This window comes from Streptomyces sp. NPDC057010, from assembly GCF_042673805.1.
GTDB lineage: Bacteria > Actinomycetota > Actinomycetes > Streptomycetales > Streptomycetaceae > Streptomyces.
The window spans coordinates 1-56,342 of the sequence record NZ_JBHUSC010000004.1 but is presented as its reverse complement, the minus strand read 5'-3'; the positions used below and the strand labels follow the sequence as shown (position 1 = coordinate 56,342).

General features: G+C 72.4%; 50 protein-coding genes and 1 pseudogene (1 of these 51 running past the window's edge). 29 read left to right on the top strand and 22 right to left on the bottom strand.

The annotated features are described in order from the left end of the window. The 3 genes in view from ACFTXQ_RS06155 to ACFTXQ_RS06145 are tightly spaced (each overlapping or abutting the next) and all read right to left on the bottom strand, a layout consistent with a single transcriptional unit that may run on beyond the window. On the bottom strand, positions 1–410 hold the 5' portion of the coding sequence (locus tag ACFTXQ_RS06155) for an NUDIX domain-containing protein (protein WP_382636357.1). The gene continues 121 nt to the left of window position 1, outside the view; only the first 410 of its 531 coding nucleotides appear in the window; the start codon lies at positions 408–410; the stop codon falls past the left edge of the window. Then, complete coding sequence (locus ACFTXQ_RS06150) at positions 385–906, bottom strand: nuclear transport factor 2 family protein (protein ID WP_382636355.1); 522 nt, start codon at positions 904–906, stop codon at positions 385–387. The genes ACFTXQ_RS06155 and ACFTXQ_RS06150 overlap by 26 nt, the downstream gene beginning before the upstream one ends. Further along, positions 903–1,640, bottom strand: coding sequence for an SDR family oxidoreductase (locus ACFTXQ_RS06145; protein ID WP_382636354.1), 738 nt, complete (start codon positions 1,638–1,640; stop codon positions 903–905). The genes ACFTXQ_RS06150 and ACFTXQ_RS06145 overlap by 4 nt, the downstream gene beginning before the upstream one ends. A 145-nt stretch (positions 1,641–1,785) precedes the next feature. Here ACFTXQ_RS06145 and ACFTXQ_RS06140 point away from each other — a divergent pair, with 145 nt between their 5' ends. Continuing rightward, a complete protein-coding gene (locus ACFTXQ_RS06140) occupies positions 1,786–2,616 on the top strand; it encodes a helix-turn-helix transcriptional regulator (RefSeq protein WP_382636353.1) in 831 nt (276 codons plus the stop codon). 82 nt (positions 2,617–2,698) lie between these two features. Here the strand turns inward: ACFTXQ_RS06140 and fxsT are convergent, their stop codons facing one another. After that, positions 2,699–6,613, bottom strand: a complete 3,915-nt coding sequence (fxsT, locus tag ACFTXQ_RS06135) for an FxSxx-COOH system tetratricopeptide repeat protein (RefSeq protein WP_382636351.1) — start codon at positions 6,611–6,613, stop codon at positions 2,699–2,701. 288 nt (positions 6,614–6,901) lie between these two features. On the opposite strand from fxsT, the gene ACFTXQ_RS06130 reads away from it, so the two are divergent. Both ACFTXQ_RS06130 and ACFTXQ_RS06125 read left to right on the top strand, forming a co-directional pair. Then, positions 6,902–8,101 (top strand): serine hydrolase domain-containing protein, encoded by a 1,200-nt coding sequence (locus tag ACFTXQ_RS06130; protein ID WP_382636350.1) that lies wholly within the window; start codon positions 6,902–6,904, stop codon positions 8,099–8,101. Positions 8,102–8,526: 425 nt separating this feature from the next. After that, positions 8,527–9,066, top strand: coding sequence for a hypothetical protein (locus ACFTXQ_RS06125; protein WP_382636349.1), 540 nt, complete (start codon positions 8,527–8,529; stop codon positions 9,064–9,066). Between the two features lie 42 nt (positions 9,067–9,108). Here the strand turns inward: ACFTXQ_RS06125 and ACFTXQ_RS06120 are convergent, their stop codons facing one another. Beyond that, positions 9,109–9,798, bottom strand: a complete 690-nt coding sequence (locus tag ACFTXQ_RS06120) for a FadR/GntR family transcriptional regulator (RefSeq protein ID WP_382636347.1) — start codon at positions 9,796–9,798, stop codon at positions 9,109–9,111. Positions 9,799–9,972: 174 nt separating this feature from the next. Here ACFTXQ_RS06120 and leuA point away from each other — a divergent pair, with 174 nt between their 5' ends. After that, positions 9,973–11,778, top strand: a complete 1,806-nt coding sequence (leuA, locus tag ACFTXQ_RS06115) for a 2-isopropylmalate synthase (protein WP_382636345.1) — start codon at positions 9,973–9,975, stop codon at positions 11,776–11,778. Here the strand turns inward: leuA and ACFTXQ_RS06110 are convergent. Together ACFTXQ_RS06110 and ACFTXQ_RS06105 are read right to left on the bottom strand one after the other, a co-directional pair. After that, positions 11,775–12,395, bottom strand: a complete 621-nt coding sequence (locus ACFTXQ_RS06110) for a hypothetical protein (protein ID WP_382636344.1) — start codon at positions 12,393–12,395, stop codon at positions 11,775–11,777. The genes leuA and ACFTXQ_RS06110 overlap by 4 nt on opposite strands. 44 nt (positions 12,396–12,439) lie before the next feature. Beyond that, positions 12,440–12,775, bottom strand: coding sequence for a hypothetical protein (locus ACFTXQ_RS06105; RefSeq protein WP_382636342.1), 336 nt, complete (start codon positions 12,773–12,775; stop codon positions 12,440–12,442). 225 nt (positions 12,776–13,000) lie between these two features. Between ACFTXQ_RS06105 and ACFTXQ_RS06100 the strand changes: the two genes are divergently transcribed. After that, the gene (locus ACFTXQ_RS06100; RefSeq protein ID WP_382636341.1) at positions 13,001–13,549 is read left to right on the top strand and encodes a YcxB family protein; all 549 of its coding nucleotides are present in this window, start codon (positions 13,001–13,003) and stop codon (positions 13,547–13,549) included. A 72-nt stretch (positions 13,550–13,621) separates the two neighbouring features. Here the strand turns inward: ACFTXQ_RS06100 and ACFTXQ_RS06095 are convergent, their stop codons facing one another. Further along, complete coding sequence (locus tag ACFTXQ_RS06095) at positions 13,622–13,987, bottom strand: hypothetical protein (protein WP_382636340.1); 366 nt, start codon at positions 13,985–13,987, stop codon at positions 13,622–13,624. A gap of 233 nt (positions 13,988–14,220) precedes the next feature. On the opposite strand from ACFTXQ_RS06095, the gene ACFTXQ_RS06090 reads away from it, so the two are divergent. Then, a complete protein-coding gene (locus ACFTXQ_RS06090; protein ID WP_382636338.1) occupies positions 14,221–14,658 on the top strand; it encodes a hypothetical protein in 438 nt (145 codons plus the stop codon). 5 nt (positions 14,659–14,663) lie between these two features. Here ACFTXQ_RS06090 and ACFTXQ_RS06085 read toward each other — a convergent pair whose 3' ends face one another. Further along, complete coding sequence (locus tag ACFTXQ_RS06085) at positions 14,664–15,797, bottom strand: alkene reductase (protein ID WP_382636336.1); 1,134 nt, start codon at positions 15,795–15,797, stop codon at positions 14,664–14,666. Positions 15,798–15,916: 119 nt separating this feature from the next. On the opposite strand from ACFTXQ_RS06085, the gene ACFTXQ_RS06080 reads away from it, so the two are divergent. From ACFTXQ_RS06080 to ACFTXQ_RS06040, 9 genes and pseudogenes are all read left to right on the top strand, one after another. Further along, entirely contained in the window at positions 15,917–16,831 is a 915-nt protein-coding gene (locus ACFTXQ_RS06080) for a LysR family transcriptional regulator (protein ID WP_382636335.1), read from the top strand. A gap of 114 nt (positions 16,832–16,945) precedes the next feature. Continuing rightward, positions 16,946–17,018 (top strand): annotated as a pseudogene (locus tag ACFTXQ_RS06075). A 73-nt stretch (positions 17,019–17,091) separates the two neighbouring features. Further along, positions 17,092–18,228, top strand: coding sequence for a gala protein (locus ACFTXQ_RS06070; protein ID WP_382636333.1), 1,137 nt, complete (start codon positions 17,092–17,094; stop codon positions 18,226–18,228). After that, positions 18,225–19,898 carry an ankyrin repeat domain-containing protein gene (locus ACFTXQ_RS06065; RefSeq protein ID WP_382636332.1) on the top strand — a complete coding sequence of 558 codons (1,674 nt, stop codon included), beginning with the start codon at positions 18,225–18,227 and terminating at the stop codon, positions 19,896–19,898. The genes ACFTXQ_RS06070 and ACFTXQ_RS06065 overlap by 4 nt, the downstream gene beginning before the upstream one ends. After that, positions 19,895–21,094: an AAA family ATPase gene (locus ACFTXQ_RS06060; RefSeq protein WP_382636331.1), complete on the top strand. Its 1,200-nt coding sequence runs from the start codon at positions 19,895–19,897 to the stop codon at positions 21,092–21,094. Before ACFTXQ_RS06065 ends, ACFTXQ_RS06060 begins: the two co-directional genes overlap by 4 nt. Before the next feature lie 13 nt (positions 21,095–21,107). Continuing rightward, positions 21,108–22,292 carry a VWA-like domain-containing protein gene (locus ACFTXQ_RS06055; protein ID WP_382636330.1) on the top strand — a complete coding sequence of 395 codons (1,185 nt, stop codon included), beginning with the start codon at positions 21,108–21,110 and terminating at the stop codon, positions 22,290–22,292. A 92-nt stretch (positions 22,293–22,384) separates the two neighbouring features. Then, positions 22,385–23,569, top strand: a complete 1,185-nt coding sequence (locus ACFTXQ_RS06050) for a zinc-dependent alcohol dehydrogenase (RefSeq protein WP_382636328.1) — start codon at positions 22,385–22,387, stop codon at positions 23,567–23,569. Positions 23,570–23,690: 121 nt separating this feature from the next. Beyond that, the gene (locus tag ACFTXQ_RS06045; protein ID WP_382636327.1) at positions 23,691–25,523 is read left to right on the top strand and encodes a hypothetical protein; all 1,833 of its coding nucleotides are present in this window, start codon (positions 23,691–23,693) and stop codon (positions 25,521–25,523) included. A 91-nt stretch (positions 25,524–25,614) separates the two neighbouring features. After that, positions 25,615–26,388, top strand: coding sequence for a maleylpyruvate isomerase N-terminal domain-containing protein (locus ACFTXQ_RS06040; RefSeq protein WP_382636326.1), 774 nt, complete (start codon positions 25,615–25,617; stop codon positions 26,386–26,388). Between the two features lie 18 nt (positions 26,389–26,406). Here the strand turns inward: ACFTXQ_RS06040 and ACFTXQ_RS06035 are convergent, their stop codons facing one another. Further along, on the bottom strand, positions 26,407–27,207 hold the full coding sequence (locus tag ACFTXQ_RS06035) for a class I SAM-dependent methyltransferase (RefSeq protein ID WP_382636325.1): 801 nt from the start codon (positions 27,205–27,207) through the stop codon (positions 26,407–26,409). Positions 27,208–27,442: 235 nt separating this feature from the next. Here ACFTXQ_RS06035 and ACFTXQ_RS06030 point away from each other — a divergent pair, with 235 nt between their 5' ends. Next, a complete protein-coding gene (locus ACFTXQ_RS06030) occupies positions 27,443–28,264 on the top strand; it encodes a dienelactone hydrolase family protein (RefSeq protein ID WP_382636323.1) in 822 nt (273 codons plus the stop codon). Here ACFTXQ_RS06030 and ACFTXQ_RS06025 read toward each other — a convergent pair. The 4 genes from ACFTXQ_RS06025 to ACFTXQ_RS06010 all read right to left on the bottom strand — a co-directional run bounded on the left by ACFTXQ_RS06025 (position 28,254) and on the right by ACFTXQ_RS06010 (position 30,980). After that, a complete protein-coding gene (locus ACFTXQ_RS06025) occupies positions 28,254–28,616 on the bottom strand; it encodes a hypothetical protein (RefSeq protein ID WP_382636322.1) in 363 nt (120 codons plus the stop codon). The two genes, ACFTXQ_RS06030 and ACFTXQ_RS06025, sit on opposite strands and share 11 nt — an antisense overlap. A 37-nt stretch (positions 28,617–28,653) precedes the next feature. Beyond that, positions 28,654–29,007: a hypothetical protein gene (locus ACFTXQ_RS06020; RefSeq protein WP_382636320.1), complete on the bottom strand. Its 354-nt coding sequence runs from the start codon at positions 29,005–29,007 to the stop codon at positions 28,654–28,656. Between the two features lie 129 nt (positions 29,008–29,136). Then, positions 29,137–29,784 (bottom strand): response regulator, encoded by a 648-nt coding sequence (locus ACFTXQ_RS06015; protein WP_382636319.1) that lies wholly within the window; start codon positions 29,782–29,784, stop codon positions 29,137–29,139. Next, complete coding sequence (locus ACFTXQ_RS06010; RefSeq protein ID WP_382636318.1) at positions 29,781–30,980, bottom strand: sensor histidine kinase; 1,200 nt, start codon at positions 30,978–30,980, stop codon at positions 29,781–29,783. Before ACFTXQ_RS06010 ends, ACFTXQ_RS06015 begins: the two co-directional genes overlap by 4 nt. A 263-nt stretch (positions 30,981–31,243) precedes the next feature. Between ACFTXQ_RS06010 and ACFTXQ_RS06005 the strand changes: the two genes are divergently transcribed. Then, positions 31,244–32,011, top strand: a complete 768-nt coding sequence (locus tag ACFTXQ_RS06005) for a response regulator transcription factor (RefSeq protein ID WP_382636316.1) — start codon at positions 31,244–31,246, stop codon at positions 32,009–32,011. Here ACFTXQ_RS06005 and ACFTXQ_RS06000 read toward each other — a convergent pair. Further along, positions 31,987–32,436: a GntR family transcriptional regulator gene (locus tag ACFTXQ_RS06000; protein WP_382636314.1), complete on the bottom strand. Its 450-nt coding sequence runs from the start codon at positions 32,434–32,436 to the stop codon at positions 31,987–31,989. The genes ACFTXQ_RS06005 and ACFTXQ_RS06000 overlap by 25 nt on opposite strands. A gap of 537 nt (positions 32,437–32,973) precedes the next feature. Between ACFTXQ_RS06000 and ACFTXQ_RS05995 the strand changes: the two genes are divergently transcribed. The 3 genes from ACFTXQ_RS05995 (at position 32,974) to ACFTXQ_RS05985 (ending at position 36,831) form a co-directional block, all read left to right on the top strand. Then, positions 32,974–33,666: a response regulator transcription factor gene (locus tag ACFTXQ_RS05995; RefSeq protein ID WP_382636312.1), complete on the top strand. Its 693-nt coding sequence runs from the start codon at positions 32,974–32,976 to the stop codon at positions 33,664–33,666. 70 nt (positions 33,667–33,736) lie between these two features. Beyond that, on the top strand, positions 33,737–34,090 hold the full coding sequence (locus ACFTXQ_RS05990; protein WP_382636310.1) for a VOC family protein: 354 nt from the start codon (positions 33,737–33,739) through the stop codon (positions 34,088–34,090). Between the two features lie 440 nt (positions 34,091–34,530). After that, positions 34,531–36,831 carry an immune inhibitor A domain-containing protein gene (locus ACFTXQ_RS05985; RefSeq protein ID WP_382636308.1) on the top strand — a complete coding sequence of 767 codons (2,301 nt, stop codon included), beginning with the start codon at positions 34,531–34,533 and terminating at the stop codon, positions 36,829–36,831. Positions 36,832–36,908: 77 nt separating this feature from the next. On the opposite strand, the gene ACFTXQ_RS05980 is transcribed toward ACFTXQ_RS05985, so the two are convergent. Next, complete coding sequence (locus tag ACFTXQ_RS05980; RefSeq protein WP_382636306.1) at positions 36,909–38,129, bottom strand: MFS transporter; 1,221 nt, start codon at positions 38,127–38,129, stop codon at positions 36,909–36,911. 100 nt (positions 38,130–38,229) lie between these two features. Between ACFTXQ_RS05980 and ACFTXQ_RS05975 the strand changes: the two genes are divergently transcribed. Together ACFTXQ_RS05975 and ACFTXQ_RS05970 are read left to right on the top strand one after the other, a co-directional pair. Then, a complete protein-coding gene (locus ACFTXQ_RS05975) occupies positions 38,230–39,315 on the top strand; it encodes a DUF5937 family protein (RefSeq protein WP_382636304.1) in 1,086 nt (361 codons plus the stop codon). A gap of 86 nt (positions 39,316–39,401) precedes the next feature. Then, a complete protein-coding gene (locus tag ACFTXQ_RS05970) occupies positions 39,402–39,890 on the top strand; it encodes a flavin reductase family protein (RefSeq protein ID WP_382636302.1) in 489 nt (162 codons plus the stop codon). Positions 39,891–39,898: 8 nt separating this feature from the next. Here the strand turns inward: ACFTXQ_RS05970 and ACFTXQ_RS05965 are convergent, their stop codons facing one another. The 3 genes from ACFTXQ_RS05965 to ACFTXQ_RS05955 form a co-directional block, all read right to left on the bottom strand. Beyond that, complete coding sequence (locus ACFTXQ_RS05965) at positions 39,899–41,626, bottom strand: thiamine pyrophosphate-dependent enzyme (RefSeq protein ID WP_382636300.1); 1,728 nt, start codon at positions 41,624–41,626, stop codon at positions 39,899–39,901. A 48-nt stretch (positions 41,627–41,674) separates the two neighbouring features. Continuing rightward, positions 41,675–43,255, bottom strand: coding sequence for an FMN-binding glutamate synthase family protein (locus ACFTXQ_RS05960; RefSeq protein ID WP_382636742.1), 1,581 nt, complete (start codon positions 43,253–43,255; stop codon positions 41,675–41,677). A 67-nt stretch (positions 43,256–43,322) separates the two neighbouring features. Next, the gene (locus tag ACFTXQ_RS05955) at positions 43,323–44,399 is read right to left on the bottom strand and encodes an NAD-dependent epimerase/dehydratase family protein (protein WP_382636298.1); all 1,077 of its coding nucleotides are present in this window, start codon (positions 44,397–44,399) and stop codon (positions 43,323–43,325) included. Positions 44,400–44,560: 161 nt separating this feature from the next. On the opposite strand from ACFTXQ_RS05955, the gene ACFTXQ_RS05950 reads away from it, so the two are divergent. Genes ACFTXQ_RS05950 through ACFTXQ_RS05940 form a run of 3 tightly spaced genes read left to right on the top strand, consistent with a single transcriptional unit; the run spans position 44,561 to position 48,249 of the window. Then, positions 44,561–47,017, top strand: a complete 2,457-nt coding sequence (locus tag ACFTXQ_RS05950; RefSeq protein WP_382636296.1) for a molybdopterin oxidoreductase family protein — start codon at positions 44,561–44,563, stop codon at positions 47,015–47,017. A 9-nt stretch (positions 47,018–47,026) separates the two neighbouring features. Next, on the top strand, positions 47,027–47,218 hold the full coding sequence (locus ACFTXQ_RS05945) for a hypothetical protein (RefSeq protein ID WP_382636294.1): 192 nt from the start codon (positions 47,027–47,029) through the stop codon (positions 47,216–47,218). 8 nt (positions 47,219–47,226) lie between these two features. Then, a complete protein-coding gene (locus ACFTXQ_RS05940; RefSeq protein WP_382636292.1) occupies positions 47,227–48,249 on the top strand; it encodes a DNA topoisomerase IB in 1,023 nt (340 codons plus the stop codon). Positions 48,250–48,283: 34 nt separating this feature from the next. On the opposite strand, the gene ACFTXQ_RS05935 is transcribed toward ACFTXQ_RS05940, so the two are convergent. Beyond that, a complete protein-coding gene (locus ACFTXQ_RS05935; protein WP_382636290.1) occupies positions 48,284–49,588 on the bottom strand; it encodes an NAD(P)/FAD-dependent oxidoreductase in 1,305 nt (434 codons plus the stop codon). Positions 49,589–49,891: 303 nt separating this feature from the next. On the opposite strand from ACFTXQ_RS05935, the gene ACFTXQ_RS05930 reads away from it, so the two are divergent. From ACFTXQ_RS05930 to ACFTXQ_RS05915, 4 genes are all read left to right on the top strand, one after another. Further along, a complete protein-coding gene (locus tag ACFTXQ_RS05930; protein ID WP_382636288.1) occupies positions 49,892–50,584 on the top strand; it encodes a hypothetical protein in 693 nt (230 codons plus the stop codon). 138 nt (positions 50,585–50,722) lie between these two features. Further along, positions 50,723–52,006 carry a hypothetical protein gene (locus tag ACFTXQ_RS05925; protein WP_382636286.1) on the top strand — a complete coding sequence of 428 codons (1,284 nt, stop codon included), beginning with the start codon at positions 50,723–50,725 and terminating at the stop codon, positions 52,004–52,006. Between the two features lie 77 nt (positions 52,007–52,083). Then, entirely contained in the window at positions 52,084–52,533 is a 450-nt protein-coding gene (locus ACFTXQ_RS05920) for a hypothetical protein (RefSeq protein WP_382636284.1), read from the top strand. A gap of 164 nt (positions 52,534–52,697) precedes the next feature. Continuing rightward, on the top strand, positions 52,698–53,636 hold the full coding sequence (locus tag ACFTXQ_RS05915; RefSeq protein ID WP_382636283.1) for an amidohydrolase family protein: 939 nt from the start codon (positions 52,698–52,700) through the stop codon (positions 53,634–53,636). 44 nt (positions 53,637–53,680) lie between these two features. Here ACFTXQ_RS05915 and ACFTXQ_RS05910 read toward each other — a convergent pair whose 3' ends face one another. Next, on the bottom strand, positions 53,681–54,583 hold the full coding sequence (locus ACFTXQ_RS05910; protein ID WP_382636281.1) for an RNA polymerase sigma-70 factor: 903 nt from the start codon (positions 54,581–54,583) through the stop codon (positions 53,681–53,683). A gap of 542 nt (positions 54,584–55,125) precedes the next feature. Continuing rightward, positions 55,126–56,022 carry an RNA polymerase sigma-70 factor gene (locus tag ACFTXQ_RS05905; RefSeq protein WP_382636279.1) on the bottom strand — a complete coding sequence of 299 codons (897 nt, stop codon included), beginning with the start codon at positions 56,020–56,022 and terminating at the stop codon, positions 55,126–55,128. Positions 56,023–56,342 lie beyond the last annotated feature (320 nt).

Sequence of the window (56,342 nt, the reverse complement as noted above, 5' to 3'; positions counted from 1 at the left end):
AGCCAGCCGGACCAGGCCACCTCCCCGGGGTCCAGGCGCATGCCCTGTAGCTGCTCGTGGTCGATGACGGCCTCGTGCACACCCATCCAGTGCGGGCTGAGACCGCTCCGGTTGAGGAAGGCGCCGACGAAACGGACCGGCACCTCCATGCCCGTCTCCTCGGCCAGTTCGCGCGACGCAGCGGTCCGACAGGACTCGCCCACGGCTACGGCGCCGCCGAACAGCAGCTCGTACTGATCCGGGAAGCGCGTCAGGTGCCCGGCACGACGATGGACCAGGAACCGCCCCCGCCGGTCGCGGCACACGGTCGCGGCGATCCGGTGCAGCCACCCGTTTCGGATCGCGTCACGACGCTCCACGACCCCGACGTGTCGGCCGTACTCGTCAACTCGTTCCACCAGTTCGCCCATGAACCGCATGATGGCGGACGGCACTGACAGCCGGGTTCTCGCCCTCGGTCCACCAGACGCCCACGCTCTGGCGGACCAGGAGCCAGCCCCTGTCCTCGCGGCGGAACTCCCAGTCGTACGGCCCGCCCATGGCGTACGGGGAGGCAGCAGTCCCGGGCGCGGAATCCGTCACGAACCACATGTAGCCGATGCCGGTGGCCCGGTCCCCCGCCACCTCGAAGTGCGTGTTGAGGATGTGGTGCTGCATGGTCGGGTAGGGGGCCTCCGCCTCTTCCACCTTTGCCCTGATCGCCTGCCTCCCGCGGATCGTTCCCCAGGGCTCGAACTCCAGCACCCCGTCCTCGGCCCAGCAGGCCGACCAGGCGCGCCAGTCCTTGCGGTCCAGCGCCCGCCACCCGCGGATCATGAGTGCGCGCAACGCTTCCTTGTCCTCCAGGGCCCGCAGTCTGCGGGACAGGTCGCCGTCGGCGCCTTTCGCGGAGAGGGGGTGGTTCACTGGGCGCTCGCAGCGGGCCTGACCACGATCTCGTTGACGTCGACCCCGGCCGGCTGGGAAACGGCGTACGCGATGGCGTCGGCGACGGCGGAGGCGGGCAGCGCCACGGCACGGTAGGTCTTCATCGCCTCCCTGGCAGCGGGGTCCGCGATGCCGTCGGCGAGTTCGGACTCGGTCACACCCGGGGAGACGAGCGTGACGCGGATGCTGCCGTCCGGGGACTCCTGGCGCAGTCCCTCGGAGATCGCACGGACGGCGAACTTGCCGGCGCAGTAGACGGCGGCCGTCGGAGAGACCTCGTACGCGCCGACGGATCCGATGTTCACGAAGTGCCCGCCGCCCTGGGCGCGCATCGTCGGCAGGGCGGCGGCGATCCCGTGCAGGACACCCCGTACGTTCACGTCGATCGTCCGGTCCCACTCCTCGACCCTCAGCGCGTCCAGCGGCGAGAGCGGCATGACGCCCGCGTTGTTGACCATCACGTCCACGCGGCCGTAGTGCTCGCGGGCGGCGGAAACGAAGGCGTTCACGTCGGCGGCGTCCGTGACGTCCACACGACGGAACGCGGCCGCGCCGCCGGCTGCGGTGATCTCACGGGTCAGCGCGTCGAGTCGGTCGGTGCGGCGCGCACCGAGGAACACGTGGTGCCCGTCGGCGGCGAGCCGGCGGGCGGTCGCCTCCCCGATGCCGCTGCTCGCTCCGGTGATCGCCACGACCTTGGCTGTGCCTGTCATTCCTGTCATTCCTGTGATTCCTCTCAGTGGGTACGGGGCTCGCACCACCGAGTCTGGGCAGGCCGTGGCGCATGGGCCAGGACGTGTGCTGCCTGGGTGCACCGCACCCAGGCAGCACCACGTCGCCATCGCCTAGCCTGACGGCATGCCCGACAACCAGCTGGGAGAGTTCCTCCGCGCCCGCCGAGCGGGCCTGCGTCCCCACGACGTCGGCATGCCCGGCCACGGCGTGCGCAGGGTCACCGGACTGCGCCGCGAAGAGGTCGCGGTCCTGGCCGGGGTGAACGCGGACTACTACACGCGCCTGGAACAGGGACGCGAACGCCACCCCTCGGCCCAGGTGCTCGACGCCCTCGCCGGCGCCCTGCGCCTGGACCCCGACGCCCACGCGCACCTGAACCAACTGGCCGGGACCGCACCGGCCGTTCAGCTCACCGCCACCGTCCCGGACCACGTCGGCCCCGCCCTGCGGCAGCTGCTCGACGGCTACCCCGGTGCCCCGGCGTTCGTCATCAACCGGGCCCTGGACGTGCTCGCGGCAAACGCCCTCGCCGAAGCCCTGTACTCGCCCTTCGAGCCGGCGGACAACCTCGCCCGCATGGTCTTCCTCGACCCGGCGGGACGGCGGTTCCACACCCGGTGGGACGACACGGCGCGAGCCGTCGTGGGCCACCTGCGCCAGGCCGCCGGCCTCGAGCCCGGCAATCCGCGCCTGCGGAGCCTCGTCCGCGACCTCACCGGGCACAGCGAGGACTTCACCCGCCTGTGGAACACCCACGCCGTGCTGGGCAAGACCTCGGACGTCAAACACTGCCTTCACCCGGACGTCGGTCCCCTGACCCTCACCTACCAGGCCTTCGACGTGTGCGCAGAGCCCGGCCGGCAACTCATCGTCTACCAGGCCGAACCCGCCACCCCCAGCGCCCGGGCCCTCGCCCTCCTCGGTACCCTCCACGCCACCGCGCAACTCGCGTAGCCGAGGAACGCCAGCGCGATGGTGACGACGACTGTGATCACGAGCGGCGATACCAGTCAGCGCCTCGCAAGCCGCCGGCCGATCACACGCCGAGGGGCTCCAGGTCGCGGTGGAAGCGCCGCTCGTCGCGGGCGTGGCGGGTCAGGGCGTGGCCCTCTCCGAGTAGCCGCGTCAGCTCGGACACCGCCTCCGCCCGCAGTCGGGCCGCCTCCTCGCTGCGGCCCAGCATGTCCAGGCTGATCGCCATGTTGGCGGAGCCGGCCAGGGTTTCGGGGTGGTGCGCCCCGAGCGTCTCGTGCAGGCGTCGCACGGCCGGCCGCTCCAGCTCGATCGCGCCCTCCGGATCGCCCAGGTCGGCCCGGGCGTTGGCCAGGTTGAGGTGGGCGAAGACGGTGTGCGGATGGTCGTCGCCCAGCACGTCCCGCATCAGCCGGATCACCTGGCGGAGCATCGAATCCGCCGTGTCGGCCGCGCCCGTGCCCCAGTGGAAGACCGCCAGGTTGTTCAGCGCCGCCAGAGTGTAGGGGTGCCGCTCCCCCGGCACCTTCACGTACTCGCCCACCACCTCCTGCGCCAGGTCGCGCGCCGCGCCCGGGTCCCCCGTCGCGAACAGGTCGGCGGCCAGGTTCAGTTCGCAGGCCAGCAGGTCCGGGGTGACCGATGTGTACTCGGCCCGATAGAGGTTGCGGGTCACCGTCGTCAACCGCAGCGCGTCCTCCGGCTCACCGGCCCGCCGCAGGGACACCGCCAGGTTCTTCGCCGCCGAAAGCGTCCCGGGGAAGGTCCTGGACAGGTGCCGCTTGTAGGTCTCGTACGTCCGGCTCAGCAGCTCCACCGAGTCGCCGTACCGGCCCATCTCGCGCAGGTCCCGGGCCAGGTTCTGCGCGGAGGACAGGGTGTGCGGGTGGTCCGGGCCCAGCACCTCCGTGCGCCGGTCGAAGACCTCCTGGTCGATCTCCAGGGCCCGCGCGTGGCTCCCGATCAGCCGCAGGTTCAACGCCAGGTTGTTAGCGGCCGCCAGTGTGCGCGGGTGCGACTCGTGGAGGATCTGCCCGAAGCCCTCGTGCGCGGCCGCGGCCAGCTCCATCGCCTCGCCGTACCGGCCCAGTGCGCCCAGGTCCATCGCCAGGCCGCTGGTGGTCATGTACGTGTGCGGGTGCGAGGGGCCGAGCACCCTGCGCTGCCGCTCCAGCGTCCCCTCGTCCAGTTCCATCGCCTCCACGAACCGGCCCTGCGAACGCAGGATGTTGGAGAGGTGGAAACTCACGTACAGGTACTGCGGATCGTGCTCGCCCAGGGTCTCCCGCCAGACCTCGCGCAGCTCCGCGCCGAGCGCGTGGGCGGCCTCGAACTCACCGCGCTTCCACAGGTAGCGGACGCGGTCGATCAGCAGCCGGCGCGTCTCCGGCTCCTTGCAGGACCGGGCCCCGGACGGGCCCAGGTGCGGCCAGATCGTGTGGAACCGCGGCCAGTTCTGCGGGTCGTCCACCGGCTCGTCGTCGTCCGGCCGGGCACCCGCCAGGATCCGGTGCACCTCGTGCCGGGCCCGGCTCTGCTCCTCCTCGGACAGCTGCCCCCGGATCACCGCCTGGACCAGCCGGTGGACCTGGATGCTGTTGCCGACCTGGTCGACCTTGGCCAGCGCGAAACGGCCGATCTCCCAGATCACCCGGCCGAGCACCACCTTTTCCCGCAAGGAGGAGTCGTACGGCTTCAGCGCCTCGATCATCTCCCGGCTGTAGAGCAGGTCCGCCGAGATCGGCTCGGGCCCGAGGAACGCGCACAGCTGCAACAGCCGTACGGCGGCCGGGGAACGGGTCTGGAGGCGCTCCATGGACACGTTCCAGGTGGTGGCCACCGGCTCGGGGTAGCCGGCCGGCCGGTTCAGTGCCAGCACGCGCGCGGCCTGTCGGGCCAGCTCCTCGAGGTACGCGGACACGGGTGTCGCGGTCTCCGCGATCCAGGCGCCCGCCTGCTCGACCGCGAGCGGCAGGTCGCCCACCGCCACGGCCACCTGCTCGGCCTCCTCCTGGCCGAGTCCGGAGACCCGGCGCCGGAGGTGCTCGGTGGACTCCTCCCGCAGGAACACGTCCACCGGCAGCGTGTCACCGTACTGCGACCAGGACTGGTTGCGCGAGGTCACCAGCACGTGGCCCGCGCCGCCCGGTGGGAAGAAGCGCCACAGGGCGTCCGGGTCGTCGGCGTTGTCGAAGACCAACAGCCACCGTGAGGAGGGAACGCCCCGCCGCAGCAGGTCGATCGCCTTCTGCGAGGCGGCCGGCATGTCCTCGCCGGTCTGCGTGCCGAGGCGTACGGCCAGCTCTGCGAGGGCCGCGACCACGTCGTCGGTCTGCTCTGCGGAAATCCACCACACCAGGTCGTAGTCGGCCCTGAACCGGTGCACGTACTCCAGCGCCACCTGGGTCTTGCCGACGCCGCCGAGCCCGTACAGCGCCTGAGGCTGCGGCAGCACCACGGCCATGCCGCCGCCGAGTTGGTCGCGCAGGCGCTCCAGCAGGAGGCCGCGCCCGGTGAAAGCGGGGTTTCGGGACGGCGCGTTCCAGATCTTCGGGACGGTCCCGGGGAACCGGGGACCGCTGGTGCCCGTGTCGGGCAGGGCCGGCGGCCGCTCCAGCGCGCGGAGCAGGGCCGCGGTGGCGTGCGCCTCGTCGAGGCGGAAGAGGTCCACCGGGTACCGGTCGCCGTAGGGCGGCGTCGGCCGTAGGTCCTCCAGCCTCAGCAGCACCACCTCGGCGGCGGCCCGGTTCCACACGTCCACGGCGCGGGGCGACTTCAGGTAGGCCCTGGAGAGCATGACCACGGTCCGGGCTGCGGTGTCGACACGTGTGCCTGGGGGCTGCTCCGCGGAAACGTCCTCGGAGGTGAACCGGCAGCCGGCCCGGGTGAGCACCGACCCGATCCAGTCGGCCCACATCCGGTCCTCGGCGGCGTAGGAGAGGAACAGGTCGGCGGGCAGGGCCGGGCGGCGGGTGAAGGCGTCGCGGATGCGCAGCCGCACGTCCTCGGCGATGACCGGCATGGTGGTGATCTCGCCCTCGGTGACCACTGCCGTCAGGCGCTCGTAGGCGGACAGCAGGGAGCGGGGGAGCCCGGCCGCGTCACCGAAGACGGCCAGGGTCTCCTCGTAGGCGTAGTAGGGGCGGTACGGGATCTCCACCGCGCTCCAGTAGGAGGCGAGCTCGTCCCCGCGCAGGCCGCGCGGGAACCGGTCGAACGTGGTGCGGGCCAGGGCCCGGCCCGCGTCCGCCTTCTCCTTCTCGCCCTCGTCGATGCGCATCGGGACCGGGTAGATCCGGATGCCGCGGTCGTTGAACCGCTCGTCGATCCGCCGGGCCAGGGAGGCCGCGCCGTCGATGGACTGTCCGGAGAGGGTGAAGCAGTCGACGAGCACGTCGGGGAGGTGGACGGTGCAGATGTCCGCGACGTCGGACAGACCGGTACGGCTGTCGATGAGGACGTAGTCGTAGTTCCGCTTCATGTCCGCGCGTAAGGCGTCGAGGAACCGGCCGCCGCCGAGCCGGTCGTAGAAGTTGTCCCAGTCGAAGGTGGAGACCGTCGCGGCGTACTCACGGTTCTGCCGGCCCGCCGAGACGAAGTCGAGGGTGCCGCCGTCCGGGAACTCCCAGCCGAGGGGCTCCGGGGAGAGGGGTACGGCGTGCGGCCGGATCCGCGCGTAGTCCTCGTGCCAGTCGTCGGGACGCTGCGCCGGGCTGATCACGGCCCAGGCGTACTCGCTGATCAGGTCGATGACCCCGGTGGTGGCGCCCGGGGTGGCGGGGTCCAGGAAGGGGTGGAAGAAGCGGTGCAGGCCCGGCGCCTCCAGGTCCCAGTCCACGGCGAGCACGCGCTTGCCGCTGGCGGCGAGGATCCAGGCGGTGTTGGCCAGGGCCATGGTGCGGCCGGTGCCGCCCTTGTACGAGTAGAAGGTGACGATGCGTCCGTCACGGCTGTCCCGGCTGTCCCGACTCACTGTCATCCGCTCCCCCGATCGGTGGCGTTGCCGAGGCTCCGCGCAGCGCGAGGACCTCACGGCCGGTCCCGGAGTGTACGACCATGCGTGCGGCCGTGGTGTGACAGATCGCGATATTCGGGTCTGTCAAGCCGTCACGGCGCCGGCGCGCGACACGCCCGGCGCGGGGGGTGTTCGTGTCCGCTGAGCGGCCCCGGGCGTGCGCGCCGGGGGGCCGGGGCGCTCGCCCTGCTGCTAGGCAGGCGGTACCGGCTGCCCTCACCGACAGCCCCGCCGCCCACCGGGAGAGACACCGTGCCCACCCGCACCTCCGTACACCGATTCCGCGCCGGACTGTCCGCCGCCGTACTCGCCGCCGCCGCGCTCGGGGCGCTCCTCCCGCCCGCGCAGGCGGCCGGTGCGGACCCCGGCCCCGGCGGCGGAGGCCCGTACCACGAGGAGCATCTCCAGCGGCAGCTCGAACGGCTCGTCGCCCGGGACGACGGGCCGCCCGGGGTGATCGCCGTGCTCACCCGGGACGACCGGACGCAGGTGTTCACCGCCGGTGTCGGGGACATCGCCACCGGCCGCCGCCCGGACCCCGATGACCACATGCGCATCGCCAGCATCGCGAAGGCGTTCAGCGGGGCCGTCGCCCTCCGACTCGTCGACCAGGGGCTCCTCTCCCTCGACGACACCATCGGCGACCGTCTCCCCGCCCAGCCCGCCGCCTGGCACGCGGTGACGCTGCGCCAGCTCCTCCAGCACACCAGCGGCCTGCCCGACTTCTCGGCCGACCCGGAGTTCCTGCGCATCCTCCAAGCCGACCCCCGCCACGTCTTCGACCCGCGCGCGCTCCTCGGCTTCGTCGCGGACGAGCCGCTGCTCTTCCGTCCGGGCGTCCTGTACGAGTACTCCAACTCCGACAACATCGCCGTCGCCCTCATGGCGGAGGCCGCCACCGGCCGCCGGTACGAAGACCTCCTCGAGGACCTCGTGTACCGCCCCCTCGGGCTGCGCCGCACCAGCCTGCCCCTGGGCTACCGCCTCCCGCACCCGTTCCTGCACGGCTACGACGTCGCCCCGCCCGCCGAACCCGAGGACATCAGCGAGGCCGTCGGCGCCTCAGGGGTCTGGGCCTCCGGAGGCATCGTCTCCACCCCGAGGGAACTGGGTGCGTTCATCCGCGCGTACGGTGGCCCCGCCCTGCTGTCGCAGAGCACCCGTAAGGAGCAGCTCGCCTTCCGTCCCGGCGACTCCTCCGAGCCGGCGGGCCCCGGCACCAACGCCGCCGGACTCGCGATCTTCCAGTACACCACCCGCTGCGGCGTGCTCCACGGCCACACCGGCAACTTCCCGGGCTACACCCAGCTCGCCGCCACCACCCCCGACGGCACCCGTTCGCTCACGTTCTCCATCAACACCCAGACCAGCAAGAGCAACAAACCCGGCCTGCTCGCCCTGCTCCGCACGGTCCAGGAAGACTTCGCCTGCGCCCTCCTCAACGACCACTGAGTTTGAGGTCTCACGCTCTGGCAGGATGGGGTGCTGCATTCCTTCGCCCGCGAGGTGGTCTTTTGAAGAAGGTGGCACTGCGTCCTTACGCACTGTTGCCTCGGCAGTACGACAGCAGGAAGGTCCTGGCTTCCACCGTGGATGCCTGGGGAAGAACCCTGTGGTTGCTCTGCCCGGATGCCGTCTTCCCTCCGAACCCGTACGGGAGGGCCCGGCCTCGGCCCACCAGGTTGCCCTTCGACGGTCTGGTCGTCATCAATGACGCAGCAAAGGTGGAGGAGCGGGTCCTGCACGGGGTGTCCTTCGTGCCGGTCCGACTTGACTCTCTGCCCAACGGCCGGCTCGTCCTGCAGGGCAGCGGTTCCGACGGCGACCGCAATGCTCTGATATTCGGTCGTGACGGCCGACCGCGGCAGCGTTTCGCCATGGGTACCGCGGTGGAGTTCATGATGGCGGACCGTCGGCACAACCTGTGGAGTGCCTACTACGACGAAGGGGTCTACGTCGACCCCATCAGCGCCGCCGGCCTGGCCCGATGGGACAGCGGGGGCAACCACCTGTGGGAGTACCGCCCGCCCCGGGGCGTTCCGCACATCGACACCGTCTACGCCCTCAACGTTGCCGAATCGGCGGCCTGGGCGGTCTACTGGCCCGATTTCCCGCTCCTCGAAACGCAGGCCGACGGGCGGAGCCGTGCGTGGAAGAACCCCGTGGGTTCGCCTCTCGGCCTGGCGGTCCAGGGGAACCGGATCCTCTTCCTCGGCGGCGGTCCGCGTGATTCCGGCCGACGGGACCGACTGCACTACTGCGGCCTGACCGATGGCGAAGCCGTCGTGGTCGAGGAGGCCGTTCTCACCATGCCCAACGGATCACCACTGACGGGATACGGGCGCCCGGTCGGCCGAGGGCCGAGGCTGTACCTGTACGGCCGGTTCGCGAAGCAGTGGTACGTGCTCAGCCTGTAGCCGGAGTGCCGGGAAGCGCGTCGGGTCGAGTGGCGCCCGGGGTCAGGTGGAGCGCAGGCGGGCGAGGGTTTGGTGGAGTTCGTCGCGCAGGACGTCGCCCGCCGCCTCGGCGTTCGACGCGGCGATGGCGTCCACGAGGGCGGTGTGGCCGGCGTCGCCGTGGTTCGGGTCCTCATCGCGCAGGCCCAGGAGGTCGACGAGGTCGATCAGCGCCTGCTGCAGTGCCGGAACGAACTCGCCGAACAAGCTCGTGAGGACGGGGTTGTGGGCCGCCGCCACGACGGCCGCGTGCAGCGCGATGTCCGCGTCGACGAAACCGGTCGTGCTCCCGGCCGCGGCCTCGCGGCGGCGGTCCAGGGCCGCGCCGATGAGGAGGAGGTCGTCGTCCGTGCGGCGCCGCGCGGCCAGCTGCGCCGCCTCCACCTCGATCAGCATCCGGACCTCGTAGATGTCGCTGATGGCCGCCCGCCGCATCCGTGTGGGCCAGTCCTCGGCCGGCTCGGTGGCGATCACGAACACGCCCGCCCCCTGCCGGGCCTGCACCAGGCCGGCCCCCGCCAGTGCACGCAGGGCCTCCCGCACCGTGGAGCGCCCGATGCCGAGCGCCTTCGCCAGCGCCGTCTCGGCGGGGAGTTTGGTGCCGACCGGCCAGTGGCCCCCGGTGATCTGGTCCCGCAGGTGCTCAGTGGCCTGTTCCACGAGCGGGCTGGGGCGAAGGGCACTGAGGGGCATGTTGTTCACCAATCAGGTTGTCTGAGGAGCTGAGTTGTTGTTAGTTTACCGCTCATGACGCTGCGTGGCCTCCTCCTCGGCTGCCGCTGCGGGGCCCGCATCTGACCGGCTCCCCGCAGCGGGGCTCGGCCGTGCCGGTCAACCGTAGGTCGACCGAAGGAAGTTCACCCCGCCATGCGATCCCCGCAGCCCACCCCGTACCCCACCCTGCGCACGCCGTCCGGCGCCGTGCCCGACGGCGCACCGGCCTGGAACCCCCAGCGGCCGAGCCGGATGCCGCACGACCGCTACCGGTCCGCCCACGAGCGAGTGCCGCTGCCCCTGCAGGACCGAACCTGGCCGTCCCGGCAGTTGACCCGGGCCCCACTGTGGGTGCCCGTCGACCTGCGGGACGGCAACCAGGCCCTGGCCGAGCCCATGGACATCGCCCGCAAGCTCCGGATGTTCGAGCTGCTGTGCACCATGGGGTTCAAGGAGATCGAGGTCGGCTACCCGTCGGCCAGCCAGACCGACTTCGACTTCGTACGTCACCTCGCGCAGAGCGACGCGGTCCCGGACGACGTGACGGTCTCGGTCTTCACCGCGGCCCGGCACGACCTCATCGACCGGACCCTCGCCTCCATCGAGGGCCTGCCCCGTACGCTCGTCCACCTGTACACGGCCACCGCGCCCACCTGGCGCGACGTCGTCCTGGGCCGCACCCGGGAGGAGGTGCACGCGCTCATCCGCGAGGCCGCGACGTACCTGATGCGGCGCGCCGAGGAGCGGCCCGGCGCCGGCATCCGGTTCGAGTTCTCCCCCGAGGTCTTCAACCTCACCGAGCCGGACTTCGTCCTGGAGGTCTGCAACGGCCTGACGGACCTGTGGGAGGCGAGCCCCGACCGTCCGGTCGTGCACAACCTGCCCGCGACGGTGGAGATCGCGACCCCGAACGTGTACGCCGACCAGATCGAGTACATGGACCGCCACCTGGCCCGCCGCGACGCCGTCATCCTCTCCGTGCACCCGCACAACGACCGCGGTACCGGCGTCGCCTGCGCCGAACTGGCCGTCCTGGCCGGCGCCCAGCGGGTGGAGGGCTGCCTGTTCGGCAACGGCGAGCGGACCGGCAACGTCGACCTGGTCACCCTGGCCCTCAACCTCTACGCCCAGGGCGTGAACCCGATGGTCGACTTCTCCGACATCGACGCCGTACGCGACGTGGTGGAGGAATGCACCAGGCTGCCCGTGCATCCCCGCCATCCCTACGGCGGCGAACTCGCCCACACGGCCTTCTCCGGTACGCACCAGGACGCCATCTCCAAGGGCATGGCCCACCACGCCGAGCGCGCCCGCCATTTGGGCGTACCGGTGGGGCGTGCGCCGTGGGAGGTGCCGTACCTGCCCGTCGACCCGGGCGACCTCGGCCGGACCTACGAGGCGGTCATCCGCATCAACTCGCAGTCCGGAAAGGGCGGCATCGCGCACCTGATGCAGGTGCACCACGGCCTGGACCTCCCCAAGCCGATGCGCCCGGACTTCTCAGGCACGGTGCAGCGGATCACGGATGCCGACGGGCGGGAGCTCTCGCACAAGGATCTGTGGGAGCTCTTCCACCGTACGTACATCGCGCCCGCCCAGGACGGACCGCACGCCCTGACCGCCTGGCGGACCGGCCAAACGGCTCCGGGAGTCCACGAGTTCGTCTGCACCCTGGACTCCCGGGCCGGCGCGGGCGGCGAGCGCGAGCTGGTGGGTACCGGTAACGGGCCGCTGTCGGCCTTCGCGGACGCCCTGGGCAGCGGGGGGATCGCCGTCGACATCCTCAACTACGCCGAGCACTCCACGGCCGCCGGCCCCGGCAGCCCCGCCGTCGCCTATGCCCGGTGCCGGGTGGACGGCGTCACCTGCTGGGGCGCCGGATGGGACACCTCGATCCTCTCCGCGTCGGTGCAGGCCGTCCTCGCCGCCGTCAACCGCGTGACCCGTCCGACGGGTTAGAAGCGCTGGACGATCTCGCAGGTGTTGGGCGTGACGAGGAAGTCACGGGAGGCCCGGTCGGCAGCCAGAACGTCGAAGCCGGAGCCGCAGTCGATCCGGTCGAAGCCGCCGTTACGGCTCACGATGACGTCGTTGCCGCCCCGGCCGATCATGGTCACCGTGATCAGGGTCGGGCCGTTCCAGCCGTCGAGGTCGATGAGCCGGTCGGGGCCGCCGCCGCCGACGAGGATGTCGTTGCCCAGCCCGCCGTTGAGTTCGCTCGGGAGGTCGGTGTCGTTTTGCGCCGTGTCGTTCCGGTCGCCGAGGTTGGCGACGATCCGGGTCACGCCCTCGCCATCGCAGAGCACCGTATGGCCGCTCCCCGAGCAGCCCTGGCCCGCGGTGAGGTTGCTCGTCGTGTCGGTGACCAGCAGGGTTCCCGCGCTGAAGGTGTCGAAGGTGACGGTGTTGGTTTCGCCGGGCAGGGCGGTGAAAGTGAGCCGGCCGTTGACGATCGACACCAGGGCGGGGCTCGCGGAAGCGGGGCTCGCGAAGGCCATCGTCAGGGTGAGTGCGGCCACGGCGGGGGCTGCCGTGCGGACAGCGGTACGGAGACGGGAAGCGGTCGTCGAGCTCATCGGTGCTGCTCCTTGCGGTCGGCGCGTACGGATCGCCACACTGGCTACCCGGAGTGACCGCTCCGCTCACCGATGCGCCAAACAGCTACCTCGTGTGCCGCACCGGGCACCCCCGACCGGCCCACGCGAGGGGGGCAGGACAACGCGCGCAAACGGCGGCGCAGCACGACGAGACCGAGACCGGCGGCGCCGGCGAAGGCCACGCCGACCCCTCCCACCATCACGGCGACGTCCTGGTGCGGCTCCGCACCCCCTTCGAAGCCGGCCTTGATCGCGGACACCTCGCCGCCATCGGGAGTAGCGAGGGCGCTCGCCGCCGGGAAGGAGACCGCCATCGCGGCGCCCACGGCGATGACGGCGGCACGCACGTTTGCACGCATCAGTTTCTGGAACCCTTTACGCACCCGCCCGCTGCGAGCGGCGGAAGTTTCGGTAGACCGCGCCTCGACGCCGGCAGCGGCCGGTGACGTGAATGCACCGGCACCAAACCTATATCGGTATGTCAGGACATGGGGAGATTCCTGAGATTCCTTTCAGGGTGGCGCCCCGGGCCCCCGCGGAGGTGGTTGCCGGCCGGTGGAGAGGGTGTCGTACTCTCCGCTGTCATGAGCATGGATCAAGCCAGACCGGCCGAAAACCCGGCCCCGGTCCGCACTGCGCGGTTCGAGTACACCCCCACCGCCGCGGACTACGACAAGGCCCTGTGGCGCTACACCCTCCACTCCTGGCCCGGGCGCACCCGCCACCTGCCGCTCCTCTACGCGGCCGCGGCCGCCGCGTTCGCCGTCAGGGCGTGGAAGTTCCACTTCGACCAGACGGACGTCATCGTCATGGGCACGATCTGCGCCGTCGTGGTGCCCGTCGTGCGCCAGTGGCTCCGCAGGCGCCGGGCGCGGGGTCAGTACGCCACCCACGCGGAGCACGGCGCCTGTCTCACCACGGTCGGCGAGGACGGACTGACCACCACCGGCACATCCGGACAGACGGACACCGCTGAGTGGAGCTCCTACCCCTGGTGGTTCGAGACACCCGAGCTGTTCGTCCTCACCGGCAGCATGGAGTACATGTTCGTACTGCCCAAGCGCGGTGCGGCCGGCCCCGAGGACCTCGACCGGACCCGCGCCCTGTTCACCCGGCACCTGCGGCGCATCTGAGCGGACCGGCCGCGGGCCCGCCGACCGCGCCGCAGTCGGTGGTCCAGGTCGACTACGGCGCCCGAGCCGAGGTTAGGAGGTGCGCTTCAGCGTCCAGGTGTTGGGGTTGAAGCTGGGGACGGCGGAGTAGCGACAGCCGCTCGAGTAGTACGTGCTGGTGATGGTCCAGCCGGCGGGCGGCCAGGTGGAGGCGCAGGCGTTGACCTGGGTGCCGACCGGGTAGCCCCTGAGGTCCTTGATCTGCTTGGTGTTGGGCGTGAAGCCGGAGCCGCACCCGCCGCTGTTCCACCACTGCACGTCCACCCAGCCGTCGGGGGTGAGCGTGCTGGAGCACATGGTGAGCGTGTCGCCGGGTGCCGCCGAGGCGGGGCTCGCGGTGACCGCGAGGGCGGTGACGGCCATGGTGGCCAGAGCGGCGGCGTAACGGGTGCGGATCACGGATCATTCCTCTCGGCACGCTGGGATCGCCGCCGACCGTCGGCAGGCCGTGCCAGGCGCCGCGTCATTGCTATCCGACCGCATCAGGCTGCAGAAAGTCACCTTTTGGGCATATCCCTGCGACAGTTGGCTGGCACATGACACCTGTCATACGGCACACGTGATCCGCGGCTCTGCCCCCCGCGCGTCTCCGCCGAGCAGACTGTGATCACCACACCGACCACGGGGGCAGCATGAACATCCTGAGCAGGAAAACGGCGCAGGCCGAAGCGATCGACACCAGGGTCCTGGCACCCGCGGACTATCGGCTTCCGGTCTGGTTCTTCGCCTTCGAAGGCGTCCTCGCAGCCGCCTTCGACATCCTCAACGCCTTCCCCACGGCGTGGCCCGTACTGCTGGTCCTGCTGGCCGTGAACATCACCGTCTCGCTGACCATGATGCGCAAGCGCCTCAAGCTGGCCAAGGCACTGTGGCGCGGCAAGGAAACCCGCAGGATCGCCTTCGCGCTCATCGCCCTGCGCGTCGGCAGCCACTTCGCCATGAACGCCCTGGGCCTGGCCGTCACCTCCACCCTCGGCCACGCCCTGTTCGCCCTCGCCATGGGTGCGACCACGATCGGCCTGCTCGCGTACTCCCAGAACACCGCCATCCGCGCCCTCACCACCAGCTGATACGGCTACTGCCCCGCGCCCTCGGCACCCTCGGCACCGAGGTACGGATAGTCGGTGTATCCGGTCTCACCGCCCACGTACATCAGGTACCGGTCGCGGATGGGGTTGAGCGGGGCGCCGGTGCGCAGCCGCTCGACGAGGTCGGGGTTGGCCAGGAAGGCGCGGCCCAGGGAGACGAGGTCCGCTCCCGCGGCCAGGAGCCGCTCGGCCTCGCGCCTGCCGCCGTCCGCGGGCAGCGGGCCCGGCCACGGCAGCGACGGGTTCGCGATCAGCGGGGCCGGCCAGTGCTTGCGGATGTGCTGGAACAGGGGCTGGTCCGGATCGGCGAACACCACGTGCAGGTAGGCGAGACCGGCCTCGGAGAGCGAGTCGACCAGCGCCTGGTAGACGGCCTCGGTGTCGTCCTCCAGCATGGAGTTGGCCGTGACGCCGGGGGCGATGCGCAGCCCCACCCGTCCGGGCCCGACGGCGTCGCAGACGGCCTCCACGACCTCCCGCACGAACTGGATGCGCCCGGCCACCGTGCCGCCGTAGCCGTCGGTGCGACGGTTGGTGCCCGATGCCAGGAACTGGTGCAGGAGGTAGCCGTTGCCGCCGTGCACCTCCACTCCGGCGAAACCGGCGTCGACGGCCCTGCGGGCCGCGGCGGCGAAGTCGGACACGGTGGTGCGGATGTCGTCGGAGGTCATCTCCCGTGGAACGACAGCGGGTTGGTGCCCGGTGGATGTGTAGATCGTCTCGGGCAGCGGGACCGGTGAGGGCGCGAGGGGCGTCATGCCGCTGTTGTCGGGGTGGCCGACGCGGCCCCCGTGCTGCAGCTGCAGGAACATGCGGCCACCCGCGGCGCCGACCGCCTCGGTCACGCGCCGCCACCCCGCGACGTGCGCGTCGTTGTGGATCGCGGTGATGTTCGGGTACGTCTGACCGACCGCGTTCGGCGTGGAGGCCTCGGCGATGATCAGTCCGGCGGAGGCGCGCTGGGCGTAGTACGTGGCCATGACGGGCGTCGGGACGCCGTCCGCGGTGGCACGGTTGCGGGTCATCGGGGCCATCACCAGCCGGTTGGGCAGGTGCAGGGCGCCGAGTCCGGCAGGGTCGAAAACGGTCGTCACAGTGGTGTTTGTCCTCGTGTAGGGCATGGAGGGCATGAGCCTCGGAAACGTCTGGGGGGCGGCTCCACTCTCGGATGCGTGGCCCGGCCGAACAAGAGCAAGATCTTCTACGATCGGTGACTCAGACTCACCGATGGGGGACGGCCGTGGAGCGCCACGAGATCGAAGCATTCCTGACGCTGGCCGAGGAGTTGCACTTCAGACGTACGGCCGAACGGCTCGGCCTGGCCCAGGGGCGGGTCAGCCAGACCATCAAGAAACTGGAGCGCCGCATCGGCGTACCGCTGTTCGAGCGGACCAGTCGGCGCGTCGCCCTGACGCCGACCGGGCGGCAGTTGCGGGAAGACCTGATCCCCGTACGGCGGCAGCTGCAGCGCGCCGTCGACCGCGCGGTCGCCATGGGGCGGGGCATCACCGGTACGTTGCACGTCGGTTACTCCAGCGCCATGGTCGCCGAGCTCCTCCTGAAGGCCACCGACACCTTCCGCTCGCGCTATCCGGACTGCGCCGTCGAGATCCAGGAGGTGCAGCTCTTCGACCCGTTCGGGCCGATCAGGAACGGTCAGGTCCAGGTACAGGTCAGCGAGCACCCGGTGCGGGAGCCCGATCTCACGGTCGGGCCCGTCGTACTCCGCGAGCCCCGGGCGCTCATGGTGCCCGTCGGGCATCCGTTCGCGGGGCGTGCCTGCGTGTCGCTGGAGGACCTCGCGGACACGACGCTGCTCGCCATGGCCGGGGCCGTCCCGCAGTACTGGCTGGACTACCACTACCCGCGTCGCACTCCATCGGGCAGACCGATCCCGCACGGCCAGCCCACGACGTACTGGACGGAGGTGGTGAACCTGGTCGGCCTGGGCAAGGGCGTCACCCCGGCGAGCCGGGCCGCGGAGCGCTTCCACAGCCGGCCCGACGTGGCGTGGGTGCCGTTCCGGGACGCCCCGCCCGTCGAGTACCGGTTCCTGTGGCCGACATCCGGTGGGAACGCACGCGTACGGGCCTTCGTCGAAACGGTCTGCGAGGTCGGCGGCATCGATGCGTCAAGCCACCCGGAAACACCCTGAGGACGGGCAAACCCGCACGGACGACAACTGGTCGACCGATCAGGACGGTTGGGAATCAGCACCCCAAACTGGTGATCGATTTTCGGCCGCCGGATAGGTATGATCCCCGGCAGCAAGGCCGTAGCGCAGAGGTCGTCGCGCCCACGCATCGAGCTGGAGGACGTCGGTTCGAATCCGACCGGTCTTGCGTCTACTTCCGCAGTTCTCGTCTCAAGTCGTGATGGACGCCGGGCACCGGCGAAGAAACCGGTGGAGTGGTGATGACACAGCCGACACCCGTACGGTGCCCCGCGATCGAGCACCCCGACATGCCGCCGGCCGATCCGGCCGGCCTCGACCCGCTGCTCGCCCGGCTCGCCGCGGACCGCCCCGTCGAGACCGACGAGGCCTTCCCGCTCGGCACCCTGCGCGCCGACGGCCGCGTCGACCTCTGCAAGCAGGGACTCGGCCCGGCCGGCGCGGCCCGGCTGCTGCCGGCCGCGGCCGCCTCCGCGCACGCCACCCACCTGCTCCTCGGCACCAACGCCATCGGCGACACCGGCGCCCACACCCTGGCCGGTGTCCTTGCCGGCGGTCACGGGCTGCACACCCTCTACCTCGGCTGCAACCGGATCGGCCCCGACGGGGTGAGCGCCCTCGCCGGCGCCCTCGCCGACGACACCACCGTCCGCGCCCTCTGGCTCAAGCGCAACCCGCTCTTCGGGGACGGCGCCCGCATCCTGGCGGCGCTGCTGCGCCGCAACACCACCCTGCGCACCCTCGACCTGGTCAACACCGGGATCGGCGCCGACGGCGTACGCCTCCTGCTCGACGCCCTGCGGGACCGCGCGCAGCCCCTCGAACGGCTCTTCCTCGGCGGCAACGGCCTCGGGCCCGACGCCGCCCCGCTGCTCGCCTCCCTGATCCGGGACGCCGGGGTCCGCGAGCTGTACGTCCCGGCCAACCACCTCGGCGACGAGGGCGCCACGACCCTCGCCGCCGCGGCGGCCGCCTCCGCGCACCCGGTACGCCTCGGGCTCGGCGGCAACGGCATCGGCGCCGCCGGAGCGCGCTCCCTGGCCGCGTCCCTCGGCGGCATCGAAGCCCTCGACCTCGGCCGGACCATGTCCGAGCGCAGCCTCGGAGCGCCCGGCAACCACCCCGGCGACGAGGGCGCGTACGCCCTGGCCGCCGCCCTCCCCGGCAGCCCCCTGCGCCGTCTGGAGCTGCGCCACACCGGCCTCACCGGACGCGGCGCGAAGAGCCTGCTCGCCGCGGTGCCCGCCGACAGCCCCCTGGAGTACGTCGGCCTGGGCCCCGGCCTGCCCCGCCGCGTGAAGCGCTCCTTCACCGAACGGCTCCGCCCCGCCCGGGCCGCCCACCCGGACGTCCGCGCCATCGGCAGCGTGTACCGGTGAGCCTGGAGAACGCCGAACTGCACGGCGGCTTCAGGCGGGAGGACGGCCCGGCATGGCAGCGCATCCGCCGCTACGCCGTGCCCGGCTGGATGATCGAGCAGGCCACCGCGCACCGGCTGGCCGGTGACTGGCGGGCGGCCTGCGCGACCGCCGCCGTGGACGTCGGCTTCGAGCTGCCCGAGCTCGAAGCCCGCTACGGCGCGGCCGTCGCCGAGGCCGTCGCCGAGGACCTGCGGCACCTCGCCCCGGAGCTGCTGCGCTGGCACCTGCCGCGGCTCCTGGGCGGGCGCACCACCATCGCCCCGGACCTGAGGATCCTGCTCGCCTCGTACGGCGGCCCCGGCGGGCCGACCCTGTCGGTCACCACGCCCCTCATGACGGAAGGCCCGCAGCGGCTGCGCCTGCACTGCGCGCCGGTCGTCGCCAAGAAGTGGAACGTGTACACGGGACACGGCTTCGTCTCGGAGGACTGGACCGCGGCCCGGCCGTTCTGGGACGCCCGGTGCGCGTCCGAGCTGGGCGCGCGCTTCGCCGACCCGGACGGCCTGGCCGAGCGGATCGCCGCCCTGCGGGCCGGCGGACACACGGTCGAGGCCTACGCGGCGGCGGGCATCGAGTGCGACCTGACGGTCCCCACACCGCAGCCGTACGAACGTCCGGCGGACCCGGAGGCCCTTCTCGGACGGATGCCGATCGACCTGAGCCGGCTCGTACCGGAGGTGGCCCGGCTCGTGGCGGCCGGCGCGGCGGACCGGTACCGGATCTCCGCCAGCTGGCGCTCCTACCTCCTGCTGGAACACGCCGGTCCCGGCGGGCTGCGGGCCCGCATCATCGAACAGGCCGAGGCGCTCGCCGTCCCGCCCCTGCCCCGGTACGCCTGGCAGCGGCTCCCCGACCTCGAACTCGTACGGTCCGGCCGGATCACCCCGCGCGAACTGCACCCGCTGGTGGCCGCCGCGCTGTTCCCCGACGCGGGCCCGGCCGTCGGCCCGCCCGGCCCCGACACGGGAGGGCCCGTACGGGTGCGCTGCCGCGGCGGCTGGCACGAGGTGCGCTCGCGAGGCGGCGTGCTCGACGTCCCGCACACCCCGGAGGAGCAGCAACGGGAGCGCGCCATGCGGGCCTTCGGCGGTGCGGTCTCGGGGTGCTTCGCCGTGCAGCAGACCTGGACCACGGGCGAGGGGCGGCTGCCCCGCGCCCTCAGGGCCCAGCGGCACGATCTCTTCCTGCGCGCCCAGCACGGCGACACCCCCGGTGTGACGGCGCTGCTGGACGCGGGCGTGGACCCCCGGGTCCGGGACGCCCGCGGCCGCGGGCTGCTGCACGCGCTCCACCTGCTCGACCACGAGGTACTGCTGCCGCGACTGCTGGCGGCCGGACTCGACCTGGAGGCGCGGGACAAGGCGGAGCGCACCCCGCTGCTCTCCGCGGTGCACTGGGGCGGTTCGGCGGACCTGGTCCGGGCCCTGCTGGCGGCCGGCGCCCGGATCGACGTCATCGACGAGATGGAACTGTCGCTGTCCCAGGAGATCCGCCGCTACAAGCGCACCGACCTCGCCTTCCTGCGGGAGCGCGTCGACGAGGAGTTCCCCGACATCGGCGCGGACTGGTTCGACGAGCACATGGAGTACCGCGAGGACGACGAGGACGACGAGGACGAGGACGCATGAGCGCAACCCGGCCGCAGCCCGCCCGCGCCCTGGCCGCCGCCGACGCCCTGGGTGCCCGGCTGAGTGCCACCCGCACCGAGCCCGCCACCAATCCCCAACTGGAGGCACTGGCCCTGGCGGTGACGGCCAATCAGCCCGTGCTGCTGTGGGGCGAGCCCGGCATCGGCAAGTCCGCCGGCATGGAGCAGCTCGCCGCCGCGCTCGGCGTCCGGCTGGAGACCGTCATCGCCAGCGTCCACGAGCCCTCCGACTTCGCGGGCCTGCCCATCGTCGGCGAGGACCCCGCGACCACCGGTGTCCCCATGGCCCCGCCGGACTGGGCGGTGCGCCTCGCCCGCACCGGCCACGGGCTGCTGTTCTTCGACGAGCTGTCGTCCGCCCCGCCGGCCGTGCAGGCGGCCCTGCTGCGCGTGGTCCTGGAACGCCGCGTCGGCAGCCTCGAACTCCCGGCGGCGGTACGGATCGTCGCCGCGGCCAATCCGCCCGCCAGCGCCGCGGACGGCTGGCACCTCAGCCCGCCGCTCGCCAACCGCTTCGTGCACCTCGACTGGACGCACAACCCGCGCACCGTGGCCCGCGGCATGGCCGGCACCTGGCCCGAGGTGGCGATCCCGGCCGTCGATCCCGCCAAGGCCTCCGGGGCGGTCGCCCGGGCCCGCGGCGCGGTCTCCGGCTTCCTCACCGCCCGGCCGGGCCTGGTCCACCACATGCCGGCCGAGGCGGCCGGGCGGGGCCGCGGCTGGCCCTCCCCGCGCACCTGGGAGATGGCCCTGCGGCTGCTGGCCACCGGGTACGCGGCCTCGACGGGCCGGGAGGCGCTGGCCGCCGCGCTCACCGGCGCCGTGGGCGAAGCCGCCGGCATCGAACTGCTCTCGTACCTGGAGCACCTCGACCTGCCCGACCCGGACCGGGTGCTGGCCGACCCGGACGCCTTCGCCCTGCCCGAGCGCGGCGACCGGCAACTGGCCTTCCTCATCGCCGTGGTCGCCGCCGTGCAGAGCGAACTCACCCGCCCCCGCTGGGAGGCGGGCTGGGCGGTCCTGGCCAAGGCCGTGGACGCGGGCGTGCCCGACGTCGCCGCCCGCGCCGCCGCCGACCTCGCCGCGATGCGCGACCTCGACTGGCCGGTGCCCGCGGGCATCGACGCCTTCGTGGAACTGCTCCAGCTGTCCGGCTCCCTGCCGGGCGGCGACTGAGCCCGGCCCCGCCGTGCGCCCGCAACTGGACCGCGCGAAGCTGCTGGCAGCCCGGTACAAGGCCGCGGAGGCCCGTCCGTACCTCGCCTCCGCGCTGTACGCCCTGACCGTGGTCCCCTCGGACGGGGTGCGCACCATGGGCGTCGACCGGCACTGGCGCTGCTACGTCTCGCCCGCCTTCGTCGAGGCGACCCCGGTCGCCGAGCTGGCCGGGGTGTGGATCCACGAGGTGGCGCACCTGCTGCGCGACCACCACGGCCGCGCCGAGCGCCTGCCCGCCGCCGACCAGCGCGATCCGGTCCGGGTCAACATCGCCCAGGACTGCGAGATCAACGACGACCTGCTCGCCGACGGGCTGGCGCTGCCCGAGGGGCGGATGGAGCCCAGGCTCTACGGGCTGCCCGCGGGAGGCCTGTTCGAGACGTACCTGGCGGCGATCCCCCCGACGCCCCACGGGCCGGACTGCGGCTCCGGCGCGCACGGCACCCCCGCGCCCTGGGAGCTGGGCGAGGAGGGTGGCCCCGCCCGGGTGGGCCCGGTGGAGGCGGAGGCGCTGCGCCGGCAGACCGCCCAGGCCGTACGGGCCCACCAGCGCACCCGGGGCCGGGTGCCGGAGGGCTGGGCGCGGTGGGCGCAGGAGCTGCTGGAGCCCTCCGTGGACTGGCGCCAAGCGCTGTCCGGAGCGGTCCGTGAAGCCGCCGCCTGGGGGGCGGGGGCGGTGGACTACACGTACCGCCGCCCCTCGCGCCGCACTCCCGCGCTCGGCGGCCGGGTGGTGCTGCCCAGCCTGCGCAGGCCGCTGCCGCGGGTGGCCGTCGTCATCGACACCTCGGGGTCGATGGGCCCGGACGACCTCGCGGCCGCGCTCGCCGAAGTCACCGGTGTCCTGCGGGAGGTGGGCATCGGCGGCAACCGGGTCGCCGTCCTCGCCTGCGACGCCGACGTGCACGCCGTGACGCGGGTGCGCAGCGCCGGCGAGGTGGCCCTGGCCGGCGGCGGGGGCACGGACATGCGCGTCGGCATCAGCGCGGCGCTGGCCCTGCCCGACCGGCCGAACGTCGTGGTGGTGCTGACCGACGGGTACACGCCGTGGCCGGACGAGACGCCGTCCTGCAGGCTGATCGCCGCCCTGGTCGGGGAGGACCCGCCGGCGCCCCCGGCCTGGGTGGAGACCGTACGCGTCGATCTCGGCCGGTAGGGACGATTGCCGGCTGCATACACCCGTACGTCGGGGGCAGGCGCCGGGCAACGCTTCCCGGATCCGAGTCCGGGCATGGAGGGAGCAGAGCCATGCGCGCACTGACCTGGCAGGGCACTCGGGACGTCCGCGTGGAGTCCGTCGCGGATCCGCGGTTGGAGGAGCCGACCGACGTCGTGGTCAAGGTGACATCGACCGGGATCTGCGGTTCGGACCTGCACCTCTACACGCTGATGGGGCCGTTCATCGATGCCGGGGACGTCCTCGGCCACGAGGCCATGGGGGTGGTGGAGGAGGTCGGGTCCGAGGTGTCCGCCCTGCGGCCCGGTGACCGGGTGGTGATCCCCTTCAACATCTCCTGCGGGCGGTGCTTCATGTGCGACCGGGGCCTGCAGTCCCAGTGCGAGACCACGCAGGTCCACGCGTACGGCAAGGGGGCGGCGCTCTTCGGCTACACCAAGCTCTACGGGCAGGTCCCCGGCGGGCAGGCCGAGTACCTGCGGGTTCCGTTCGGTGACACCCTGCCCGTCAAGGTCCCCGAGGGGCCTTCCGACGAGCGTTTCGTCTACCTGTCCGACGTGCTGCCCACCGCCTGGCAGGCCGTGGAGTACGCCGGGATACCGCCGCACGGCTCCGTCACCGTCCTCGGGCTCGGGCCGATCGGGCAGATGGCCGCGCGGATCGCCCTGCACCGGGGCGCGGGCCTGGTGGTGGGCGTCGACCTCGTGCCGGAGCGGCTGGACCGGGCGAGCGGCTGCGGCGTCCACACGCTCAACACGAAGGACCTCGGCGACGGGCTCGCCGACGCCGTCCGCTCGCTGACCGACGGCCGCGGCACGGACTGCGTCATCGACGCGGTCGGCATGGAGGCCCACGGGGCGTTGTTGGGGGCCGCCGCGCAACGCGTCACGGCGCTGCTGCCGGACAGGCTGGCCCGGCCGTTGATGGAGCGCGCCGGCATCGACCGGCTCGACGCGCTGTACACGGCGATCGAGGTGGTCCGCCGGGGCGGGACCATATCGGTGTCGGGGGTCTACGGCGGGGCGGCCGACCCGATGCCGATGCTGACGATGTTCGACAAGCAGATCCAGCTGCGGATGGGGCAGGCCAACGTGAGGGCCTGGGTGGACGACATCCTTCCGCTGCTGACCGACGACGACCCCCTCGGGGTGGAGGGCTTCGCCACCCACACCATGCCGCTGGAGGAGGCACCGCGGGCCTATGCGATGTTCCTCGCCAAGGAGGACGGGATGATCAAGACCTTGCTGCGGCCTTGATCCGCCCGGGAACCCGGGCCCGGACAGGTGGCTCCGTACCCCTGTGATGGGCGAGTTCCGGCCGCTACAGTGCCCACGGCCCCGCGTGTGCGCAGGCGGGCGGAGCGGTAGGGGGCGGGAAATGAGCGCTGGGCTCTTCGCGAAGGCGGGCGCGGCGATCAGCGGGAAAACGGCGGCCGTTGTGGCTGCCGGGGCCCTGGTGGTCAGTGGCGCGGCGGGTGCCGGCGTGTGGTGGGCCGCGCGGGGGCCGCACCTCGCGGTCGTGCAGCGCAGCGCCTCGGTACAGGTGCCGGCGGGTGGCGAACAGGCCATCGTGGCGGGGTGCGCGAAGCACGAGACCGCGCTCGGCGGCGGGTACGCGATCGACGGCAACGGCTTCGCGACGACCAGCGAGTTCATCGGCGCGGCGTGGCTCGCGGCGGCCTACAACCCGGGGGACGCGCCCGTCACCCTCACCTCGTACGCGCTGTGCGTGAACGCCAAGCCCGAGTTCGAACCCCACCAGGACTTCACCCCGCGGGCGGCGCACGCCTTCAGGGACCGGGGGGCGAAGGCGACCTCAGGCGACGACGGTCCCATCCACGACCTGTCGACCGACGGCCCCTACGCGCAGGCCTTCCGCACGGCGGAGGCGCGGCCCGCCTGCTTCGGCGGCTACACGCTGGTCGGGGTCGAGTTCCGGGCGGCGCGCTCCGTCACCGGGCGGCCGGTGGCGCCCGTACCGCTGGACAAGCTGACCACGGACGAGGCGGCCGACGGGAAGCCCGCGCCCGGGCACTGGACGGTCTCGGTCAATCCGGGTACGCAACTGAGCACGGGCTCGTTCCCGATGCGGGACTCCGTGGCGGTGGAGCGCAAGACCCGCATCCTGGAGCCGCAGCCTCCGCAGGCGAACTTCGCCGTCGACCTGCGGCCCATATGCGTCAGGCTGAAGGACGTCTCGATCGCCACGGCCGCGGTCGCGGTCGGGGCGGGAGCCACCGCGGACGCCACCGTGAAGTGCCCCAAGGGGCGGCTGGTGCTGGGCGGCGGCTTCCTGTTCCCGGCAGACAACGAAGGGGGCGACGGCCCCCAGCGCTTCCTCGGCGACGGCTGGCTGTACGCGTCGGCCGACGGGCCCACGCCGGGGTCATCGGGACGGCCGGTGAAGGACTGGCACGTCACCGGACACAACCAGCAGCGGGCCGGCACCCCGTACCACAACTCGGTCTGGATCGAGCACTCCGACGCCGAGACGCTGACGGGCAACGGCTACTTCGACGACCACGGGCACAGCGCCGACGACCAGCTGCTGCGCGGCTCCGCCCTCCCGGACAGCCAGCGGATGGTCGCGAGCGCCGTATGCGGCACCATCGACGCCGAGCCCACCTCTCCGGACGAGGGCACCCCGCCGCCCGCCGTGACGCGGCCGGAGCTGCCGCCCTCCTTGGACCTGGCGCCGTCGAAGGCCGGCCCCACGCCCTCCTCCAGCCCGAGCCCCGGCGCCTCGCCGTCACCCTCTCCCTCGCCGTCGACCTCGCCGAACCCGAGCGGGTCTCCGGGCGTCTCCCCCACGCCGCGTACGCCGAGCACTCCGGGCCCGACGACCGGCGGCCCGAACCGCCCGCCCTCCACGCAGCCCGGACGCTCGCCGTCCGCGCAGCCGCAGGCTCCGGCGGTGTCCATCGAGCAGCCCGGCGGTGGCGGCAAGTTGCGCCGCGGCTGCGAGGAGGCGTTCGCCGGTACGGCGCGGACGCGGCCGGGCGACCGCGCCATCACCGACCCGCAGGCCACCACGTGGCAGATCATCGGCCCCAACGGGCCGGTCACGATCGGTGCAGGAGCATCGGGCCGGTTCCTGGTGCCGCTCCTGGCGGACGGGACCTACCCGCTCGTCTTCTCCGCCACCGACACGGCCGCCGGACTGACCGGGAGCGCGAGGATCTCGATCCAGATCGTGGGGTGCCTGCGCTGAGCCCACTTGCCTCCGCATGGATCGGCTGCGCGGCGTACGCTGCGTAAAAAATCATGTCCGGTTGTCGGACACGGAGTGATAGAAAGCCCGTATGACGACGCCACTTGAGTTCTCCGTCCTGCTGCGACTGATCGACGAGCGGTCGGTCGCGTTCCGGGCTGCGGTCGCCTCCGCGCCCGACCTCGACGCGCAGGTGCCCACCTGCCCCGAGTGGACGCTGCTCGATCTGGCGCAGCACATCGGCGAGGGGCGCCTCTCCTGGGCCGCCACCGTCGCCGCAGGCCCGGCCGCCACGGCCAAGTCCGCCCCGCAGGGCGACCCGACCGCGCCCCGGGAGCGCGAGGCCCTGTCGGCCTGGTTGGCCGCGTCGACGCAGGAGATGCTGGACGCACTGCGGGAGGCCGGCCCGGATCGCGGTTGCTGGACGTGGTGGGGTGCCTCGCAGTCGCCGCAGACCTGTGGAGCCGTCGCCCGGCACCAGCTCCAGCAGATGGCGGTGCACACGTACGACGCCCAGCTCACCGCGGGTGCCGCGCAGCCGCTGCCGGAGGAGGTCGCGCTCGACGGATTCGAGGACTTCCTGTCCACCTGCATCGCGACGACGGGCGCCTGGCCGCACAAGCCCACTGCCTTCGACTTCCACGCCACCGAGGGCCTCTCCTGGCGCCTCACCCTCGACGGCGCCGGCGCACGGTTCGCCCGCGCTGCCGGCGCGGGACCGGACGACGAGGCCGGCGTCTGCGTCCGTGGCACGGCCAGTGACCTGCTCCTCTTCGTGTACGACCGCATCCCGGCGGACTCCCTGCAGATGGACGGGGACGCGGGGCTCTTCGACCTGCTCCGCGACTGGGAGCCGGAGGAGTAGGCAGGATCGGTCGGCCGTTCAGCGGCGCCCCCGGACCGCGATCACGGCCAGGGGGAAGGAGACGCGGGCCGGGTCGAGCAACTCCGAGAGTCCGGCTTCGACTTCCTCCTCGCTGAGCAGGCCGCGTTCGACCAGGGCGGGGGTGAGGGCGATCAGCGACAGCCGCGAGACCTCCGCGACCGGCGCCCCCGGGTGGGAGGCGGGCAGGGAGGCCTCCGCCATCACCTCCCGGTAGCCGCAGCGGCTGAGGACGGACGCCGCACGCGTTCCCCAGTTGCGCTCCATTCCGTACGAATCGGCGAGCATCGACCAGGCCGTCTCGATGCCCCGGCGCAGCGGCGAGGTCTCGGGCATACCGGTGCACGGGAAGTTGACGAGTTCCTCGAGGTGGAGCGTGCCGCCGGGCACGAGCCAGCGGCGCATCCGCTCCACCACCTGTTCGCGCTGGGGGAGGTGCATGAGGACGAACCTGGCATGGATCAGGTCGAAGGAGTGCTCGGGAAACTCGTCGACGGTCACGTCGTGCCGCACCACGTCGAGGTTGTCCGGGCACTCGCGCGGCATCAGCCTGACATCGAGCTCGGTTGCGGTGACGTGGCCGCGCGGACACTGTGCGGCCAGCCACGCGGCCGTCGTACCGGTACCCGCGCCGACTTCGAGGCAGCGGCCGTCCTCGGGGAGTCCCAGTGCGGAGAGGCGTTGCTCGGTCTCGGGGTCGAACGCCTCCGTGATGGCCCGCAGCCGGGCCGCTTCCAGCGGGTTGGCGTGACCCAGTTCGTCTTCGTAGTGGCCCTTCGCAGGGGAGTCGGCCGTGGACATGCTGTCTCCTCGTGGCGTGTGCCGACGTCGGGCCACGGACGCTACGCGCGCCCGTCGCGCCACGCTCCCGCTCGCGCCGCCCACGGCGCCGGGTCCACTCGCCCGGCTCATCACCCGGCCTCCGGCGAAGGCGGGGCCTGCGGGCACTCGGCGATGCGCCGCGTGCCAGACTCCCCTCGGTCGGCGAGGTCCTCTCGGCGGCAGGATCCGCTGCGCGGAGGGGATGAGACGAGTCATGACGGACCACGACCTGACCGGCTACGAGCAGAGCGCGTTCACCCACGAGGGGGTCCAACGCCGGATCCTGCGGCGGGGCAACGGCCCCGCCGTGATCGTCATGGCCGAGATCCCCGGCATCACCCCGAAGGTGCTGGAGTTCGCCGACAGGGTCGCGGAGATCGGCTGTACCGTCGTGCTCCCGGTGCTGTTCGGCGAGCCCGGCCGCGACCCCCATCCCGATGCGCACGGCCTGCTGGGGGCGGCGCGGTACGCGGCTTCGTCGACCCTCAAGGTGTGCGTGAGCCGGGAGTTCACCCTGCTCGCCACGGGTCGCAGCTCACGGGTCGTTTCCTGGCTGCGCGCCCTGGCCGCCCACGAACACGAGCGGTGCGGCGGCCCTGGCGTCGGAGCCGTGGGCATGTGCGTGACCGGGGGCTTCGCCCTGGCCATGGCCACCGACCCCCGGCTGGTCGCCCCGGTGCTGTCCCAGCCGTCGCTGCCGGTGGCCGTCTCGGCGGGGCGGTCGCGGACCATCGACATCGCCCCCGAGGAACTCGCCGTCGTACGGGGGCGCTGCGAGCGGGAGGGACTGCAGGTCATGGGACTGCGGTTCAAGGGCGACCGGCTCGTACCCGGGGACCGGTTCGAGTTCCTGCGGCGCGAACTCGGCGACGCCTTCGTCGCCGTGGAGCTGGACGACGACGCGGCCAACCCCGCCGGCGCCCTTCCCCCGCACTCCGTGCTGACCGAGCACCTGATCGACGCCCCCGGAGAACCCACCCGGGCGGCGCTGGACCAGGTGCTCGACCTGTTCCGCACACGGCTGTTCAGCCGATGAGGCCTCCCGTCTTCACCTGCGACACGTCGTCGGTGTTGCAGGCCGCGTAGTTGTTGCCGATGGTGCCGTGGATGACGCCGCCCATCCACGGGGCCGGGCAGGACACGTCAAGGTTGACCAGCGGGGCGCCGCTCTGGTTGATCAGGCCGGTCTGCTTCTTGACGGCGACGTCGCCGAAGCCCTGGGTGGTCAGGCCTTCTCCGTGGAGCACCTTCGTCCCGTAGGACTGGGCGATGCTGCCGCTGTCGTCCAGCACCGGGCCTTCCGTCCCGTATGGGGCGGCATGGGCGGCAGCGGAGGAGGAGAGCAGTGCGACGCCGGCAACGACGCCGACGGTCAGGGACTTGCGCATCGGGATGCCTCTCTCTGTTCTCGGGGGTCGATCCGGGTCAGCCGATCAGGGAACCGGTCTTGACCTGGGAGATGTCATCGGTGTTGCAGGCCGCGTAGTTGTTGCCCAAGGTGCCGTGAATGACGCCGCCGACCCACGGGGCCGGGCAGGACAGGTCGACATTGACCAGCGGGGCGCCGTTCTGGTTGATCAGGCCGGTCTGTTCCTTCAGGGCCACCGATCCGAAGCCCTGGGTGGTCAGGCCCTCCCCCTCCAGGATCTGGGCACCGTACTGCTGGGCCACGTTGCCGCTGTTGTCCTCCAGCGGGTCGGCGTGTGCGGCGGAGACCGCGCCGATGGAGCAGAGCAGTGCAGCTCCGGCGGCCAATCCGGCGGTCAGGGGCGTACGCATGATCGATCCTCTCGTCTCCGAGGACGGGCTGCTTCCCGTGCCTCGCCCGGCCTCAACAGGGCCCGCTGACGGGGAGAAACGACACGCCACCCATTCAGACCGACAACCTGAAGAACGCCACAGGTTCGGTTACGCCCCGTCTCGGACCAGGCCCGCCTGGTAGGCGAGGATCGCGGCCCGGGTTCGGTTCTCGACGCCCAGTACGGACATCAGCCGGGACACGTACGCCTTGACCGTCCCCTCGGACAGGTGCATCGACCTGGCGATCTCGGCGTTGGACATACCGGTCCCCAGGTGGCTCAGCAGTTCCCGCTGCTGCCCGCTCAGGCCTTCCGGGAGTTGCCGCCGCTCCGGAGGTGCGGGCCTGTTCGTCGCGGCCAGTCGTGCTGCGGGGCCGGCGGCCAGTGCGGTGGCGCCGGACGCCACCAGGCGAACCGCGGCCACGACCTGTTCCGGTGGTGCGTCCTTGAGCAGGTAGCCCGTGGCTCCGGCCGCGAGTGCCCGGGTGATGCCGTCCTCCGTGTCGAAGGTGGTCAGCAGGAGGACCGCGGGCGCCTTGGGCAGCTCCATGAGCCGGCGGGTCGCCGTGATGCCGTCCGTGCCCGGCATCCGCAGGTCGGTCAGTACGACGTCGGGGTCCAGTTCACGGGTCCGGTCCAGGACCTGGCCGCCGTCGCAGGCCTCGCCGACCACTTCGATGTCCGGGTTGCTCTCCAGCACCGCACGCAGGGCGAAGCGCATGAGCGGCTCGTCGTCCGCCACGATGACGCGGATCACGGTGCGCCGCTTCCGGAGCTGCGGGGTTCGGGGCGGGGCACCGCCCCGACCGGCAGACCTGCGTACACCCTCCACCCGCCCGCCGCGGTCGGGCCGGCATCGAACTCGCCGCCCAGCAGGGAGACCCGTTCTCTCAATCCGGTCATTCCGAAGCCCCCTCCGTGATTCGAGCGGGGCCCGGTCGGCGCCCCTGCGGAAGCGGGCGCGTTGGTCACGCAAGCCGACAGCAACTCGCCCTCCAGGCGCACGCGGACCGTGGTGCGGGCTCCGGGGGCGTGCTTGGCGATGTTGGACAGGGATTCCTGGACCGCCCGGTAGACGGTCAGCGCCGCCTCCGGAGGAACGTCGTCCACCGGGCGGGCCCCGTACTCGACCAGCAGGCCGGCCGACCGCGCTTCCTCCACCAACGCGTCGAGATCGCGCAGCCGCCGCCCCGCGACCACCGAGCCCTCCCCGTCGCGCAGGGCGCCCACCACGTGCCGCAGGTCGCGCATGGCCGCCCGGGCGGTGTCGCCGACGGCACGGGCGAGCTGACTGCACTCGGGCCGCGCGCCTCCGCCGGCCTCGATCGCTCCGGCTTGCATGGCCATGATCGAGATGCGGTGCCCGAGCACGTCGTGCATCTCCCGCGCCAGCCGGAGCCGCTCCTCGGCCCTCGTCTGCTCGGCCCTCCGTTCCCGTTCCTCGCGCAGTGCCGCGAGGCTGCGCTCGTACGCCCGCGCCCCCAGCCCGAAGATCACCGGAAACGCGGAGTAGATGGCGGCGTACAGGGACTGGTCCCAGAGGTCGGCTCCGACCTGGCCGGCCAGCAGCGTCTTGAGGATGGTGAACACGGCCCAGGCGAGGCCGATGACGGCGGTGCGGTGGTGACGCTGCTCGCGGGCCAGGCAGTAGAGGGCCAGGAAGACCGGGAGGCGGGAGCCGTTGACGATCAGCCCGGCGGCGGTGAGGCCCGCGACCAGGAGCGGCGCCTGCCGCCGCCAGAGAAAGCCGGCCGACACGACCAGAGCGGCGGCGACGCCGGCCATGGTGCCGCTGACCAGCCCGGTGTCGGGGTCGCAGGCGCTGCTGACCGACCCGACCGCGACCAGGGCCACGACCAGAAGGTCGGCGCGCAGCAGCCAGGTGCGTCCGACGGGGGTCATGAGCTTGGCGTACCAGCGCTCGAAGGCGTCGGGCGAGGCTAGGGCGGTCACAGGGTTCCTTCGTCGATCCGGCCGATTCCACCAGAAGAACGACAGACCCTACCAGAAAGGACTAGACCACCGCCGCGCCGCCGGGCATTCACCATCGTCGACAACTCCCGACAACGAAAGTGAATCGGGTACCGCGGAAATTCACCTTCGGCAGCAGAATGGCCGTCGATGGTTTTCAATCAAGACGACTCGGTCCGCGGGTTCTGGTTGCCACTTATCTTGTTTTCACGACAACACCGAGGCCAGTTTCGAAGGGAACCCCCGTGAGCCCGCCCTTGCAACGCGAGCACAAAAAAGCTGTCCGCAGCATTCGCATTCTGCTGATCGAAAGCAGCGCCCGTTTCTCGCATTGGCTGCGGACGGGACTGGCCGCCGAGGGATTCCATACGGAATGGGCCTCCGACGGGCACGCCGGTCTGAGGCGGGCACTCACCGGCGACTACGACGTGATCGTGCTCGACGTGCGGCTGGCCGGACTGAACGGGTACGAAGTGTGCTCCCGGCTCCGCGAGGCGGGCAGCACCGTCCCCGTACTGTTGCTCACGGCCGAGGACGGCGAGCGCGACATCGTCGCGGGGCTGGAGAGCGGCGCCGACGACTACCTCGTGAAGCCCTTCGCTTTCGTGGTGCTCACCGCCCGGCTGCGGGCTCTTGCGCGCAGGGGCGGGCGACGCTTCCCGGGGGAATGGGTGGTGGGCGATCTACGGGTGGATCCGGTCTCCATGCGGGTGTGGCGCGGGAGGGTCGAGGTCGAGCTGACCGCGAAGGAGTTCAGCGTGCTGGCGTGTCTCACCGAGGCGGCCGAGCGGGTCGTCACCAAAACCGAGATCATCGAGCGGGTCTGGAAGAAGGGGTCGCCGAGACCGGCGAACGTCGTGGAGGTCTACGTCAGCGCTCTGCGCCGCAAGATCGACCTCCCCTTCAGCTGCTCGACCATCGTGACGGTCCGGGGCGCGGGATACAGGCTCGGCGCTGCCGGCGGGCAGGCCCGTGGGGGCGCTCAGCGCTACGGGGTGCGTTCGAGGACGTAGGTGCCGTGCCGGCCGGAGCTGATGACCAGGCCTTCCCGCTCGAGCTGCTGGACCGCCTTGCTGACCGTGTCGACGCTGACCCGGTACTCGACGGCGAGGGTGGGCCGGTTGGGCAGCCGGCCCTCCATGCCCCCGCCCAGGATCTGTGCGCGCAGTTGGCCGGCCACCACCTGCCAGGTGAACTGCGGCACCGTGGCACTGGGCGGGGCGTAGCGGGACCTGGGCGAACGCAGTTGTGTGCGGGCCGCCCGGCGTACGAACTGGGCCGTGGGGTGCGGGATCAGGTACCGCTTGGAGATCTCGCCGGCGGTCGGCACCTCGTCGGGTGAGGCCGAACTGCCGATCCGGCTCACCAGGTCGTCGGCCAGGAGCTGGTAGTAGGGGCGCAGTGCGGGGCGTGCTTCAGGGGCGTTCGATGCTGTCATGGTGAGTCCGGTCGTGGTCGGCATGTGGCGAGGGACGCGAAGCGATCGCGGGCGGAGGGCCGAGTCCAAGGGCCACCCGTGGCAGGCCCCTGCCCCATGGGGGCCCTTGGACTCGGCGACGTGGAGACGCCGGCTGACGGCCGGGGTACCGGCGGCGCGGACACGCGACGGAGGAGGGTGTGCCCACGCCGGTGGTCTCGCGACCGTCCCGCTCTCCACACGCAGAACTCTGCCTCCGCGGCGCTGGAGTGCCAAAGCAGCGCTGAATGCCGCTTCAGCTCGGTCGGTGACCTGAAGGCCGCCACAGGTCGACGGGCGCTTTTCAGCCCCCGTACCGCTCCGCGACCGCCGCGCGCGGAGCCGGAGTTCCGGGGGCGGGGGCTGTGGGTCGCAGTGCCCGTCCGGAGGCCGGACCGCGTTCCGGCAGGTCGGGGCGCAAGCGGCGACGGGAAGGGCTCTGGCCGGAGTACGGCGTTGGGGCTGTAGCCCGGTTCAGCCCCGCAGGGGCGTGCGTGGAGCCGGGGGCATGGTGTCGCCATGCGCCTGCTCCTGATCGAGAACGACCCCCGGTTCGCCGAACTGCTCCGCCACGGCCTGGCCGAGGAGGGGTTCACAACGGAGTGCGTGTCGGACGGGTACACGGGCTTGTGCCGGGCACTCGGCGGCGGTTACGACGCCATCGTGCTCGACACCCTGCTTCCCGGGATGCACGGCTACGAACTCTGCGCCCGGCTCAGGGCAGTCGGCCGCACCACACCGGTCATGATGCTCGCCACGAACAGCGGTGAGCGGGCAACGGCCGAGGGGTTGGCGATCGGCGCGGACGACTGCCTCGTCATGCCGTTCTCCTTCACGGAACTCGCCGCACGGCTCAAAGCGCTGGTACGGATCGACAGGCGGCGGCGACCCGCCGTCTGGCAGGTGGGCGACCTCATCATCGATCCCGTACCCATGCGCGTCTGGCGGGGGGAGACGGAGATCGAGCTCGCCGCGAAGGAGTTCGCCGTGCTCGCCTGCCTGGCCGAGAGGGCGGGGACCGCGGTTTCCAAGGCGGAGAGCATCAACCGTGTGTGGAGCCTCAAGCCCGATCATCCGTCCAATGTGGTCGAGGTCTACATCAGCGCCCTGAGGCGCAAGATCGACACCCCGTTCGGCTGCAGGACCATCGTCACCGTCCGGGGCAGCGGATACCTCCTCACCGCACCGCGCCGCCCCGGCAGCGGGCGCTGAACCCCGCCGTCCGGAGCGCCGCATGGTGTGGTGCCGGGCGGCCCGGTCGGCGGCCTGGCAGGATGGCGGCATGGAACGTGTGCTGGGTATCGGCGGGTACTTCATGCGGGCTGCCGACCCGGCGGCCCTGAGCGCCTGGTATCGCGACTGCCTGGGCCTGGACGCCGACGAGCACGGCCTTTGGCACCAGGAGACCGGGCCGACGGTGTTCGCGACGTTCGAGTCCGGCACCGACTACTTCGGGTCCCGCACCCAGCGGTCCATGCTCAACTTCCGCGTCCGCGACCTGGATGCGATGCTCGCGCAACTGCGTGCCAAGGGAGCGGACGTGGCCCCGGAGACGCAGGACATGGAGGGCGTCGGTCGCTTCGGCTGGGTCACCGACCCCGAAGGCAACCGGGTCGAGCTCTGGCAGCCCGCCTGACCGCGGCTCCGTGACGACGGTGACGGTCTGGTGGACCACCGGCTTCCGGGCGGGGCGGTCGGGCCGTGCGGCATGGCGTTCGCGGGCCGCGGCGCCCCGCGGGGGATGCTGAGGGCTCCCGGCGGCAGGCGAGGTCCGTGAGCGATCCCAGCCCCTGAGTGACCCCGAGGCCCGCACCCGCCTTGGCGGGCGATGACGTTCCCGCTCCTGGTGCCATCGGCGGCCCGGCGGTCACGTACCGGGAGCGGCTGCAGGAGGGGCGCGGAATGCGCCAGGGGCACCTCTCCGCCCGCTACGCCGAACTCGGCGCCCCCGGCTCCTGCTGACCCCCGGCGCGACCCCGGGCAGCTCGCCGTACTCTATCCATCACCTGTGACATGTGAAATATTACCTGCGCTCCACCCACTCCCCCGCCCCAACTCACCGAAAGGCTAGCCACGTTGCGCAGACTCGCAGTGGTGGGAGCGGCGATATCGCTCGCCCTCCTCACCACCCCCGCCCTCGCCGCCACCGCGCCCCCTCCCCCGCCACCGGGTGCACAGCAGCAGGCCGAGCCGCCGCCCGCGCCCCTGGAGCTCCAACGCCAGGCCCTGCGGCGCCAGGCGCTCGAAAGCGTCGCCGCCGGCGGCCCCGCCGCCGTCAAGGCCGAGGCGGACGGCACGCTCCCGCGCCAGGCCAAGGTCGGCAAGCGGTACGTCGAACTCGCCCAGGAGCGCAAGGACAAGGTCTTCGTGATCCTCGCCGAGTTCGGCGACCAGGTGGACACCGCCACCGAGTTCGAGGGGAAGCCCCGCTTCGGCGGCACCCCCGGCCCCCGCCACAACACCATCGGCAAGCCGGCCGCCGGCGACAACCACACCCTGTGGCGGGGGGACTTCGACCGCGCCTTCTACGAGAAGCAGTTCTTCTCCACCGACCCCGAGTCGGCGTCCATGCGGGCCTACTACCGGCTCCAGTCCTCCGGCCGCTACGACATGGACGGGACGGTGTCCGACTGGGTCAAGCTGCCCTGGAACGAGGCCCGTTACGGCACCGACCACTGCGCCGAGCCCGGCCAGTGCCGCACCAACTGGGACCTGATCAGGGACGCCACCGCCTCCTGGTACGACGCCGAGCGCGCGAAGGGCCGTACCGCCGAGCAGATCAAGGCGCAGCTCGCCGAGTACGACGTGTGGGACCGCTACGACGCGGACCACGACGGGAACTTCGACGAACCGGACGGCTACCTCGACCACCTCGTCGTCGTGCACGCCGGCAAGGACCAGACCTGGGGCGGCGGAGCCCAGGGCAAGGACGCCGTATGGGCTCACCGCTGGTTCGCGTACTGGAACCAGGCCGGCAGCGCGGGCCCCGAGGGCAACAAGGCGGGCGGCACGCCGATCGGCGACTCCGGCATCTGGGCCGGCGACTACCTGACCGGCGGCGAGAACAGCGGCGCGGGGCTCTTCGCCCACGAGTTCGGCCACGACCTCGGGCTGCCCGACCTGTACAGCTCGGACGGGGACAACAGCGTCAACTTCTGGTCCCTGATGTCCTCGGGCTCGTACCTGGCCAAGGGCCGGGGCACCACCGGTGCGTGGCCGGGCGACCTCGACCCGTGGAGCAAGCTCCAGCTCGGCTGGCTGGAGTACACGGAGGCCGACGCCGGCCGCAGGACGCGCGCCGTGCTCGGGGTGTCGGGCTACAACACCGAGGATCCACAGGCGCTGCTGGTGCACCTGCCGCCGTCGCAGACCCGGACCGAACTGACCGACCCGTACGAGGGCGGCAGCCAGTGGTGGAGCGGCACCGGGGACTTCATGGACAACACCCTCGGGCGGACGGTCGACCTCACCGGATCGGCCGGGCCCGCCCGGCTGGACGCCAGGGTCTGGTACGACATCGAGCAGGACTTCGACTTCCTGACGGTGGAGGCCTCCACGGACGGCGGCACGACGTGGACGGCGCTCCCCGGTACGGTCGGCGGCCATGCCATCCCGGCGAAGGGCGTGTCGGGGACCTCGGCAGGCTGGGCGGAACTGGGTGTCCCGCTGGACGCGTTCGCGGGGCGGAGCCTCCAGCTGCGGCTGCGCGTCACCTCCGACGGCAACACCCACGGCAAGGGCGTCACGTTCGACGACATCCGGATCACCGCGGACGGTCGCGAGCTGTTGCGCGACGGTGCGGAGCAGGGCGCGAACGGCTGGAGCGCGGTCAAGTGGTCGCGTACGGAGGGCCGCACGGGCAGCGAGCAGCACCCGCGCGCCTACCTGGTCGAGAACCGGCGCTACACCGGCTACGGCGCCCAGCTCAAGACGGGCCCGTACAACTTCGGTTTCACCGGTGACCAGGTGGAGTTCTACCCGTACCAGCAGGGCGTGCTGATCTGGCTGTGGGACACGGCGTACAGCGACAACACCACCAAGGCCCATCCGGGCGGCGGCATGCTGCTGGCGGTCGACGCCCGGCCGGACCCGCTGCGGAATGCGGACGGCTCCCTCCTCAACGCCCGGGCGCAGACCTTCGACGCGCCGTTCTCACTGCGGGCGAGCGACCGGATCGTGCTGCACAAGGCGGGCACGCCGACGGTGATCCCGCCGCGGCCGGGGGTCTCCGTGTTCGACGACCACCGGGGCTCGTACTGGAACGCGGAACTCCCGCAGGTGGGGGTGAAGGTGCCGGATACGGGGACCCGTATCGCGGTGGTGAAGGAGGCCGCGGGCGGCGCGCTCACCACCGTCCAGGTGAGCCCGTCCCCTTGAGCCCGGTGACCCGGCGACGATGAGCGGACCGCCCTCCCCGGCTGTGCGGGGGCGGGCGGTCCGTCACGGCAGCAGGCTCAACTCACCTGGTCCGGCCGCGTTTCCCGATCCTTCTCGGTGGCGACGGCCGAGGAGGCAAGGAGCGTCGCGGCGGAGAGGCTGCCCCAGAGGGCGCCCGGGCCGTGGGGGGCGAGTGCGGTGATGACCGCCGGGGAGACGGCGAGGCCGAACCCGGTGGAGAGCTCGAAGCGGGCCAGGGTGCGTCCCAGGACGCGGGCCGGCGCGAGGGCGGTGACGAGGGCGGTGGCGCTGCCGGCGTAGACGATCTCGCCGAGGGTGCAGACCACGGACACCAGGGCGACGGCCGGAGCGCCCCAGCCCCGTCCCAGGGAGGTGGCCGCGAGGAAGCCGAGGTAGGACACGGCGAGCACCACGCCGGCGAGGGCCAGCACGGTCCGCCGGGGGAAGCGGGACATCAGGAGGGTGACCGGCACCTGCAGGGTGACCACCAGCACCGTGTTGGCCACGAAGACGGCTGCCGACCACACCGGGGACGCGTGCAGCTGTGTCACCAGGACCAGCGGGAGCGCGATCTCGGGAACGTTGAGGCAGAAGACGTACACCACGTTGGCGGCCGCCAGTGGGCGCAGCCGCGGAGCGGGCGCATCGGCCCCGCCCTCGTCCACAGCCGCCGCCGGATGGGCGTGCAGGCGGACCGACCAGGCAAGGGCCGCCGCCGCGAGGTAGGCGAGCCCGGTGACGGCCGCCAGCGCCCGCAATGCCCCGGTGCCGCCCGCCAGGCACGCGGTGGCGAGGAGCGCGCCGGCGCCCAGGCCCGCGTTGCGCAGGGCGCGGCCTCCCGCGAGAGCCGCGTCGCGTTCCCGGCCGTGGGCGACCGTGGAGACGAGAGCCGCGTGGGCGGCCGGCCACGCCTGGTTGCCGATGCCGAGGAAGAGCGCCGCCGCCGCGAACGGCCGGACATCCCCCGCCGGGGTGGCCAGCAGCACCGCCACCCCGAGCACCCGTACCAGCATCGACGCCGCCACCACCGTGCTGCGTGCGCCCCGGTCCAGCCAGCGCCCGACCGCGGGCATGCACACCAGTCCCGCGACGACGCCGACCGTCATGGCGATGCCGGTGGCCGGCGCGGACAGCCCGAGCACCGTCACCCCGTAGAGCAGCAGGAAGGGGCGCAGCAGGCCGGTGCCGAGCGCGTCCACGGCCAGGGCGACGGCGTAGCGGGGGCCTCCGGAGGCACGGACGAGGGCCCGGGGCCGGGTCTTGGTGGTGGTCGTCATGGCGTCAACGGTGCGTTCGGCCCCGCGGGCCGGCTGCGTCGGTTGACGGACACCGTCAACCGACGGAGTCGCCGGCCGTACGGTCGGTGATGATGAGGGGGTGACGTTGAGGATCGACATCGGCGGCCTGCCGACCGAGCGGCTGCGGTTCGCCGCCTCCCCGCTGGCCGAGCTGACCGCGATGCTGCACGTGCTGGCCGAACCCGGGCACCATCCGCAGCAGGCCGACTGGGCGGGGGACGTCTGGGCCGGGCTGCGGCCGGAGCTGGCCGAACGGTTGCGGGAGGCCGAGTTCCTCTGGCGTTCCTCACAGGCCGACTTCCTGCTCCCGGCCCGCCCCCGGGCCACCCTCGCCGAGGAGTTGGACGACGTGGACCGGATCGACGACGAGGCGTACGTGACCGCCGCGCTCGTCACCACGTGCGGCGGCAACCGGGTCCGCTTCGCCGCACCGTCGCCGCTCACCGACGCGACCGCGCGCGAGCGGGCCCTGGACCTGGCCCAGGCCCGCGGCGCGCGGCAGGAGGCCTTCGCGGAACGGCTGCTCGCGGACCCGGCCGCGGTGCGGGCGCGGGTGCGGCGCACCCTCGAACAGTGCGCCGAGGCCTTCTTCGACGCCGCCTGGGCGGGCGTCGCCGTACGGCTGGCCACCGACCTGCGTCTGAAGAACGACCTGCTCAAGCGACAGGGCCTCGGGGCGGCGCTCGCATCGGTCTCCGGGGCGGTCACCCTGGCACCGGACGGCGACTGCATCATCGTGGACAAGCTGCAGGACAAGGCGACCTCCGCCCACGGCACCGGGGTCACCTTCATCCCCAGTGTCTTCGGCCGCCCGCACCTGGTGGCGGTCCACGCGCCCGGCTGGCAGCCGGTGGTGCAGTACCCCGTGGCCGAGCCGTCGCCGACGGAGCCGGTACCGCTGGAGACGGTCACCCTGCGGCTGGAGGCACTGGCGCATCCCGTACGGCTGCGGCTGCTGCGCACCCTGGCCCGCGGCCCGCACACCACCGGTGAGCTGGCCCACACCTGGGAGCTCTCGCCCCCGGAGGTTTCCCGGCACCTCGCGGTCCTGCGCCGCGCGGGCCTGCTCACCGCCCGGCGGCAGGGGCGCTACGTCCGGCACACCCTCAGCCTGCCCGATCTGACGGCACTGGGCACCGACCTGCTGGCGGCCGTACTGCGCTGAACGGCTTCGGCCCGGGCAACGCGTCCCTCCTCCTGATCGGGATAGCGTTGCCGGTGCCGTAGAAGTGCGGAGTCAGGGGCCTGATCGTGGGAAAGCTGGATGCGTTCACCGAGGTGCTCGACTATCCGATGTACGTCGTGACCGCGGCGGCCGGGGACGAGCGGGCGGGCTGTCTGGTGGGCTTCGCCTCCCAGTGCTCGATCGATCCGCCGCGCTTCATGGTGTGGCTCTCCAAGGCCAACCGTACGTACCGGATCGCACGCGACGCCTCCCACCTGGCGGTGCACGCGTTGCGCAGGGACCAGAAGGGGACGGCGGTCCTCTTCGGCAGCCGGACCGGCGACGACATCGACAAGTTCGAGCACATCGCCTGGCGGCGGCCGGCCCGCGGGGCCGCGCCCGTCCTCGACGACGCCTGCGCCTGGTTCCTCGGCCGGATCGAGGCGCAGGTCGACGGCGGAGACCACGTCGGGTTCCTGCTCTCGCCCGTCGAGGAGGGCCCGCCGGGCCCCCCGCGGCCGCCGCTGCTGCTCTTCGGCGACGTCCGGGACCTCACACCGGGGCACCCGGCCTGAGTGCCCGGTCAGCCTTCCCGGCTCGGCAGGATCTCCTTGACCTTGGCGATGGCGAAGCCCCACCCCTGGCTCACGGTCGGCTTCCCGGGCACGGCCACCTCGTCGGGGTTGGTCAGGACGTCCAGCAGGACCGGGCCCGGGGTCTCGAACGTCCTGCGCACGGCATCGTGGAGATCGGCCGGGTCGGTGACGCGGATGCCGGTGAGGCCGAGCGCGGTGGCGACCGCGGCGAAGTCGGGATTGTCGAGTTCCGTGCCGAACTCGGGCATCCCTGCCTGCTCCTGTTCGAGTTTGACCATGCCCAGGCGGCGGTTGTCGAAGACGATGAGCTTCACCGGCAGTCCGTACGTCTTGATCGTCATGAGGTCGCCCAGCAGCATGCTCACGCCGCCGTCGCCGCAGAAGGCGACGATCTGGCGGTCGGGAGCCCACAGCTGCGCTCCGAGGGCCTGGGGCATGGCGTTGGCCATCGACCCGAGGTTGTACGAGCCGATCAGGCGCCGGCGGCCGCGCATGGTGACGAAGCGGGAGAGCCAGACGGTGGCCATGCCGGTGTCGGAGGTGAAGACGGCGTCCTCGGCGGCGTAGGCGTCCACAGCTGCGGCCAGGGCTTCGGGGCGGATCTCGTGGTCCCTGTTGTCCAGGGCCGCCCGCAGCCTGCCGGTCCAGCGGTGTTCGTGCGCCGGTTCGGCCAGGCGCTGCTGTCCCTCCTGCCAGTGCGCGAACCGCTCCCGCGCGTCCGCCAGGTGGCTCCTGTCCGGGGTCTCTTCCAGGAGCGGCAGCAGGGCCCGCAGCGTTGCCCCCACGTCCCCGGCCAGGCCCACGTCCACGGGCACCCGGCGGCCCAGGTGCTCCTCGCGGGTGTCGATCTGGACGACCTTGCAGCCCTTCGGGTACCAGTCGCGGTAGGGGAAGTCGGTGCCGAGCATGAGCAGTGCGTCGCCGTGGTCGAGGGCGTGGGCGGCCGCGGGGTTGCCGATCAGGCCGGTCTGGCCCACCTGGAAGGCGTTGTCGTCCTCGAAGCCCTCCTTCGCCTTGAGGGTGAGCACCATGGGCGCGGAGAGCAGCTCTGCGGTACGCAGCACTTCGGTACGGGCGTCGCGGGCTCCGCGGCCGACGAGGAGGGTGACGCGGGAGGCGGAGTTCAGGAGGTCGGCGGCCTGGGCGAGGGCCGGGTCGTCCGGACGGGTGACGGCGCGGTCCAGGGCGAACCGGGCGGGACGGTCGTCGCTCACCTCCTGTTCGCCCAGATCACCGGGCACGGTGAGCACCGCGACTCCACCCTGGCCGACGGCAGCGCGTACGGCGGATTCCAGCATGCGGGGCAGCTGCTCCGGGGAGGTGACGGTGGCGCGGTAGACGGCCACGTCCCGGAAGAGCAGGTCGTTGTCGACTTCCTGGAAGTAGTCGCTGCCGATCTCGGCGAGAGGTACCTGTCCGCAGATCGCGAGGACCGGAGCACGGCTCTTGGCGGCGTCGTAGAGCCCGTTGAGGAGGTGTACGGAGCCCGGTCCCACGGTGCCCATGCACACTCCGAGGGTGCCCGAGAGCTGGGACTGGGCCCCGGCTGCGAACGCGGCCGCCTCCTCGTGCCGGCAGCCGACCCACTCCAGGCCGTCCGTGGTGCGGATCGCGTCGGTCAGTGGGTTCAAGGCGTCTCCGACCACTCCGAAGACGTGCTGGACGCCGAGTTCCTTGAGTGCGTCGACGACGACGTGGGCGACGGTGCGTGCCATGGGAGTGCCTTTCGGTCCGGTGCGGCCCCCTCGGTGGGGGTGCCGCGTTCAGTGGGTGAAGCGGTCCGGGTCGGCCGCCTGCCAGTCGGATGCCCAGTCGGCGGGCGCCGATGCGAGGAGTTGTCCCGGGGCGAGCCACGCGTGGAGTTCCGCGTAGGAGCGGACGGTGTTCGGGTCCACCCGCTGGAGCAGCATGTGGGGGCGCAGGCCGTGCGGGTCGTCGACGCCCATGGCCGCCATGATCTGGAGGGCGCTCTTGACCGTGGCCTGCTGGTAGCGGCGTACGCGCTGCGACTTGTCGGCGACGTCGATGGCGCGGGCGCGCCGCTCGTCCTGGGTGGCCACGCCGACGGGGCAGGTGTTGGTGTGGCAGCGCTGGGCCTGGATGCAGCCGATCGCGAACATCATGGCGCGGGCGGCGTTGGTGTAGTCGGCTCCCTGGAGGAGGCGTTTGACGAGGTCGCCTCCGGTGGCGACCTTGCCGCTGGCCCCGATCCGGACACGGTCGCGCAGCCCGGCGCCGACGAGGGCGTTGTGCACGGTCATCAGCCCCTCGCCGAGCGGCAGGCCGATGCTGTCCGCGAACTCCAGCGGGGCCGCGCCCGTACCGCCCTCGGCGCCGTCGACGACGATGAAGTCCGGTGTGGTGTCCTCCTCCAGCATGGCCTTGCACACGGCGAGGAATTCGCGGCGCGAGCCGACGCACAGCTTGAACCCGACGGGTTTGCCTTCGGCGAGCTCGCGCATCCGGGCCAGGAAGCGCACCAGCTCGCGCGGCGTGGAGTACACGCGGTGGAAGGGCGGTGAGAGGACGGTCTCCCCCTGGGGGACCCCGCGGACCTCCGCGATCTCCGCGCTCACCTTGGCACCCGGCAGGACGCCGCCGATGCCGGGCTTGGCGCCCTGGCTGATCTTCAGCGACACGCACTTGACCTGCTCGCGGGCCGCCTTCTCGGCGAACTGCCGCTCGTCGAAGCCGCCGTCGTCGGTCCTGCAGCCGAAGTATCCGGTGCCGATCTCCCAGACGAGGTCGGCGCCCGGGCGCAGGTGGTGCTCGGACAGGCCGCCCTCGCCGGTGTCGTGGGCGAAGCCGCCCAGCCGGGCGCCGGTGTTGAGGGCGAGTACGGCCCGGGCGGACAGCGAACCGAAGCTCATCGCCGAGACGTTGAGCAGGGCCATGTCGTACGGGCGGGTGCAGTCGGGCCCGCCTATGCGGACCCGGGGCGGCTCGGTGGGCACCGGTCGGGGGGCCATGGACGGGGTGAGGTATTCGCTGCCGGCCAGGTAGAGGTCGCGTTCGGTGCCGAACGGCTCCTCCGCGTCGGTGCCCTTGGCGCGCTCGTAGACGATGCTGCGGGTGTCGCGGTCGAAGGGGCGGCCGTCGAAGTTCCGCTCGATGAAGTACTGCTGGAGCTCCGGCCGCAGCGCCTCCAGCGCGAAGCGGAGGTGTCCGAGCAGCGGGTAGTTCCGCAGGATGGAGTGCCGCCGTTGCAGGAGGTCGTGGGCGGCCACCGGCGCGAGCACGAGCAGTGGGGCGGCAGCTGCCCACCACCAGGGGGAGACCAGGACGGCGGCGAGCAAGGCGCCCGTCGCCGCCGAGCCGAGGAGGGCCGGGACAAGTGGTTTCAGCACAACGCGCTTGTGTCCCGAAGTCCGGCCGCCAATCGGAGGGCGGGGAGCGGGAGGCGGCGGCCGGTCATCCCCTGGCCCGTGCGAGCGCCCGGTCCGGGGCGAGCGGGGCCGTGTCCATCCCCGCGCCCCAGCGCAGCCCGTCGAGGAACTCCTCGACCGCCTCCACGGAGGTGTGGACGGGCTCCCAGGCCAGCTCCCTGCGGGCGCGCGTGCAGTCCATCAGCGGCAGCCGCAGGACGGCGTCGAACAGGTCCGGGGAGGCCGGTACGAGGTGCAGCCGCCATGCGGCGGCGAGCGCGGCCCGCACCGGGCCGACGGGCATGGCACGGCTCCGCGCGGCGAAGACGCGGGCGAGGACCTCGGCATCGAGTGGCGGCTCGGCAGCCAGGTTGAACGCTCCGCGCACGGGGAGGGTGACGGCGGCCCGGTAGGCGGTGGCCGCGTCGTCGGTGTGCAGGGCCTGGAAGCGCAGCCCCGGCAGGTCGGGCACGACGGGGATGAGTCCGGGACGTACGAGGCGGCCCGGGAGCAGCCTGCCCGCGAAGATCCGCCGCTGCTCGGAGGCGGAGGCCCGTTTGAAGAGGAAGCCGGGCCGCATCCGTACCACGCGGACGTCGGGATGGGTGCGTTCGTACGCGTCGAGGACCCGTTCGAGGTAGGCCTTCTCACGGGTGTACGCGGCCTGCGGCCAGCCGTGGGTGGGCCAGGTCTCGTCGACCGCGTGGTCCTTCGGGCCGGGCGAGTACGCGCCGACGGAGGAGGCGTGGACGAGAGTGGGTACGCCCGCGGCGGCCACTGCGTCGAAGACGCGCAGGCTCCCGAGGACGTTGGTGCGCCAGGTCTCGGCGGGGTGGTGGGTGGGCTGGAATTTCCAGGCGAGGTGGACGACTGCGTCCGCGCCGGAGAAGTGCGGTACGAGGTCGGCGCCGCCCGGCTCGATGTCGACGGCCCTCCAGTGCGTCTTGTCCGGGTGCCAGCCGGGGACCCGGCGGGCCAGGCCCAGCACGGAGCCCACTGCCGGGTCCTGCGACAGTGCGCGCACCACGCTGGTCCCGACGTTTCCGGTGGCCCCGACGACCACGACCCGGATTCCCTGCCCGGCCGTGCCGACGAGGTCCTGTGAAGGTGCGTGACGCGTCATCGTGTCGGCTCCTCAGTGTCGACGCCGGAAGCATGTCCGGCGCCTACCCGCGCTCCCCCGCCGCATTCCTCGGCACCCGCGCCCCTGCGTGGTACCGGGTTCAACCACTTGGGGGGACGGGGGCGGGGTGTGGCGGCTCGGGAACCGGGCAGGCGCACGCCATGGCCGAGGAAACCGAGGCAGGACGGGCGGGTGCGTCCCCGCCTCCGGAGCGCATCGCCGAGCCGTGGGGGCGCCGCACGCCGTACGGCCGGGGGGAGACCTGGCCCGCGCGGGTCGACTCGTACCTCGCCGACGGCGCCGGCCCCGTCGACCACTGGTACCCGACCGCATCCAACCTCCATTCGAACGGGGACGCGATGGAGCTGGCCGTCAAGGACGGCCGGCTCGTCGGCGTCCGGGGGCTGGCGGGCGACCGGGTCAACCGCGGCCGCCTCGATCCCAAGGACCTCTACGGCTGGCAGTCCATCGCCTCCCCGGACCGCCTGACCCGGCCGCTGATCCGGGTGGACGGCGTCCAGCGGGAAACCGACTGGGACACCGCGATGGCCCGCGTCACCGACCGCACCCGCGCGCTCCTCGACGGGCCCGGCCCTTCCTCCATCGGCTTCTACACCAGCGGTCAGCTGTTCCTGGAGGAGTACTACGCGCTGGCGGTCATCGCCCGCGGCGGTCTGGGAACCAAGCACCTCGACGGGAACACCAGGCTCTGCACGGCCACCGCCGGCGAGGCCCTCAAGGAGTCCTTCGGCTGCGACGGCCAGCCCGGCTCGTACGAGGACGTCGACCACGCCGACACCATCGCCCTCTTCGGGCACAACGTCGCCGAGACCCAGGGCGTGCTGTGGAGCCGCATCCTGGACCGTCTCGCGGGGCCCGAACCGCCCGTCCTGCTGTGCGTGGACCCCCGGCCGGGCCCGGTGTCCGAGGCGGCCACGCTCCACCTCCAGCCGCTGCCCGGCACCAACCTGGCCCTGATGAACGGCCTCCTCCACGAGGTGAGCGCCGGCGGCTGGACCGACCCCGCGTACATCGAGGCGCATGTGGCCGGCTTCGACGGCCTGGCCCGCCAGGTGGCCGGTTTCCCGGCCGAGGCCGCTGCCGCGGCCACCGGGATACCGGCCGAGCAGATCCGTATCGCGGCCCGTCTCCTCGGCCAGGCCGGCCGCCTGCTGTCGACCGTGTTGCAGGGCTTCTACCAGTCCCACCAGGCCACGGCGGCCTCCGTCCAGGTCAACAACCTGCACCTGATCCGCGGCATGCTCGGGCGGCCCGGCTGCGGCGTGCTGCAGATGAACGGTCAGCCCACCGCCCAGAACACCCGCGAGTGCGGGGCCGACGGGGACCTGCCCGGCTTCCGGAACTGGGCCAACCACCGCCACGTCGAGGAGCTCGCGAAGGTCTGGAACCTCACTCCCGACCGCATCCCGCACGACGGCCCGCCCACCCACCTCATGCAGATGATCCGCCTCGCCGAAGAGGGCTCCCTGCGCATGCTGTGGGTGTCCGGGACCAACCCCGCCGTCTCCCTGCCGGAACTGGAGCGGATCCGCTCCGTACTCGGTCAGGACCGGCTGTTCCTCGTCGTCCAGGACCTCTTCCCGACGGAGACGACCGCGTTCGCCGACGTGGTGCTGCCCGCCGCCGGCTGGGGCGAGAAGACCGGCACCTTCACCAACGCCGACCGCACCGTCCACCTCTCCCTCAAGGCGGTCGACCCGCCCGGCGAGGCCCGCCCCGACCTCGACATCTTCCTGGACTACGCCCGGCGGATGGACCTGCGCGACTCCTCGGACGCGCCGCTCGTCCCCTGGCAGGGCCCCGAGGAGGTCTTCGAGGCGTGGAAGGAATGCAGCCGCGGCCGCCCCTGCGACTACAGCGGACTGGGCTACGCCCTGCTGCGCGAACGCGGAGGCATCCAGTGGCCCTGCACCGCCGAACGCCCCGACGGTACCGAGCGCCTCTACACCACCGGCGACTTCCGCAGCCGTCCCGAGGACTGCGAGACCTACGGCCGCGACCTCCTGACGGGCACCCCGCTCGACGAGGACGCCTACCGCTCCCTGAACCCCGACGGCAAGGCGGTCCTGCGCACCGCCGCCTACAGCCCGCCGCCCGAACAGCCCGACGCCGACTACCCCCTGTGGCTCACCACGGGCCGCACCCTGTACCAGTTCCACACCCGGACCCGCACCGGCCGCGTACCGGAACTGCGTGCCGCGGCGCCCGACATGTGGATCGAACTGTCCCTCGCCGACGCGGCGGAGGCCGGCATCGGCGAAGGGGACCTGGCCGAGGTGTCCACCCGGCGCGGCACGGTCCGCGCCCGCGCGCGGATCACCGGCATCCGTCAAGGCGTCCTCTTCCTGCCGTTCCACTACGGGTACTGGGACGCGCCCGACGGGAGCGGCCACCACCGGGCCGCCAACGAACTCACCCCCACCAGCTGGGACCCGGCCTCCAAGCAGCCACTGTTCAAGTCCGGCGCCGCCCGCATCGCCCTGGCGGCCCGCCGCACCGGCCCGGCCCCCGCCCCCGTGACCACCGCCTCCGCGCCGGTGGGGCCCACCGGCGCGTCCGCGGCCGGCCCTGGAATGTCCCGCCCCGTGCATGGGTAGGCGCCGGGCATGAACGAGACAGAGCAGTGGAAACCGGGCGAGGTCGTCCCACAGAGCGGCATCTACGCCTGTGACTGCGGAAAAGAACACCTGTGGAGCAAGAGCACCGATGTCCGCGGGCACCGCTTCCCGCCCCTGCCCTACGACTGCTCGGGGCAGGCGTGGACCCTGCGCACCCAGGCCCACCCTGAAGCGGACTGACGACCGCCGTGCGGCTGCGGACGAGTGATCCCCATGCGGCCGGCTGGCGTCGAACGCGCCACGGCCGCGGCTTCCGCTACCTGGACACGGCCGGCGGGCGTCTCTCCGAGCCGGACCGGGAGCGGATCCGTGCCCTCGTGATACCCCCGGCCTGGCAGGACGTCTGGATCTGCCCGTGGCCGAACGGCCATATCCAGGCGGTGGGCACGGACGCCGCCGGGCGACGCCAGTACCTCTACCACCCGGCGTTCCGGGAACAGCAGGACACCGCCAAGCACGAGCACGTCCAGCGCGTGGCCCGCTCGCTGCCGCGGCTGCGGGAGCAGGTGACGCGGGATCTCGCCGGGCGCGGCCTGTCCCGGGCCCGGGTCCTGGCCTGCATGACCCGGCTGCTCGACATGGGGTTCCTGCGGATCGGCGGCGAACGCTACGCCCGCGACAACGGGAGCTTCGGACTCACCACGCTCCTGCGGGAGCACGCCGCCTGCAGGAAGGGCGAGATACGGCTGGACTTCCCGGCCAAGTCCGGCAGGACCGTCACGCGGGCGCTGGTGGACGAGCAGGCCCACGCGGTGGTCCGGGCGCTCCTGCGGCGCAAGGACGACGGGCCGAGACTGTTCGCCTACTGGGGCCACGGCGCGTGGCACGAGGTCCACGCGGAGGACCTCAACTCCTACCTGCGGGACGGGTCGGGGCAGGACGTGACGGCGAAGGACTTCAGGACCTGGTACGCCACCGTGCTCGCCGCCGTCGCCCTCGCCGTCTCCGCGAGCACGGCCGATGCCCCGCGTGCCCGGCGCGGCCGGGTGGTCGCCCGCGCCGTGCGCGAGGTCAGCGACTATCTGGGAAACACACCCGCCGTCTGCCGAGCCTCCTACATCGACCCCCACGTCATCGAGCTCTGGGAGGACGGGGAGACCATCGCCCCTTTCCTCGGCAAGCTCGGTGAGGACGGCCTCTTCGGCCGGCCGGCCACCCACGGCGAGGTCGAGCACGCCGTCCTGCGACTCTTGCGAACGGGCCACGTGTGACCACCCGTCCGCCCGGGCGTGGGAGCGGAGCCGGTCACGAGCCCGAGCGTGACGGGTGCGCGGGTGGCACGGTCGTCCCGCGGTGCCTGATGTTGACGGCCGCGGCCTTGGCCAGCGCCACCGGGTTCAGGAAGCGCAGCGGGCCGATCAGGCGCGATGCGAACAGGTGCATGTGCCGCGCCACCGCCTCGTCGCGCGCCGCCGCCGAGAACACCAGCCGTTCCACGGGGTTGAACGGGCGGGCCTTGGCGAAGTCGGCGGCCAGGTACTGGTGACCGCTCAGCCGGCGCCGGTGCCGGCGTGCGTAGGTGGCGAGCGCCCTGTCGAGGTCGCGGGCGTCGCCCCGACCGGCCGCCGCCGCGGCGACCGCATCCGCCAGCCATTGCGCGGACTCCAGGGCCCAGCCGCAGCCCACTCCCCACAGGGGGTCACCCGTCAGGGCCGCGTCGCCGATGAACGCGACGCCCGGTGCGGTCGGCCTGCGGCTGTGGAGCGGGTAGTCGACCGTACCGATGAACTTCGTGATGCGCTCGGCGGAGTCGACGGACGGCGCCTCGGGCAGGGCGCGGACGAACGCGAGGAAGCTGCCCTCCAGATCTTCCCGGAAGGCGGGCAGCCGCTTCTTGTCCGGGAGGACGGCGACGACCGTCACCCCGTCGTCGTTCGGGAACGCGTACGCCATGTCGGGTTCGAGGAACCAGGCGTGGGCGACCCCGTCGCGCAACGGAAGATTGCGGAAGTGCGCGAGGTAGCCGAACCGCGTGTTCTCGTACTGCCGGGCAGGCACCCCGGCGAACTTCGCCACGGCCGAGTCCTTGCCGTCGGCGCCGATCACGAGGCGGGCCCGGATCTCGCGCTCGCCCTGGGGTGTCGAGGCGCGCACCCCCACGGTTCGCCCGGCTTCCCGGAGCAGCCCGGTCACCTGGTGGCCGAGGAGCAGATCGACGCGGGGGGTCTGCCCCGCACGGGACCTGATCAACGGGTCGAGGGTGCTGCGCCGGATGTTGTACCCGTACGGCAGCTCCGGGCCCGCCGGCGCGGCCCTGGGCTCGATCCACCCCCAGCGGGTGTACCAGCGGGCCGCGTTGCGGACGGCTCCCGCCTTCTCGAGGGCGGGGATGAGGCCGAGTTCGTCGAGCACCGGGTACGCGTTGGCCGTGAGGGCGTGGGTGCACAGCACCTTGTACGCCTCGGGGTCGGAGCGGCGTTCCAGCAGTGCGACGCGGACACCGCGTCGAGCGAGCAGGATCGCCGCGGCGCTGCCGGCGAGGCCGGATCCGCTGATGACGACGTCGTAGTCGTGCTCGTGCTCGTATCCCGCGCTCTCGGGCTCGGTCATGCCCTGATCGCCCCCTTCGGGTGTTTCGGGTGTGGTGCCGCTCGTGGGAGTGGTGCAGAGCCACTGGAGTCATGAACATGACCATCTGTCAAGAGTCGCACTCACCGATGCGGCGGCCAACGGGCGCGGGGCACACCCGTGACGCGTTGACCGCTGCCACCGTTCGGCGGGTCCTACTGTTCTGGTCGTCGCGCAGTCGCGGCGGTGAGCCACCAGGGTGAGGAGGCGCATGCCGGCCCGCTCGCGGGACGACTCTCCGGAGGGCGACAGCCCCGGCCGGGTGTGGCTGTGTTTGCGGCGTGCGTGCCCTGTGCGCTGCTCGTGGTGGAGAAGCTCGGCTCCGCGCTCTCGCCCGTGCCGCTCGTCCTCGGGATCCTCGCCTCACTCGCCGGGTACGTGCTGGCCGTACGGGCCCTCGTGGGGGAGAAGTTCCGGCAGCGTTCGCTCCGCTCCCGGATCCTCGTGTGGTCCGCAGCCGCAGCGCTGTTCCTCGGCAGTGTCGCCGTGCTCTTCGCCTTCCGTCCCCCGCCGCCGCTCGCCCGGATGAGCGGAGCGCGCGACATCGCCGTCGTCGGATTCGCCCAGCAGGAGGGGCGGCGGGACAAGCGGGCACTGGCCGACCTCGCGGCGACGTTCGCCCACGACATGACGGGCCGGATCCCCACCGCGACCGACGTCCGCAGCTACGCCGGCGAGGTGGCGCTCCCGCTCGCCGAGCTGGAGGGCGCCCACCGGAGTCTTCTGGAGCGGAAGACGGCCAGGTTCGCCGACGAGACCAACGCCGAAATCGTCGTGGGCGGCCTGGTGACCATGGACCCGGCCGGCCAGACCACGCTGCGGCCGGCCGTCTACGGCTCTACCGCCTGGCGGAGGACCGGGAGGGCAGCGAACGGGCGGTGCTGGAGCGCCGGGTCGGGGAGGTCGTCATGCCGGGGTTCCGCATCGCCGTGTTCACCGTCCCCCAACAGCTGTTCCGGATCGTCAGTGGCGTCGTGACCGGCTGGACCCGGCCGGTCGCCGTCGGGCCCCATCAAAGATCCCGGAGAAGTCCACAGGCGGCGCACCCCTCGCCGGGTTCCGGATGCGAGACTGGCGCGCGAACAGGACGGCAAGTGGACAGGGCGGGTGGCGCAGTTGAGCATCAGCGTCGAGGGACAGATCGACATATCGGGTCCGGTGGGCAAACTGCTCCACCGGCGGCGACTGCAGAACGCCACGGTGATGCAGTCCTTCGGCATTGATCCCGTCACCGGCGAGATCTTCGTCCTCCAGGTCGTCGAGGGCGGTCTCACCCTCCCGGGCGAGTCCGGCCCCAAGACCGGCGGACAGCGGGCGTACGCGGGCGACCTGGCCGTGACCCGGCTCAGCCAGGCGGGCGCCATCACCGGGTACATGTACCTGCGGGGCTTCGGCCACGGCGTGTCCATGGGCGTCGAACACCACGACGGGGTCTCGCGGTTGTGGACGGAGACGGCGTCCATCCCCATGGGCGCCAACGTGCCGGAGGAGGAGAAGGAGGGCTACGGCACCGCCGTCACCCACTTCGAGTTCCGCAACGGCGCGGTCGTCGACTCCGGTTCCTCGCAGCTCGCCGACCCGTACCGGCCGGTGGCCGGTGCCACCAACGTCACCTGCACCGTCGACCCGACGACGAACCGGGTGGTCGTCCGATTCAAGAGCGGCAGCACCATGTTCGAGGCCTACGACCTGGACAAGGCCAGGGCCGGCGACTGGACCCCGCTGACCCGGATCACCCAGCCGGACGCGAAGGGCGTCTTCCAGGGGTACGCCTCCCTCGGCGGCGTGCTGTACATGCTGGCCGGGCAGGGCTACTCGGACGTGGTCAAGCCGCCCGGCAACGCGTACCTGACCGCCGTGGACTGGGCCACCGGCGCCGTCCTGGACCAGCAGTTCACCGGCGCCGCTCCCGGCCTGGAGCTGCGCGAACCCGAGGGGATGGCCGTATCGGTGCGGGACGGGGTGCAGTACGTGCACTTCGGGTTCGCCGGCGAGGAGCCCGGCCCGCGGACCTGCACCATCCTGTCGCTGTCCGGGGCGCCGGAGGTCGACGGGGTGAAGGTGCTGGCCGACTGGCAGCCGATCCCCCTGGCGAGCGGCGTGACCGCCGACGTCCGGGCCCCGCAGGGACGGCTCATCGGCATCGCGGGGACGACGGTGCTGCAGCTCAGTGGCGGGGTGAAGGGGACCTTCGACGCGGACGTCCGGCTCGGTACGCTGCCCGACGCGCTGGCGCCGAGCATGGCCCTCCAGGGCAGTGTGCCGCGCAACAACAGCGGCGGAGTGTGCACCGCGCGGGCGGAGGCGAACTCCGTCCGGGAGCTCTGGCTCTACGGCGGTCGCTCCACGAACCCCGTCACGTGGGCCCAGTTGGACAACTTCAGCGTCGTCTGGCGCTGACGTCCCCCTCGGCCCGCTCCCCCCTTTCCCCTCCCGTGCGCCAACCCCTCCGCCTAGGTCAAGGAGACCGCCCAGCCATGTCCCACAACCGCCGCCGCATCCTCGGTGCCGCGCTCGCCCTGCCCGCCACGCTGGCCACGACGAGCCTGGTGGCCGCCACCCCGGCCGCCGCCGCGGGGGGTGTCGAGGCCCAGCCGTGGACCGACCTCCTGCTCGAACCGACCGTCACCGCCCAGACGGGAGCGACGCCGCAGGTCCGGCTGATCACCATCGCCGGTACGGTCTTCCTCCAGGCGCGCGGCTCGGTGACCTGCAACCTCGCCGCCGACGCGAAGATAGCCACCCTGCCGGCCGGGCTCCGCCCCACCGCGCTGGTCCGCGCCACCGCACCGCGCAACAACAGCCAGGGCATCAACGCCTGCCGCTTCGAGGCCAACACCGCCGGGTCCGTGACCATCTACGGCGGCAACGCGGGAAACCCGATCACCTGGGTCCAGTTCGATTCCGTCCAGACGATCTGGCGCTGACGGACACGGCCGGCCGGTAGGCAGCGGGCCGTTCAGGTGATCTCCCGGACGGACGCGCCCGTGTTCCGGGCCCGCCTGACCCCGCCGCCCGAGCTGTCCCTTCTCATGGAACGGGCTGCCCCGCCCGCCGCCCGTCCGCCGCATCGGAGGAGGTCCAGTCAGGCATGACGCCCCCCGCACGCATCGACGTCCACCAGCACGTGATCCCGCCGGACCGAAGTCGCGCCATCGGCGAGCGCGCCGCCGCCATCGGCTGGCCGGCGCCCGCATGGGACGAGCGGAGTGCCCTCGCGATGATGGACCGGCGGTCGATCGCCACCGGTGTCCTGTCGTACGCCGCCCCGCTCGCGGCTCCCGACGACCCGGTCGGCGCCCGCAACTCGGCCCGGAGCGTGAACGAGTTCACCGCCGAGCTGGTCAAGGACCGGCCCGAGCGCTTCGGGCAGTTCGCCGCCCTGCCCCTGCCCGACGTGGACGGCGCCCTCATCGAGGCCGCCTACGCACTGGACGTCCTGCACGCCGACGGTGTGATGGTCCTGTCCAACGCCCACGGCCGGTATCTCGGCGACCCGGCGTTCGAGCCGCTGTGGGCCGAACTGGACGCCCGTGCCGCCGTCGTCCTCGTCCACCCCACGGCCCCGCCCGGCACGATGGTTCCGGGCCTGCCCAGCCCGCTGGTCGACTTCCCGTACGACACGGCCCGTACCGCCCTGCACATGGCCGTCAACGGCGTTCCGGGCCGGTACCCCCGGCTGAAGCTGATCCTGCCGCACGCCGGCGGCTTCCTGCCGTACGCCGCGCAGCGGTTCGCCGTCGCCGCCCACCTGCACCCGGGATCCACCCCGCAGGGCCTGCTGAGCGAGCTCCGGCGGTTCTACTTCGACACCGCCATCTCCGCCGGCCCGGCCGCCCTGCCGTCTCTGCTCGCCTTCGCCGCGCCCGGACACGTGCTGTACGGCAGCGACTTCCCCATGCTCCCCGAGGAGTGGGGTACGGGCTTCGACACCGGCCTGGACGACTACCCGCACTGGCAGGACGGACAACTGCACGCCGTCAACCGCGGCAACGCCGAACTGCTCATCCCCCGCCTCGCGCAGGCCTGACCCGACGGGCACGCGGACACCCGTCGGGCACGCGCCGCCCGGGATCAGCGGCTCACAGCGGTTTCCCGCTCCATGCGCGTCAGCTTCTCGGGGTTGCGCACGGAGTAGATGCCGGTGATGGCGCCCTCGTCGATCCGCAGGGCCACGACCAGGTCGATCTCCCCGTCGATCCGCACGACCAGAGCCGGATGCCCGTTGATCTGGGCCGGCTCCACCGTCGCGACGGGTCCCCACACCGCCACGCCGGCGGCCAGCATGCGGCCCACCTTCTCGGCTCCGACGATGGGCCGCGGCACGGCCTGCTTGATGTCTCCGCCGTCGCTGAGGGCGACCACGTCGGGCGCGAGGAGGTCGAGCAGGCCCTGCAGGTCTCCCGTCTCGACCGCCCGCTGGAAGGCCCCGAGCGCGGCCCGGGCCTCGCCCCTGGAAACGGCACCGCGTGGTCGGCGCGCGGCGACGTGCGCCCGTGCGCGGTGGGCGATCTGGCGGACCGCGGCCGGGGTCTTGTCGACGGCCTCCGCGATCTCCTCGTACCCGAGGTCGAACACCTCGCGCAGCACGAACACCGCCCGTTCGGTCGGTGCGAGCGTCTCGAGGACCAGCATCATCGCCATCGAGATGCTCTCGGCCAGCTCGACGTCCTCGGCCACGTCCGGCGCGGTGAGCAGCGGCTCGGGCAGCCAGGGGCCCACGTACGACTCCTTGCGCCGGCCGAGCGTGCGCAGCCGGCCGAGGGCCTGCCGGGTGGTGATCCGGACCAGGTACGCGCGCTGCTCGCGCACCGAGTCGAGATCGGCGCCCGTCCAGCGCAGCCAGGTCTCCTGGAGGACGTCCTCCGCGTCCACCGCCGACCCGAGCATCTCGTAGGCAATGGTGAAGAGCAGCTTGCGGTGGGCGACGAACGCCTCGGTGGCGGGGTCGGGCCGGCGGCCGTCGTCGTCGCTCATGCCTGTGTCTCCTGCTTTCTTCGCTTTCGGCTGTGTCACCCCCAAGACACCGCGTCCCGCGGTTCTGTGACACCGCACCCCGTGTGACGCGCGACACGTCCGACCAGTCACCAAGGCGGGAGGCCGACATGAAGGTGGTAGTGGTGGGCGCCGGTTACGCGGGCATGTTCGCGGCGCGACTTCGTGGAGCGCGTACGGCTGCACCAGCAGATCGCGGGGACGGCGGCCGTGGTGACGCCCGTCGCGTCGATGCTGCGCGAAGGGATCACTTCGCTGGTCGGCACCGTCGACCGGATCGGGGACGGGTACGTCGTCCTCGAAGACGGCACGTGCCGGTGGGCACCTGGGAGGGCGCCGAGCGGGCGCGCGTGGCGCTCGCCGCCCTCCCCGCACCGGGCGCGCCGCGGCCGTGATCAAGGAGATGGCGTCCCGCGGCGGAAAGTACGGCGCCCGTACGGGAACCGGCGCCTGAGCGGGTTCCGCGGCGCCTCCCGTCCTGACGGCCCCCGGCTCGGACGGGCCTGGGGGCCGGGGGCGGGAGGTCATCGCAGGGCGAGCGGGACCTCGGCTTCGATGCCGGACAGCTTCTCCGGGTTGCGGACGAAGTAGAGGCCGGTGATGCCGGTGTCCTCGAGACGGATCGAGATGATGCCGTCGACCTCTCCGTCCACGTGGACGAGGAGGGCCGGGTTGCCGTTGACCACGGTGAGGCCGACGGCGATCGTGTGAGGGGACCTGCCGGTTCCGCCGACGATGAGGCGGGCCACCTTGTCGGCGCCGACGATCGGCCGCAGCGCTGCCTGCTTGATGCCGCCGCCGTCGCCCATGTAGACGACGTCGGGGGCGAGCACGTTGAGGAGGCCCTGGAGGTCGCCGGTTTCGAGCGCGCGCTGGAGCGACTCCAGCGCCGCCCGGGTCGCACGGGCGGAGGCCGTCTGGCGGGGGCGGCGGGCATCGACGTGCCGGCGGGCGCGGTGTGCGATCTGGCGGACGGCCGCCGGGCTCTTGTCGACGGAGGCCGCGATCTCGTCGTAGCCGACGTCGAAGACCTCGCGCAGCACGAACACGGCGCGCTCGGTCGGCGACAGCGTCTCGAGGACGAGCATCATCGCCGTCGACAGGCTCTCGGAGAGCTCGACGTCCTCGGCCACGTCCGGCGCGGTGAGCAGCGGCTCGGGCAGCCAGGGGCCGACGTACGACTCCTTGCGACGGCTCAGCGTGCGCAGCCGGTTGAGCGACTGACGGGTCGTGATCCGGACAAGGTAGGCACGGTGGTCGCGCACCTGCTCCAGGTCGATCTCGACCCATCGCAGCCAGGTCTCCTGGAGGACGTCCTCGGCGTCGGCCGCCGAGCCGAGTATCTCGTAGGCGACGGTGAAGAGCAGGTTGCGGTGGGCGATGAAACTATCGGTCGCCGGGTCGGCGGCTTGCTCGCTCATCTCTCCACCCCTTGTACGTGCGGACGGACGTGATCTTCGGCGGTCTTCAAGCGTGCATCCACAGCACGGTCCCTTTCCCTGGCGGCCGTTGGCACCCCAAGTTGATCATGATCCACCGCCGAAAGGGCCCTTGACGAGCGCATTCGTGCAGCGGCGCCCCGCGATATGGGCGTCGCCGCACGATGTGCGCACCGGATCCCCTGCTCAGTGTGCCTGTTCGGCGGGGGCGGGGGCCGGGGTCTGGGTGTGGGGGGCGGCGGCCTGGAGCATCCGGGCGCGGGTGTCGCCTCCCTTCATGCGGTGCAGGCCGTACCCGCCGG

Bases quoted from the DNA above. Each gene is read 5' to 3' on its own strand.
- ACFTXQ_RS06105 (WP_382636342.1), bottom strand. From the start codon at position 12,775: ATGCGTGCAAACGTGCGTGCCGCCGTCATCGCCGTGGGCGCCGCGATG.
- ACFTXQ_RS06030 (WP_382636323.1), top strand. From the start codon at position 27,443: ATGACGGACCACGACCTGACCGGCTACGAGCAGAGCGCGTTCACCCAC.
- ACFTXQ_RS06085 (WP_382636336.1), bottom strand. From the start codon at position 15,797: ATGCCCTACACGAGGACAAACACCACTGTGACGACCGTTTTCGACCCT.
- ACFTXQ_RS05980 (WP_382636306.1), bottom strand. From the start codon at position 38,129: ATGACGACCACCACCAAGACCCGGCCCCGGGCCCTCGTCCGTGCCTCC.
- ACFTXQ_RS05945 (WP_382636294.1), top strand. From the start codon at position 47,027: ATGAACGAGACAGAGCAGTGGAAACCGGGCGAGGTCGTCCCACAGAGC.
- ACFTXQ_RS06070 (WP_382636333.1), top strand. From the start codon at position 17,092: ATGACACAGCCGACACCCGTACGGTGCCCCGCGATCGAGCACCCCGAC.
- ACFTXQ_RS06035 (WP_382636325.1), bottom strand. From the start codon at position 27,207: ATGTCCACGGCCGACTCCCCTGCGAAGGGCCACTACGAAGACGAACTG.
- ACFTXQ_RS05935 (WP_382636290.1), bottom strand. From the start codon at position 49,588: ATGACCGAGCCCGAGAGCGCGGGATACGAGCACGAGCACGACTACGAC.
- fxsT (WP_382636351.1), bottom strand. From the start codon at position 6,613: ATGACAGTGAGTCGGGACAGCCGGGACAGCCGTGACGGACGCATCGTC.
- ACFTXQ_RS06140 (WP_382636353.1), top strand. From the start codon at position 1,786: ATGCCCGACAACCAGCTGGGAGAGTTCCTCCGCGCCCGCCGAGCGGGC.
- ACFTXQ_RS05965 (WP_382636300.1), bottom strand. From the start codon at position 41,626: ATGGCACGCACCGTCGCCCACGTCGTCGTCGACGCACTCAAGGAACTC.
- ACFTXQ_RS06040 (WP_382636326.1), top strand. From the start codon at position 25,615: ATGACGACGCCACTTGAGTTCTCCGTCCTGCTGCGACTGATCGACGAG.
- ACFTXQ_RS06020 (WP_382636320.1), bottom strand. From the start codon at position 29,007: ATGCGTACGCCCCTGACCGCCGGATTGGCCGCCGGAGCTGCACTGCTC.
- ACFTXQ_RS06100 (WP_382636341.1), top strand. From the start codon at position 13,001: ATGAGCATGGATCAAGCCAGACCGGCCGAAAACCCGGCCCCGGTCCGC.
- ACFTXQ_RS06060 (WP_382636331.1), top strand. From the start codon at position 19,895: ATGAGCGCAACCCGGCCGCAGCCCGCCCGCGCCCTGGCCGCCGCCGAC.
- ACFTXQ_RS06145 (WP_382636354.1), bottom strand. From the start codon at position 1,640: ATGACAGGCACAGCCAAGGTCGTGGCGATCACCGGAGCGAGCAGCGGC.
- ACFTXQ_RS05950 (WP_382636296.1), top strand. From the start codon at position 44,561: ATGGCCGAGGAAACCGAGGCAGGACGGGCGGGTGCGTCCCCGCCTCCG.
- leuA (WP_382636345.1), top strand. From the start codon at position 9,973: ATGCGATCCCCGCAGCCCACCCCGTACCCCACCCTGCGCACGCCGTCC.
- ACFTXQ_RS05910 (WP_382636281.1), bottom strand. From the start codon at position 54,583: ATGAGCGACGACGACGGCCGCCGGCCCGACCCCGCCACCGAGGCGTTC.
- ACFTXQ_RS05995 (WP_382636312.1), top strand. From the start codon at position 32,974: ATGCGCCTGCTCCTGATCGAGAACGACCCCCGGTTCGCCGAACTGCTC.
- ACFTXQ_RS06090 (WP_382636338.1), top strand. From the start codon at position 14,221: ATGAACATCCTGAGCAGGAAAACGGCGCAGGCCGAAGCGATCGACACC.
- ACFTXQ_RS05915 (WP_382636283.1), top strand. From the start codon at position 52,698: ATGACGCCCCCCGCACGCATCGACGTCCACCAGCACGTGATCCCGCCG.
- ACFTXQ_RS06120 (WP_382636347.1), bottom strand. From the start codon at position 9,798: ATGCCCCTCAGTGCCCTTCGCCCCAGCCCGCTCGTGGAACAGGCCACT.
- ACFTXQ_RS06025 (WP_382636322.1), bottom strand. From the start codon at position 28,616: ATGCGCAAGTCCCTGACCGTCGGCGTCGTTGCCGGCGTCGCACTGCTC.
- ACFTXQ_RS05920 (WP_382636284.1), top strand. From the start codon at position 52,084: ATGTCCCACAACCGCCGCCGCATCCTCGGTGCCGCGCTCGCCCTGCCC.
- ACFTXQ_RS06110 (WP_382636344.1), bottom strand. From the start codon at position 12,395: ATGAGCTCGACGACCGCTTCCCGTCTCCGTACCGCTGTCCGCACGGCA.
- ACFTXQ_RS06045 (WP_382636327.1), top strand. From the start codon at position 23,691: ATGAGCGCTGGGCTCTTCGCGAAGGCGGGCGCGGCGATCAGCGGGAAA.
- ACFTXQ_RS05955 (WP_382636298.1), bottom strand. From the start codon at position 44,399: ATGACGCGTCACGCACCTTCACAGGACCTCGTCGGCACGGCCGGGCAG.
- ACFTXQ_RS06050 (WP_382636328.1), top strand. From the start codon at position 22,385: ATGCGCGCACTGACCTGGCAGGGCACTCGGGACGTCCGCGTGGAGTCC.
- ACFTXQ_RS06000 (WP_382636314.1), bottom strand. From the start codon at position 32,436: ATGACAGCATCGAACGCCCCTGAAGCACGCCCCGCACTGCGCCCCTAC.
- ACFTXQ_RS05990 (WP_382636310.1), top strand. From the start codon at position 33,737: ATGGAACGTGTGCTGGGTATCGGCGGGTACTTCATGCGGGCTGCCGAC.
- ACFTXQ_RS05905 (WP_382636279.1), bottom strand. From the start codon at position 56,022: ATGAGCGAGCAAGCCGCCGACCCGGCGACCGATAGTTTCATCGCCCAC.
- ACFTXQ_RS06125 (WP_382636349.1), top strand. From the start codon at position 8,527: ATGGGTACCGCGGTGGAGTTCATGATGGCGGACCGTCGGCACAACCTG.